The 55540-nt window shown below is 66.7% G+C and carries 59 protein-coding genes (2 of these 59 cut by a window edge); 35 read left to right on the top strand and 24 right to left on the bottom strand.

The features are described 5' to 3' along the window. Window positions 1-74, top strand: the final stretch of a protein-coding gene (locus NV382_RS12245) for a dihydrolipoamide acetyltransferase family protein (protein ID WP_260597020.1). 1300 nt of this gene lie to the left of the window's left edge; only the last 74 of its 1374 coding nucleotides appear in the window; its start codon lies beyond the left edge, outside the window; it ends in the stop codon at window positions 72-74. A 180-nt stretch (window positions 75-254) separates the two neighbouring features. Further along, complete coding sequence (locus NV382_RS12240; protein WP_260597019.1) at window positions 255-818, top strand: ArsR/SmtB family transcription factor; 564 nt, start codon at window positions 255-257, stop codon at window positions 816-818. Window positions 819-1076: 258 nt separating this feature from the next. Here the strand turns inward: NV382_RS12240 and NV382_RS12235 are convergent, their stop codons facing one another. The 13 genes from NV382_RS12235 to coxB all read right to left on the bottom strand — a co-directional run bounded on the left by NV382_RS12235 (window position 1077) and on the right by coxB (window position 14321). Then, window positions 1077-2273, bottom strand: a complete 1197-nt coding sequence (locus NV382_RS12235; RefSeq protein WP_260597018.1) for an acetyl-CoA C-acyltransferase — start codon at window positions 2271-2273, stop codon at window positions 1077-1079. A gap of 67 nt (window positions 2274-2340) precedes the next feature. Beyond that, complete coding sequence (locus NV382_RS12230) at window positions 2341-3210, bottom strand: class I SAM-dependent methyltransferase (RefSeq protein ID WP_260597017.1); 870 nt, start codon at window positions 3208-3210, stop codon at window positions 2341-2343. A 7-nt stretch (window positions 3211-3217) separates the two neighbouring features. Next, window positions 3218-4618, bottom strand: coding sequence for a threonine synthase (gene thrC, locus NV382_RS12225; protein WP_260597016.1), 1401 nt, complete (start codon window positions 4616-4618; stop codon window positions 3218-3220). A 9-nt stretch (window positions 4619-4627) separates the two neighbouring features. Beyond that, window positions 4628-5302, bottom strand: coding sequence for an SURF1 family protein (locus NV382_RS12220; protein WP_260597015.1), 675 nt, complete (start codon window positions 5300-5302; stop codon window positions 4628-4630). Then, window positions 5299-5697 (bottom strand): DUF983 domain-containing protein, encoded by a 399-nt coding sequence (locus NV382_RS12215; RefSeq protein WP_260597014.1) that lies wholly within the window; start codon window positions 5695-5697, stop codon window positions 5299-5301. The genes NV382_RS12220 and NV382_RS12215 overlap by 4 nt, the downstream gene beginning before the upstream one ends. Beyond that, entirely contained in the window at window positions 5697-6626 is a 930-nt protein-coding gene (locus NV382_RS12210; RefSeq protein WP_260597013.1) for a cytochrome c oxidase subunit 3, read from the bottom strand. Before NV382_RS12210 ends, NV382_RS12215 begins: the two co-directional genes overlap by 1 nt. 34 nt (window positions 6627-6660) lie before the next feature. After that, on the bottom strand, window positions 6661-7143 hold the full coding sequence (locus NV382_RS12205; RefSeq protein ID WP_260600401.1) for a cytochrome c oxidase assembly protein: 483 nt from the start codon (window positions 7141-7143) through the stop codon (window positions 6661-6663). A gap of 62 nt (window positions 7144-7205) precedes the next feature. After that, a complete protein-coding gene (locus NV382_RS12200; protein ID WP_260597012.1) occupies window positions 7206-7349 on the bottom strand; it encodes a hypothetical protein in 144 nt (47 codons plus the stop codon). Between the two features lie 5 nt (window positions 7350-7354). Then, window positions 7355-8248 (bottom strand): heme o synthase, encoded by an 894-nt coding sequence (locus tag NV382_RS12195; protein ID WP_260597011.1) that lies wholly within the window; start codon window positions 8246-8248, stop codon window positions 7355-7357. Window positions 8249-8435: 187 nt separating this feature from the next. After that, complete coding sequence (locus NV382_RS12190) at window positions 8436-9743, bottom strand: amidohydrolase family protein (RefSeq protein WP_260597010.1); 1308 nt, start codon at window positions 9741-9743, stop codon at window positions 8436-8438. Beyond that, window positions 9740-11182 (bottom strand): amidohydrolase, encoded by a 1443-nt coding sequence (locus NV382_RS12185; RefSeq protein ID WP_418066692.1) that lies wholly within the window; start codon window positions 11180-11182, stop codon window positions 9740-9742. Before NV382_RS12185 ends, NV382_RS12190 begins: the two co-directional genes overlap by 4 nt. Window positions 11183-11501: 319 nt before the next feature. Beyond that, window positions 11502-13181 carry a cytochrome c oxidase subunit I gene (ctaD, locus tag NV382_RS12180; protein ID WP_260597009.1) on the bottom strand — a complete coding sequence of 560 codons (1680 nt, stop codon included), beginning with the start codon at window positions 13179-13181 and terminating at the stop codon, window positions 11502-11504. A gap of 3 nt (window positions 13182-13184) precedes the next feature. Then, window positions 13185-14321, bottom strand: coding sequence for a cytochrome c oxidase subunit II (gene coxB / locus NV382_RS12175; protein ID WP_418066691.1), 1137 nt, complete (start codon window positions 14319-14321; stop codon window positions 13185-13187). A 187-nt stretch (window positions 14322-14508) separates the two neighbouring features. On the opposite strand from coxB, the gene pyrE reads away from it, so the two are divergent. The 11 genes from pyrE to NV382_RS12120 all read left to right on the top strand — a co-directional run bounded on the left by pyrE (window position 14509) and on the right by NV382_RS12120 (window position 23760). Further along, the gene (pyrE, locus tag NV382_RS12170; RefSeq protein ID WP_260597007.1) at window positions 14509-15093 is read left to right on the top strand and encodes an orotate phosphoribosyltransferase; all 585 of its coding nucleotides are present in this window, start codon (window positions 14509-14511) and stop codon (window positions 15091-15093) included. Further along, window positions 15090-15818: a pyridoxine 5'-phosphate synthase gene (locus NV382_RS12165; RefSeq protein WP_260597006.1), complete on the top strand. Its 729-nt coding sequence runs from the start codon at window positions 15090-15092 to the stop codon at window positions 15816-15818. The genes pyrE and NV382_RS12165 overlap by 4 nt, the downstream gene beginning before the upstream one ends. Then, window positions 15815-16096, top strand: coding sequence for a hypothetical protein (locus NV382_RS12160; protein WP_260597005.1), 282 nt, complete (start codon window positions 15815-15817; stop codon window positions 16094-16096). The genes NV382_RS12165 and NV382_RS12160 overlap by 4 nt, the downstream gene beginning before the upstream one ends. Continuing rightward, complete coding sequence (acpS, locus tag NV382_RS12155; protein WP_260597004.1) at window positions 16093-16506, top strand: holo-ACP synthase; 414 nt, start codon at window positions 16093-16095, stop codon at window positions 16504-16506. Before NV382_RS12160 ends, acpS begins: the two co-directional genes overlap by 4 nt. After that, on the top strand, window positions 16503-17426 hold the full coding sequence (gene lepB, locus NV382_RS12150; RefSeq protein WP_418066690.1) for a signal peptidase I: 924 nt from the start codon (window positions 16503-16505) through the stop codon (window positions 17424-17426). The genes acpS and lepB overlap by 4 nt, the downstream gene beginning before the upstream one ends. Beyond that, window positions 17423-18514: an AI-2E family transporter gene (locus tag NV382_RS12145; protein WP_260597003.1), complete on the top strand. Its 1092-nt coding sequence runs from the start codon at window positions 17423-17425 to the stop codon at window positions 18512-18514. The genes lepB and NV382_RS12145 overlap by 4 nt, the downstream gene beginning before the upstream one ends. Beyond that, complete coding sequence (gene maiA / locus NV382_RS12140) at window positions 18514-19173, top strand: maleylacetoacetate isomerase (RefSeq protein WP_260600398.1); 660 nt, start codon at window positions 18514-18516, stop codon at window positions 19171-19173. The genes NV382_RS12145 and maiA overlap by 1 nt, the downstream gene beginning before the upstream one ends. A 191-nt stretch (window positions 19174-19364) precedes the next feature. Then, window positions 19365-20294 (top strand): hypothetical protein, encoded by a 930-nt coding sequence (locus tag NV382_RS12135; RefSeq protein WP_260597002.1) that lies wholly within the window; start codon window positions 19365-19367, stop codon window positions 20292-20294. A gap of 29 nt (window positions 20295-20323) precedes the next feature. Continuing rightward, the gene (locus NV382_RS12130; RefSeq protein ID WP_260600397.1) at window positions 20324-20827 is read left to right on the top strand and encodes a DUF2141 domain-containing protein; all 504 of its coding nucleotides are present in this window, start codon (window positions 20324-20326) and stop codon (window positions 20825-20827) included. 42 nt (window positions 20828-20869) lie between these two features. Further along, window positions 20870-22069, top strand: a complete 1200-nt coding sequence (locus NV382_RS12125) for a glycosyltransferase (RefSeq protein WP_260597001.1) — start codon at window positions 20870-20872, stop codon at window positions 22067-22069. Window positions 22070-22134: 65 nt separating this feature from the next. Continuing rightward, window positions 22135-23760 (top strand): alkaline phosphatase D family protein, encoded by a 1626-nt coding sequence (locus NV382_RS12120; RefSeq protein ID WP_260597000.1) that lies wholly within the window; start codon window positions 22135-22137, stop codon window positions 23758-23760. A gap of 154 nt (window positions 23761-23914) precedes the next feature. Here the strand turns inward: NV382_RS12120 and ubiG are convergent, their stop codons facing one another. After that, on the bottom strand, window positions 23915-24586 hold the full coding sequence (gene ubiG, locus NV382_RS12115; protein WP_418066795.1) for a bifunctional 2-polyprenyl-6-hydroxyphenol methylase/3-demethylubiquinol 3-O-methyltransferase UbiG: 672 nt from the start codon (window positions 24584-24586) through the stop codon (window positions 23915-23917). Window positions 24587-24700: 114 nt separating this feature from the next. Between ubiG and NV382_RS12110 the strand changes: the two genes are divergently transcribed. Next, window positions 24701-25987, top strand: a complete 1287-nt coding sequence (locus NV382_RS12110) for an aspartate kinase (protein ID WP_260596998.1) — start codon at window positions 24701-24703, stop codon at window positions 25985-25987. An 81-nt stretch (window positions 25988-26068) separates the two neighbouring features. After that, window positions 26069-26497, top strand: coding sequence for a hypothetical protein (locus NV382_RS12105; protein WP_260596997.1), 429 nt, complete (start codon window positions 26069-26071; stop codon window positions 26495-26497). 58 nt (window positions 26498-26555) lie between these two features. Here the strand turns inward: NV382_RS12105 and NV382_RS12100 are convergent, their stop codons facing one another. After that, a complete protein-coding gene (locus NV382_RS12100) occupies window positions 26556-26972 on the bottom strand; it encodes a secondary thiamine-phosphate synthase enzyme YjbQ (protein WP_260596996.1) in 417 nt (138 codons plus the stop codon). 90 nt (window positions 26973-27062) lie between these two features. Here NV382_RS12100 and NV382_RS12095 point away from each other — a divergent pair, with 90 nt between their 5' ends. The 8 genes from NV382_RS12095 to pal all read left to right on the top strand — a co-directional run bounded on the left by NV382_RS12095 (window position 27063) and on the right by pal (window position 33732). After that, window positions 27063-28049, top strand: coding sequence for an NAD(P)H-dependent flavin oxidoreductase (locus NV382_RS12095; RefSeq protein WP_418066794.1), 987 nt, complete (start codon window positions 27063-27065; stop codon window positions 28047-28049). Window positions 28050-28143: 94 nt separating this feature from the next. Then, window positions 28144-28938, top strand: a complete 795-nt coding sequence (locus NV382_RS12090) for a hypothetical protein (RefSeq protein ID WP_260596994.1) — start codon at window positions 28144-28146, stop codon at window positions 28936-28938. 182 nt (window positions 28939-29120) lie between these two features. Next, on the top strand, window positions 29121-29588 hold the full coding sequence (gene ybgC / locus NV382_RS12085) for a tol-pal system-associated acyl-CoA thioesterase (RefSeq protein ID WP_260596993.1): 468 nt from the start codon (window positions 29121-29123) through the stop codon (window positions 29586-29588). Further along, window positions 29585-30280: a protein TolQ gene (gene tolQ / locus NV382_RS12080; RefSeq protein WP_260596992.1), complete on the top strand. Its 696-nt coding sequence runs from the start codon at window positions 29585-29587 to the stop codon at window positions 30278-30280. The genes ybgC and tolQ overlap by 4 nt, the downstream gene beginning before the upstream one ends. Next, window positions 30280-30714 carry a protein TolR gene (gene tolR, locus NV382_RS12075; protein ID WP_260596991.1) on the top strand — a complete coding sequence of 145 codons (435 nt, stop codon included), beginning with the start codon at window positions 30280-30282 and terminating at the stop codon, window positions 30712-30714. The genes tolQ and tolR overlap by 1 nt, the downstream gene beginning before the upstream one ends. Next, the gene (locus tag NV382_RS12070; protein ID WP_312026739.1) at window positions 30701-31750 is read left to right on the top strand and encodes a cell envelope biogenesis protein TolA; all 1050 of its coding nucleotides are present in this window, start codon (window positions 30701-30703) and stop codon (window positions 31748-31750) included. The genes tolR and NV382_RS12070 overlap by 14 nt, the downstream gene beginning before the upstream one ends. A gap of 10 nt (window positions 31751-31760) precedes the next feature. Continuing rightward, a complete protein-coding gene (gene tolB, locus NV382_RS12065; protein ID WP_260596990.1) occupies window positions 31761-33143 on the top strand; it encodes a Tol-Pal system beta propeller repeat protein TolB in 1383 nt (460 codons plus the stop codon). 73 nt (window positions 33144-33216) lie between these two features. After that, on the top strand, window positions 33217-33732 hold the full coding sequence (gene pal / locus NV382_RS12060) for a peptidoglycan-associated lipoprotein Pal (RefSeq protein WP_260596989.1): 516 nt from the start codon (window positions 33217-33219) through the stop codon (window positions 33730-33732). A 373-nt stretch (window positions 33733-34105) separates the two neighbouring features. Here pal and NV382_RS12055 read toward each other — a convergent pair whose 3' ends face one another. The 4 genes from NV382_RS12055 to NV382_RS12040 form a co-directional block, all read right to left on the bottom strand. Then, a complete protein-coding gene (locus tag NV382_RS12055; protein ID WP_260596988.1) occupies window positions 34106-34951 on the bottom strand; it encodes a S1/P1 nuclease in 846 nt (281 codons plus the stop codon). A gap of 27 nt (window positions 34952-34978) precedes the next feature. Further along, entirely contained in the window at window positions 34979-35854 is an 876-nt protein-coding gene (locus NV382_RS12050) for an isoaspartyl peptidase/L-asparaginase family protein (protein ID WP_260600395.1), read from the bottom strand. A gap of 41 nt (window positions 35855-35895) precedes the next feature. Beyond that, a complete protein-coding gene (locus NV382_RS12045; protein ID WP_260596987.1) occupies window positions 35896-37065 on the bottom strand; it encodes an acyltransferase family protein in 1170 nt (389 codons plus the stop codon). A gap of 245 nt (window positions 37066-37310) precedes the next feature. After that, the gene (locus tag NV382_RS12040; protein WP_260596986.1) at window positions 37311-38507 is read right to left on the bottom strand and encodes an acyltransferase family protein; all 1197 of its coding nucleotides are present in this window, start codon (window positions 38505-38507) and stop codon (window positions 37311-37313) included. A gap of 94 nt (window positions 38508-38601) precedes the next feature. Between NV382_RS12040 and ispG the strand changes: the two genes are divergently transcribed. The 5 genes from ispG to NV382_RS12015 all read left to right on the top strand — a co-directional run bounded on the left by ispG (window position 38602) and on the right by NV382_RS12015 (window position 41783). After that, window positions 38602-39726 (top strand): flavodoxin-dependent (E)-4-hydroxy-3-methylbut-2-enyl-diphosphate synthase, encoded by a 1125-nt coding sequence (gene ispG, locus NV382_RS12035; protein WP_260600394.1) that lies wholly within the window; start codon window positions 38602-38604, stop codon window positions 39724-39726. Window positions 39727-39801: 75 nt separating this feature from the next. Next, window positions 39802-40629 carry a DMT family transporter gene (locus tag NV382_RS12030; protein WP_260596985.1) on the top strand — a complete coding sequence of 276 codons (828 nt, stop codon included), beginning with the start codon at window positions 39802-39804 and terminating at the stop codon, window positions 40627-40629. Further along, a complete protein-coding gene (locus tag NV382_RS12025; RefSeq protein WP_260596984.1) occupies window positions 40626-41108 on the top strand; it encodes a GNAT family N-acetyltransferase in 483 nt (160 codons plus the stop codon). The genes NV382_RS12030 and NV382_RS12025 overlap by 4 nt, the downstream gene beginning before the upstream one ends. 11 nt (window positions 41109-41119) lie before the next feature. Next, window positions 41120-41428 carry a DMT family transporter gene (locus tag NV382_RS12020; RefSeq protein ID WP_418066689.1) on the top strand — a complete coding sequence of 103 codons (309 nt, stop codon included), beginning with the start codon at window positions 41120-41122 and terminating at the stop codon, window positions 41426-41428. A 1-nt stretch (window position 41429) separates the two neighbouring features. Beyond that, window positions 41430-41783: a TfoX/Sxy family protein gene (locus NV382_RS12015; RefSeq protein ID WP_260596982.1), complete on the top strand. Its 354-nt coding sequence runs from the start codon at window positions 41430-41432 to the stop codon at window positions 41781-41783. 44 nt (window positions 41784-41827) lie between these two features. On the opposite strand, the gene ppa is transcribed toward NV382_RS12015, so the two are convergent. The 3 genes from ppa to NV382_RS12000 form a co-directional block, all read right to left on the bottom strand. Further along, window positions 41828-42403, bottom strand: coding sequence for an inorganic diphosphatase (gene ppa / locus NV382_RS12010; RefSeq protein ID WP_260596981.1), 576 nt, complete (start codon window positions 42401-42403; stop codon window positions 41828-41830). Between the two features lie 10 nt (window positions 42404-42413). Continuing rightward, the gene (locus NV382_RS12005; RefSeq protein ID WP_260596980.1) at window positions 42414-44321 is read right to left on the bottom strand and encodes a M61 family metallopeptidase; all 1908 of its coding nucleotides are present in this window, start codon (window positions 44319-44321) and stop codon (window positions 42414-42416) included. Between the two features lie 543 nt (window positions 44322-44864). Next, window positions 44865-45497, bottom strand: a complete 633-nt coding sequence (locus NV382_RS12000) for a DUF1345 domain-containing protein (protein WP_260596979.1) — start codon at window positions 45495-45497, stop codon at window positions 44865-44867. 78 nt (window positions 45498-45575) lie between these two features. On the opposite strand from NV382_RS12000, the gene hisS reads away from it, so the two are divergent. The 6 genes from hisS (at window position 45576) to NV382_RS11970 (ending at window position 53774) form a co-directional block, all read left to right on the top strand. Continuing rightward, the gene (hisS, locus tag NV382_RS11995; RefSeq protein WP_260596978.1) at window positions 45576-46826 is read left to right on the top strand and encodes a histidine--tRNA ligase; all 1251 of its coding nucleotides are present in this window, start codon (window positions 45576-45578) and stop codon (window positions 46824-46826) included. A 145-nt stretch (window positions 46827-46971) separates the two neighbouring features. After that, entirely contained in the window at window positions 46972-48045 is a 1074-nt protein-coding gene (prfA, locus tag NV382_RS11990) for a peptide chain release factor 1 (protein WP_260596977.1), read from the top strand. Window positions 48046-48163: 118 nt separating this feature from the next. Continuing rightward, window positions 48164-48973, top strand: a complete 810-nt coding sequence (gene prmC, locus NV382_RS11985) for a peptide chain release factor N(5)-glutamine methyltransferase (RefSeq protein WP_260600393.1) — start codon at window positions 48164-48166, stop codon at window positions 48971-48973. A 259-nt stretch (window positions 48974-49232) separates the two neighbouring features. Next, window positions 49233-50354, top strand: coding sequence for a DUF4167 domain-containing protein (locus tag NV382_RS11980; RefSeq protein WP_260596976.1), 1122 nt, complete (start codon window positions 49233-49235; stop codon window positions 50352-50354). Between the two features lie 470 nt (window positions 50355-50824). Then, a complete protein-coding gene (locus NV382_RS11975; RefSeq protein WP_260596975.1) occupies window positions 50825-52228 on the top strand; it encodes a DUF4139 domain-containing protein in 1404 nt (467 codons plus the stop codon). A gap of 10 nt (window positions 52229-52238) precedes the next feature. Next, window positions 52239-53774: a DUF4139 domain-containing protein gene (locus NV382_RS11970; RefSeq protein WP_260596974.1), complete on the top strand. Its 1536-nt coding sequence runs from the start codon at window positions 52239-52241 to the stop codon at window positions 53772-53774. A 141-nt stretch (window positions 53775-53915) separates the two neighbouring features. On the opposite strand, the gene NV382_RS11965 is transcribed toward NV382_RS11970, so the two are convergent. Further along, complete coding sequence (locus NV382_RS11965) at window positions 53916-54203, bottom strand: hypothetical protein (protein WP_260596973.1); 288 nt, start codon at window positions 54201-54203, stop codon at window positions 53916-53918. An 81-nt stretch (window positions 54204-54284) separates the two neighbouring features. Here NV382_RS11965 and NV382_RS11960 point away from each other — a divergent pair, with 81 nt between their 5' ends. Continuing rightward, entirely contained in the window at window positions 54285-54713 is a 429-nt protein-coding gene (locus NV382_RS11960; RefSeq protein WP_260596972.1) for a CBS domain-containing protein, read from the top strand. 10 nt (window positions 54714-54723) lie between these two features. Here the strand turns inward: NV382_RS11960 and NV382_RS11955 are convergent, their stop codons facing one another. Then, window positions 54724-55540, bottom strand: partial view of a lipopolysaccharide biosynthesis protein gene (locus NV382_RS11955; protein ID WP_260596971.1) — the 3' portion only. The gene runs 665 nt beyond the window's last position; 817 of the gene's 1482 nt are visible here — the last part of the coding sequence; its start codon lies off the right edge, out of view; it ends in the stop codon at window positions 54724-54726.

The raw sequence follows: 55540 nt of genomic DNA, 5'->3' as shown, positions 1-55540 counted from the left end.
GCTGGGATGCGGCAAGCTTCGTGCAGGAGCTGAAGAAGTATCTCGAAACGCCAGTCCTGCTGTTCGCCAATTAGAGCGCGCTGACGGAGGATGCCTCCCTCTCCGTTCGTGTCGAGCGCAGTCGAGACACCCAGCGAAGCGCAGGTGCTCGACGGCGCGCCACACGAACGGAGTGATCAGTCCAGAATCCTTACCATTCCAGGCCCGCCAAAAAACGCTGTCCTACAAGCCGACACTCGGCATATCGTGGGCCCATGGAACGAAGCAAGAACGTATCGCCGGCGCTCGCCGCCTGGGTCGCCGCCGGCCATCGCTCGTCACTGCAGCCGGAGGAGCGCCGTCGCCCCGACCAGCTGCCGGCCGACGCTCAGGCCGCGACACGTTCAACCAGCGGGTTGAACGAGGGCGGAAAAACAGCTTCCAACCACAACAGTCTCAACATTGGCGCAGAAATCCGCGCAAATCCGCCGGAACCCTCAACCGATCGGTTGAACGCCCATGTCGCGGCGCTGACGTTCGACCAGTGGGTTGAAGGTCTGAACGCCACCTTCGCCGCGCTCGCCGATCCCTCCCGCTACGTGATGCTGATCATGCTGCGGCAGGGCGAACACAGCATCGGCGCGCTTGCCCGGCCGCACGCGATGAGCTTCGCCGCCGCCGCCAAGCACGTCAAGATGCTCGAACGCGCCGGCCTGATCGAGCGCCGCCGTGTTGGACGGCAACAGCTCTGCTCCCTCCGTCCCGCCCCGCTACGCGACGCCCACCTGGCGCTCGGCCGCTGGCAAGGCTGCTGGAGCGGGGTGCCCGATGCGCCCTGATCGATGCCAGCCCTGTCGCGCCTGTCACCGCCCCCAGCCCTGTCATCTCCACCGTCTTCGTCATCCCCACCTTCTTCGTCATCCCCGCGAAAGCGGGGATCCAGCTTCTTCTCGCCCGCCCATGGCAGGAAGCAAGAATCGCAACGAAGTACGGACAGCCAGAACACGCCGCGGCATAGCCGCGCCGTCGACCGGCGCTACGGCGCCGTCGGCCGATCGCGTAGCTTGAAGCTCGATTTAGCTACGCTAATTCTCGCGCTACGCGATCTCGAACAAGCCCGCCGCGCCCATCCCGCCTGCGGTGCACATCGACACCACGACATAGCGCACGCCGCGCTTGCGCCCCTCGATCAGCGCATGCCCCACCAGCCGCGACCCGGTCATGCCGAACGGATGGCCGACCGCGATCGCGCCTCCATTGACGTTATACTTGTCCGGATCGATGCCGAGATGATCGCGGCAATACAGGCATTGCGAGGCGAACGCTTCGTTCAACTCCCACAAGCCGATATCCGCGACCGACAGCCCGGCGCGCGCGAGCAATTTGGGGATCGCGAACACCGGCCCGATGCCCATCTCGTCCGGCGCGCAGCCCGCGGCCTGGAAACCGCGATAGATGCCAAGGATGTCCTTGCCCTCGGCTTCCGCGGTGCGGCGGTCCATTACGATCTGCGCCGATGCGCCGTCCGACAATTGGCTGGCATTGCCCGCGGTGATGCTGCTCCCCGGCCCGCTGAATTCCCCGCCCGGCCATACCGTTTTCAGGCCTGCCAGCCCCTCTGCCGTGGTGCCGTCGCGAATGCCCTCGTCCTGCGAGAGCGTCACCGTCTCGCTGCCGGTGCGGGTACTGGCCTTGTCGAACAACGCCTTTTCCACGGTGATCGGCGCGACTTCCTCGGCGAACGCCCCCGCCTTCAACCCGGCGACCGCACGTTGTTGGCTCTGCGCACCATAGGCATCCTGCGCCTCGCGGCTGATGCCGTACCGCTCGGCGACGATCTCCGCCGTCTCGATCATCGGGATGTACGCCGCCGGCTCACGCGCGGTGACGGACTGGTTGACGAAGCGCGGCGCCTCCTTGGTGACGGTCAGGCTGATCGACTCCATCCCGCCGGCCAGCGCCACGTCCATTTCGTCGCAGATGATCGAGCGGGCTGCGAGCGCGACGGCGGTCAGGCCCGAGCCGCACTTCCGGTCCAGCGTGAAGGCGGGCACGCTCTGCGGCAGCCCGGCGGCGAACACTGCCATGCGCCCGGCATTGCCGCCCTGCGTGCCATATTGCCCGCCCACGCCCCAGAAGATCTCGTCGATCCGCGCCGGATCGATCCCGGCGCGCTCGACCGCGGCGTTCATCACATGCGCCGCAAGCACCGGCGCCTCGGTGGCGTTGAACGCCCCGCGATACGCCTTGCCGATCGGCGTACGGGCGGTGGCGACGATCGCGGCTTCACGCATGCACTGGGCCTTTCGATAAACGGGTATGGCCCATGCTTATGCTCAGGCCGCCCGTTTGGAAAGACGGTTATCGGCTCCAGCGCGCCCAGATCGCGGTCGGCAGCAGCAGCCCGCGCGCTTCCTCCCGCACCGCAAGTTCCCCCGCCTCGACCGTGCCGCCCAGCCCGCTCAGTGCCTGGCGCAGCAATTCGCCGATCGCCAGTGCCGACATGCGCACCGCATAAACGGTCAGGAACAGGAAGCGCGACTCGTTATCGAGCAATTTGGCCGCGTCGGCGATCAGGCCGGGCAGCCCTTCCTCCAGCTTCCACACTTCGCCGTCCGGTCCGCGACCATATTTGGGCGGGTCCATCAAGATCCCGTCATAGCGCCGCCCGCGCCGCACTTCGCGCGCAACGAACTTGGTCGCATCGTCGGTCATCCAGCGGATCGGCCTGTCCGCCATGCCCGACAGCAACGCATTGGCGCGGGCCGCCTCGACCGACTTCTTGGAGGCATCGACATGCACCATCCGCGCACCTTGCCCGGCCATGGCCAGCGTGCCCACGCCGGTATAGCCGAACAGGTTCATGCATTCCGGCTCCGCCAGATCGGCGACCTGTTCGCGCATCCAGGACCAAACCGGTGCCATGTCGGGGAAGAAGCCGAGATGGCGGAACGGCGTGTTGTGCGCGGTGAAGGTAACGTCGTCCCATGTCAGCGGCCAGCCTTCGCGCGGCACCGGCTGTTGGAACTCCCAGCGTCCGCCGCCATCCTCGTCCGATCCGGGCAGGAACTCGCCATGCGCCTTCCACTCGGCCGAGGCCGGTGCCCACAGCGCCTGTGCCTCCGGCCGAATGAAGCGGAAGCGGCCATAGCGCTCGAGCTTGCGGCCATGGCCCGAGTCGATCAGGCCGTAATCCGCCCAGGGTTCGCCGATAAGGGTCTTCAATTCCATGACGGCCTCAGGCGGACGGAACTGCGCGCTCGGCGATATAGCCGGTCACTGCCTCGAACGTGCCGGGCAGGCTGGCATAGCGTTCCTCGCGGTCGAACAGGTCCCCGATCCGCGCCGGCAATGCCGGCCGCATGCCCGTCGCACGCTCCACCGCGTCGCCGAACTTGGCGGGATGCGCGGTCGCCAGCGTCACGATCGGCATGTCGCCCAGCTCGGCCCGCCGCGCCGCCGCCAGCGCGATCGCCGTATGCGGGTCGATCACCTGTCCCGTGCCGTCGCAGGCCCAGCGCATCGCCAGCGCCATGTCGTCCAGGTCGATCCGGTCGCTGTGCAGCAGGCTCGCCCCGCCGTCGCGCTGCGCGTTGGTTAACCGCATCGCCTTGCTCGCTTCGAAGCCGTGCATCTGCGCAGCGAGGGCATTGCCGTCCCGGCCGCCGAGATCGAACAGCAGCCGCTCGAAGTTGCTCGACACCTGGATGTCCATTGACGGCGCTGGCGTCGGGATGACGGTACCTTGCGAATAATCGCCCTGCGACAGCGCCCGGTGCAGGATGTCGTTGACGTTGGTGGCGACGATCAGCTTGGCGATCGGCAGCCCCATCTTGGCCGCGACATAGCCGGCGAACACGTCGCCGAAATTCCCCGTCGGCACGGAAAAGGCAACCGGCCGCTCCGGCGCCCCCAGGCGGACGGCGGCGTAGAAATAATATACCACCTGCGCCATCAACCGCGCCCAGTTGATCGAATTGACCGCCGACAGCGCGAAGCGGCCGGCAAAATCGCGCGAGTTGAACATCGCCTTCACCAGCGCCTGGCAATCGTCGAAGCTGGCGCCTTCCAGCGCGATGTTGTGGATGTTGGGCGCGAGCACCGTGGTCATCTGCCGCCGCTGCACGTCGGACACGCGGCCCTTGGGGTGGAGCATGAACACATCCACGCCGGCGCGGCCCGCCAGCGCATCGATCGCCGCCGAGCCGGTATCGCCGGAGGTTGCGCCGACCACGGTCAGGTGCTTGTTCGTGCCCGACAGGAAGCGCTCGAACAGCAGCCCAAGCAATTGCAGCGCCACGTCCTTAAACGCCAGTGTCGGACCGTGGAACAGCTCGAGCAACCAATGCGTGCCGTCGAGCTGCACCAGCGGCGTGACCGCGGCATGGCTGAAGCGGCCATAAGCCTCGGTGCACAGCGTGCGCAGGTCGTCGCGCGTCAGCGTGCCCTCGACGAACGGCGCCATCACCTCGACCGCGGTATCGACATAGGACATCCCCCGCATCTTCGCGATCTGCTCGGTCGACAGCGTCGGCCAGCTTTCGGGCATGTACAGCCCGCCATCGCTGGCAAGGCCGGTCAGCGTGACCGCCTGGAAGTCGAGGATCGGCGCCGTGCCGCGGGTACTGATGTAGCGCATCATCTGCGACTAGCGGCCGGGCGGCGTGTCGGCAACCTCGCGCCTGGGTACGACGGTGACGGCAGGGGTCGCTTTCAAGCGGTGGCGCACCGCTACCGTATAGAAGATCCCGGCCAGCGCGGCGAAGATGAACCATTGTACCGCATAGGCCAAGTGATTGTTGGGCACGGCCGACAGATCTGGCGCCGGGTTGGCGGACAGGCCGGGCGCGGGGGCGTCCGTCACCAGCATCAGCGTCTTGGGGTGCGCCATGCCGATCAGCGCCAGGATCAATGGCTGATCGTCCGGCGCGTGCGTGATGTAGCCGCTGACCCTGCCACCCTTCCAGTCGGGCGTACCCCGCGGCTGGGCAGAGAGGCCGACCTGCACGGTCATCGCCGATCCTGCGGCACCGGCGCGGCACTGCGCAATCTGGCGCCAGCCGGTATTCCCCTGGGCGTTGCGGCCGGATCGCTCGTGCCAGGCAGTGGGCTCGAGGCATGTCGCCACCGCCTTGCGGAACAGCAATGTGTCGCCGACGGGATTCTGGGGAAAGGCGATCGGCGGCAGGACGATGTTGGCGGCATATTGCGCCAGCAGCGCTTCCTTCTCGGATCGACGCTGCAGCTGCCAGAAACCCAAGCCGATCATGATCGCAATGGCCAGCACGACGACGATCGTCGCGACGATGGGGGCGCGCTTCACGTATCGGTGTCCTCGTCGGCGACGATGCGGCCCTGCCGCGCGGCGTTGCGGTATTCGGCGGCGATCAGCGCACCCTTGGCGGCGCGCAGCATCAGCACGACGCCGGCCGCCGTGACCGGTATCCAGATCAGCATGTGCAGCCAGAGCGGCGGATGCAGCGTCAGCTCCAGCGCGATCGCCGCCGCCGTCACGATCGTACCCAGGATCAGCGTCAGGAAGGCGGCCGGGCCATCGCCGACATTGAAGCTGCTGAAATCGAGCCCGCACTGGCTGCAACTCGGCGCGAATCGCGCCATGCCGGCGAACAGCGTCTTGGCCCCGCAGCGCGGGCATAGCCCGCCCAGTGCCACCTGCGCGGGCGTTGGCGCATCCGCCGCTGCCCGCTCAGGCTCCATCAACCGGCGTGGACGGGTGCGCCCCAGCCGCCCCAGACATAGATCGTCACGAACAGGAACAACCAGACCACGTCGACGAAGTGCCAGTACCAGGCGGCTGCCTCGAAGCCGAAATGCTGCCTCGGCGTGAAATCGCCCTTATAGGCGCGCACCAGGCAGACGGTCAGGAAGATCGTGCCGATCAGCACGTGGAAACCGTGGAAGCCGGTCGCCATGAAGAAGGAGGCACCATAGTTGATGCCCTTGAACGGGAACGGCGCGTGCGCATACTCATACGCCTGGATCGAGCTGAACAGCACACCCAGGATGATCGTCAGCCACAGGCCCTTGAGCACGCCATCGCGGTTGCCGACACCCAACAGGCCCCAGGCCCCGGTCTTCTCCCCGCCACGCTGGCCATGGATCAGCGCATGGTGCGCCCAGGTCACGGTCGTGCCCGAGGTCAGCAGGATCAGCGTGTTGAGCAGGGGGAATTCGAAGGCATTGATGACTTCGAGGCCCTTGGGCGGCCAGGTCGCGGCACCGGCCGCGGCATTGGTGATCAGCCCGGGCACGCCGTCGAGCAGTTCGACGGGGGCGGGAAACAGCGAGAAATCGAAGAACGCCCAGAACCAGCCGACGAAGAACATGACTTCCGAGGCGATGAACAGGATCATGCCGTAGCGCAGGTGCAACTGCACCACCGGCGTGTGATCGCCGTGGCGTGCCTCGCGCACGACGTCGGCCCACCACGAATACATCGTGAACAGCACGCCTGCGAGACCCGCGAAGAAGATCCAGCCGCCGCCATTGGCGTTCTGCGCCCCGGTGTGGCCGCCGTGCATCCACATGATGCCGCCGACCGCCATGACCAGCGCCGACATGGAGCCGACCAGCGGCCACACGCTGGGCGGAAGGATGTGGTAATCGTGGTTCTTGGCGCCGGCCATCGTCGGTCCCCTATTTCAGGCTGTTTGGATCGCTCTAGCTTGCCGTCTTGCCGGAATCCACCGGGTAAAACGTGTAGCTGAGCGTGATCGTCCTGATGTCCTTGGCGTCGTCGTCGGCCATGATCTTGGGATCGACGAAGAAGATCACCGGCATGCGCGCGGTCTCACCGGGCTGCAGCGTCTGCTGCGTGAAGCAGAAGCACTGGATCTTGGTGAAATACTTGCCCGCCTGGGCCGGCGTGACGTTGAACGTCGCGGTGCCGGTGACTGGCTTGGTGCTGGTGTTGGTGGCGGTAAAGAACACCATGTCGCGTGCGCCGATATCGACCGTCTCGGACGGGTTTTCGGGGGCGAACTTCCAGGGCAGCTTGGCGCTGACGTTGGTGTCAAAATCGATCCGCATCTTGCCATCGACGGCGCCTGGCGCCTCGGTCCCGCGCTGCGTCGTGCCGTTCAGGCCGGTCGCCTGGCAGAACATGCGGTATAGCGGCACGCTGGCCCAGGCGAGCCCGGTCATGAAGCAGATGCCGAGCACCAGGAAGAAGGCGGTGCGCCCCGTCCGAGGCAGAGGCGCGGTCGTCAATGCGGCATTCCCGCCCTGATCTTGCTGATCGTGATCGCGAACACCAGGATGACGAAGGCGCCGAGGATCAGCCCCATGACGAGCGCGCGCGAGCGCTGGCGGGCGCGGATCATGTCGTCGTTCGGGGTCGGGTCTTGCATGTGCGTCAGATCCAGCGGTCGGCAACGAGCGCGCCGAACAGAATGAAGAGATAGAGGATCGAATAAGCGAACAGGCGCTTTTCCGGTCGCATGGCATCGTTCGCCTGCGTCGTGCGGGTAGCGACCTGCAACGCCATGCCGGCGAACACGGCGGTGGTGATCGCCACCGTCCAGCCATAGATCGCACCGCTGAGCCCCAGCGCCCAGGGGGCAAGGGCGGCAACCGCCATCGGGATCGTGTAGAGCCCGATCTGCGTCCGCGTGGTGCGCTCGCCCGATACGACCGGCAGCATCGGCACGCCGGCGGCGGCGTAATCCGTCTTCATGAACAAGGCGAGCGCCCAGAAATGCGGCGGCGTCCACAGGAACACCAATGCAAACAGCAGGATCGGCAGCGTCGCGACATCGCCGGTCGCCGCCGCCCAGCCGATCAGCGGCGGGAATGCCCCCGCGGCACCGCCGATGACGATGTTCTGCGGCGTGCGGCGCTTCAGCCAGACGGTGTAGACCAAGACGTAGAACAGGATCGACACCGCCAGGATCGCGGCGGCGACGAGGTTGAGCGCCAGCCCCATCAGCAACACCGAGAAGACGCCCAAGCCGACCCCGAAATGCAGCGCCGAACCGCGCTCCATCCGACCGGCGGGGAGCGGGCGGCCCTGCGTGCGCTTCATCTTGGCGTCGAGATCGGCCTCATACCATTGGTTGAGTGCCCCAGCCGCACCCGCGCCCAGGGCAATGCACAGGATGGCGGTGAAGCCGAGCACGGGATCGATCAGCACCGGCGCGGCGAGCATGCCGCACAGCCCGGTGAACACCACCAGCGTCATCACGCGCGGCTTGGTCAGCGCAAGGAAATCGCGCCAGTCGGCGGGGAGGGGGAGAGTCGCAGCGGCCATGGTTGCCGCGGCTATAGGCCTATGGAAGCGTTGGGGAAAGGGCAGGCGATCCGTTCGTCACCTGCCCCCTTTTCTTCCCCGGCGAACGCCGGGGTCCAGTGGGGAAGGTTCGAGTAACGGCACGCTGCGCCCGTCACCTTCTGGTCCGCGACTGGACCCCGGCGCTCGCCGGGGAGGTATGAGGGCGCTACCGGCTATACGCCTTCGGCAACGCGCCTTCCTGCGGTACGCTATAGCGATCGCGCAGCTCGATCTGGCGCGAGCGCATCGGCTGCGCCAGGCCATCGATATAGACGGCGAGCGGCGCAGAGGAGAGTTCGAGCGGGTCGCCGTCCCAGATCACCACATCGGCACGGCGGCCGGGGCGCAGCGAGCCGATCTCCCCGTCCATGCCCAGCGCCTGTGCCGGCCTGGACGAGACGGTCGCGAAAGCCTGGCCCCAATTCAGCCCAGTGGCACCCGGCACGCGCGCGATCGCCACCAGATTCCCGGCATATTGCTTCAGCACATGCTCGCCGGGCGCCGTGTTGGCGCCGACGGTCGAAATCGCCACGGGCACGCCCGCCGCGGTCATCCGGCCGACGTTCGACTCGGTCGCGCCCAGCGCCTCGAAGCTTGCCGGCAGATCGGCCAAGGCCGCGGCGATGACGCCGACGCGGGCCGCGGCGATCTCGGGCGCCACCATCCAGCCTTCGCGGACCCCGACCAGCACCAGCTTGAGCGCCGGATATTGCTGCTTGAGCGCCAGTACCGAGCGGATGTCGCTGGCGCGCTCGACATGGACGAACAGCGGCATCGTGCCGTCGAGCACCGGCAGCAATGCCTGTGCGTCGGCGCGCTTCAACAGCGATTCTTTCTCTCGTCCGCCGAAGGCCGCCGGGTTGCGCCGATAATCCTGCGCCTGCGCCAGCGCATCGTGCAGCATGGCATAGGCCGCCGGGCGGCTGCCGCCGGCTTCCTGCGCGCCGTCCTCACCAAGCTCGACATATTGGAAAGCGCGTGCGCGGGTGATCGGATTAGCATCGGCGCCGAGATCGATCACCGCACCACGCCCGGCAAAGATCGACTGGCCGGTCGAAGGCGACACGATCGCGCGCGTGATCCCCCCGGCGCGTTCGTTGCCGATCTCCACCGCCTGCGGGTTGATCGCCGGCGCGATGTCGATCGAGGCGTTGAACGGCGAGGTGCTGGCGCTGGCATCGTTGCTCTCGCTGACGCCCTCGGCATCGACCAGCCCCAGATTGGTGAAGCCGGCGACCATGCCCGCCGCGACCCACTTGCCGGTGGCGTCGATCACCGTCGCACCCGCCGGTACGGCAATGCCGGCGCCTGCCGCGACGATGCGGCCGTCGCGCATCACCACGGTGCCGCGCTCGATCGGCTGCGAACCGTCACCGATCGCCACGGTGCCGCCGGTGATGGCAACGGTCTGTGCACTCACCGGCGCGGCAAGCGCGGCGCCGAGCGCGGTGAGCGAGAGGAACAGGGCCTTCATTTCACGTCTCCCGATCCCGGCTGGCCTAGTTCGAAGTCGGACACCGGGCGAAGCCGCGGGTTGGTCGCATCGTAGAGCAAGGCGCCATCGATCCAGACCTTTTCCGGCCGCGTGTAGACGCTCAGCGGATTGCCGTTCCACAGCACCACGTCCGCCATCTTGCCGGGCTTCAGGCTGCCCGTGCGATCGGCGATGCCGAGCGCCCGGGCCGGGTTGATGCTCAGCCATTCCCAGGCCTGCGCATCCGGAATGTCGATCCCGGCGCGCCGCCCGGAGGCCTGCGCCTTGGCCACTTCCTGGTTGAGCCGCTGGATGCCGTTCTCGTCATCCGAATGGATCATGCCGCAGGCGCCGGCCTTTTGCAGCAAGGCGAGGTTCTCGCCGATGCCGTCGAAGCTCTCCATCTTGAAGCCGTACCAATCCGCCCACACCGCGGCGCAGGTATTGTTGGCCTTCAGGATATCGGCGATCTTGTACGCCTCCACCGCGTGGTGGAACGCGGTGACGTGGTAGCCGAACTCCTTGGCCATATCCATGACGATGGCCATCTCGTCGGCGCGGTAGCAATGGTTCTGCACCAGGATCTCGCCCTCCAGCACGCCGCGCAGCGTATCCATAGCGATGTTGCGTTCGGGGGCGTCCCCGCCGTCCTTCTCGTATTTGTCCCACTTGCGCTTGTAGGCGACGGCCTGCGCCCAAGTCGCACGATCGACCGCGATATTGCCCATCCGCGTCGAAGGCTTGGTGTTGCGGCTGCCATAGACGCGCTTGGGGTTCTCGCCGCATGCCATCTTCAGGCCGTACGGGGCGCCGGGGAACTTCATCGCCTGCACGGTGCGGGCATAGACGTTCTTCAGCACGACCGATCGGCCGCCGAACAGATTGGCCGATCCCGGCAGGATCTGCAGCGTGGTGACGCCGCCATTGGCGAGCGCCCGCCCGAAACCCGGATCCTGCGGCCAGACGCTGTGTTCCGCCCAGACATCGGCGGTGACCGGGCTGGTCGCCTCGTTGCCGTCGGAATGCGCCTGCACCTGGGGGCTCGGATAATCGCCGAGATGGCTGTGGATGTCGATCACGCCGGGCGTGACCCATTTGCCGGTGCCGTCGATCACCGTAGCGCCGGCGGGCGCATCGAGTGTCTGGCCGAGCGCGAGGATCTTGCCGTCGGCGAACAGCACGCTGCCGCCGTCGATGCGGCCGCCTTCGCCGTCATAAATGGTGACGTTGCGCACCAGCGTGGGGGCGCCGGGATAGACGTGATAGGTGCTGGGATAGGGATCGTGCGCATAGCCGTGGCCGGCGCCGCTCGCCGCCTGCTTGTCGCGGGGTGCCTTAGAGGAGGCGCCCTGCGGCGGCGTAGAGTCCGTCGCGCATGCGGCCAGCGCCAGCGCGCTCGCGGCCGCCGTCAGGCCGCGGATCATGGTCTTGTGGTTCATCTTGGCAGCCCCCGTTTTGCCGCAGTCTAAGGGCTAGGTCGCTTCCGGTTCAAGCGCTTGCTGCACCGTATCACCAATTCTTATTTCCCGGCGAAGGCCGGGGCCAGTCGCGGCACAGACGCGGTGTAGCGCAGCGTCCGTTACATCCACCTTCGCGACTGGGCCCCCGCCCCCGCCGGGGACACGGCCGTCCCACAACGAAAAACGCCCCGACTTCCATCGGGGCGCTTTCGTTTCTTGGTTGGCGTGATGCGGGGGGAACCCCGCATCGTCAGTCCCGGCGATAGCGGGGCTGGCCGGCCGTTCGCCTCGCTCCGGCTCAGTCGATCCGCGGCAGGGTCTCGAACTGATGGTACGGCGGTGGCGAGGACAGGGTCCATTCCAGCGTCGTGGCGCCTTCGCCCCAAGGATTGTCGCCGACCTTCTTGCCCGCGAATAGCGACCAGAACAGGTTGACGAAGAAGATCAGCATGCCCGCCGCCATGATCATGTAGCCGACGCTGGCGACCCAGTTCCAGTGCGCCAGACCATCGGTATAGTCGGGCATGCGGCGCGGCTGGCTCTGCAGCCCCAGGAAGTGCATCGGGAAGAACATCACATTCACGCCGATGAAGAACACCCAGAAGTGCGCTTGGCCCAGGAACTCGTTGTACATCCGGCCGGACATCTTCGGGAACCAGTAATAGAAGCCAGCGAACAGCGAGAAGACGGCACCCAGCGACAGCACGTAGTGGAAGTGCGCCACCACGTAGTACGTGTCCTGCATGTAATCGTCGACGCCGCCATTGGCGAGCACGACACCGGTCACGCCGCCGACGGTGAACATGAAGATGAAGCCGATCGCCCAGACCATCGGGGTCTTGAAGCTCATCGATCCGCCCCACATCGTCGCGATCCACGAGAAGATCTTGATGCCGGTCGGCACCGCGATGACCATCGTCGCGGCGGTGAAGTACATCTTGGTGTTTACGCTGAGGCCCGTCGTGAACATGTGGTGCGCCCACACGACGAAGCCGACCACGCCGATCGCGACCATCGCGTAGGCCATGCCGAGATAGCCGAACACCGGCTTCTTGGAGAAGGTCGAGATGATCTGGCTGACGATGCCGAAGCCCGGCAGGATCATGATGTACACTTCGGGATGGCCGAAGAACCAGAACAGATGCTGGTACAGCACGGGATCGCCGCCGCCCGCCGGATCGAAGAAAGTGGTGCCGAAGTTACGATCCGTCAGCAGCATGGTGATGGCGGCCGCCAGCACCGGCAGCGCCAGCAGCAGCAGGAACGCGGTGACCAGCACCGACCACACGAACAGCGGCATCTTGTGCAGCGTCATGCCGGGGGCGCGCATGTTGAAGATCGTGGTGATGAAGTTGATCGCCCCCAGGATCGACGATGCGCCGGCCAGATGCAGCGCCAGGATCGCCATGTCGGTCGACGGCCCCGGCTCACCATAAGTCGATAGCGGCGCGTACAGCGTCCAGCCATTTCCAGCGCCGCCGAAGAAGGGCGAGGCGAGCAGCAGCGTGAAGGCCGGCACGAGCAGCCAGAACGACACGTTGTTCATGCGCGGGAACGCCATGTCCGGCGCGCCGATCATGATCGGCACGAACCAGTTGCCAAAGCCCCCGATCATCGCCGGCATGACCATGAAGAACACCATGATCAGGCCGTGCGCCGTGACCATCACGTTCCACAGGTGCAGCGACTCATCGAGGCTGACGGTGCCGCCATGCAGGAACGACGCCCAGTAACCGAGATACTGGATGTGCGGCTCGGCCAGCTCGGCACGCATCAGGCCCGATACGGCGCCACCGATAATCCCCGCGCAGATCGCGAAGATCAGGTAGAGCGTGCCGATGTCCTTGTGGTTGGTCGACATGAACCAACGCGCGAAGAAGCTCGGCTTGTGATCGGCGTCATGGGCGTGATCATGCGCGTCGGCATGCGCCTGGAACGCGGACGGTTGCGCGGTCGGGTTTAGGGCGATATCGGTCATGGCTTACTGTCCGGTGCCGGCGCCGGCGGGATTGCCCGTGGCACCTTGAGTCGTTGCAGGGGGAGTGATGACGGTCGTGTTGTCGGCCGGGCCCGTGGTGTTGCTGGCCGGCGCTGCGGCAGCACCGGCAGCGGCCGGGGCAAGCGCGGCGGGCGCGGTCGAGGGCGCTGCCCCCTTCACGCTGCCGCCCTTGGCGATCACCCAGGCGTTATACTGCGCCAGCGGCACGGCCTCGACCGCGATCGGCATGTAATTGTGCCGCGCGCCGCACAGCTCCGAACATTGGCCGAAATACACGCCAGGCCGCTCGATCGTGAAGCTCGTCTCGTTCAGGCGGCCGGGAATGGCGTCGAGCTTGATCCAGAAGGCGGGGACCGCCCAGCTGTGGATCACGTCGTTGGCGGTGGTGATCAGGCGGATCGGCACACCGACCGGCAGCACGATGCGATTGTCGGTAGCGAGCAGTCGCGGGCCGTCGGCATCGGTGCGGACGCGCTCGCCGGGGGCGGCCTGGTCCTTTTCCTTCAGCATGTTGGCGGTGACTTCGAAGCCGCCATTGTCGGGATATTGATAGGACCAATACCATTGGTTGCCGATCGCCTTCAGCGTGATCGCATTGGCGGGCGCGGGCTTGAACTGCGCCTGCAGCAGGCCGATCGACGGCACCGCGAGCAGCACCAGGATGACGACCGGCGCCAGCGTCCAGATCACCTCGATGACCGTGTTGTGGCTCGTCTTGGAGGCGACCGGGTGGGCCGCACGGCGATAGCGCAGGACTACCCAGAACAGCAACGCGAGCACCAGCAGCGACACCACGGTGATCACCGGGATCAGGATATTGTCGTGGAAGCTGTGCGCGCGCTGGCCGTTCTTGGTGACCTGCGGCTGGATGCCGATGCTGCCGTCGACCGGCATGCCGATGCCCGGCGTGGGCGCGATCTTGTAGGCGCCGTCCTGTGCCAGTGCGGGATTGTTCGAGGCCGGAGCAGCGGCTGGAGCAGCGGCAGCCGGTGCCGGCGCGACCGTGGTCAGGGCAGGCGCGGTGATCGCCGGTGCAACAGGCGGCGTGGCGGCGTAACCGGCACCGGCCATCAGCAGGCCGGCTGCGATCGCGATCGATTTGAACCCCGTCATACGCATCGTCGTCGTTACCCCTGGCGTCGCGCCGCCTTTGGGCAGCAAGTGGGCGGGAATCCGCCGTTTGACCCGGGGCTATACGCGCGACCCACCTATCCCTCAAGGCGTGCGGCGCGTTTTTTGCCCATCCCGTTGTACTTAGGTGCAAGACCGCTCTATTTGGCGGCGAACTGAAAGGACGTTTCCGCGCATGACCGAAGACGAGGTTCTGGCCGAGTTCCGCAGCGCCGATGCGCTGCTCGAGGGACATTTCATCCTGTCCTCGGGGCTGCGCTCGTCGCGCTACCTGCAGTGCGCGCGCGTGTTGATGGATCCGGCGCGCGGGAGCCGCCTGGCCGAGGCGCTGGCCGCGCGTCTGCCCGATGACGTGCGCGGCGCGATTCAGGCGGTGGTATCGCCCGCCATGGGCGGGGTGATCGCCGGGCACGAAATGGCACGCGCACTGGGCGTCGAGGCGATGTTCCTGGAGCGCCCCGAAGGCGTGTTCGAGCTCCGTCGCGGCTTCCGGCTGGAACCCGGCGCGCGCGTGTTCATGATGGAGGATGTCGTCACCACCGGCCTCAGCTCGCGCGAGGCGATCGCCGCGATCGCGCGCGCCGGCGGCGAGACCGTGGCGGCAGGCGCGTTGGTCGATCGCTCCAACGGCGTGGCCGATCTCGGCGTGCCGTTCTACCCGCTGATCCGGCTCGACGTGCCGACCTACGCCGCCGACGCCTTGCCGCCCGAATTGCAGGCCATCCCCGCGATCAAGCCGGGCAGCCGGGCGGCGGCATGAGCGATCTGCTCCGCCTGGGCGTGAACATCGATCACGTCGCCACGGTGCGCAACGCGCGCGGGGCGGGCTATCCCGATCCGGTACGCGCCGCACTGATGGCCGCCGAGGCCGGCGCGGACGGCATCACCGCGCACCTGCGCGAGGATCGCCGGCACATCACCGATGAGGACATTGCCCGGCTGTCCGACCAACTGACCATTCCGCTCAACCTGGAAATGGCCGCGACCGACGAGATGCTCGGCATCGCGCTCCGCCACCGGCCGCACGCCGCGTGCATCGTGCCGGAGAAGCGTGAGGAACTGACCACCGAGGGCGGCCTGGATGCCGCTGGCCAGCATAACCGGCTCGCGCCTTTGGTCGCGGAACTGCGCAACGCCAATATCCGCGTCTCGTTGTTCATCGAGCCGGACGCCCGGCAGATCGACGCGGCGCTCAGGCTCGGCGCCCCCGTCGTCGAACTACACACCGGGCGCTATGCCGAACTGGACGGCGAAGCGCGCACGGTCGAACTGCGGCGGTTGACCGATGCCGCGGCACTGGCCGCCAAGAACGGCATCGAAGTGCATGCCGGGCACGGCCTGACCTATGACAATGTCGCGGCGATAGCGGCGATCCCGCAGGTGCGGGAACTCAACATCGGGCATTTCCTGGTCGGCGAGGCGCTGTTCGTCGGGCTTGGCCAGGCGGTGCGGCAGATGCGCCAAGCGATGGACGTGGCGCGGTGAGCAGTGTCGCCGGTCGCGCTGTCGCGATGGGTTCGGCGGGGATGGTCCTGACATTGTCGATCATCAGCGGCATGTTGCTGATGCTAGCGTCGAGCCTGGGCAAGTCGGCGCCGTCATTCGGCGACCTCGCCCAAGAGTTCTGGCCGCTCGGTATTTCGATCGCGTTTTCGTCCGGGTCGATCTGGGCAGCAGTCCGCCGCTTAAGCGGTCTGGCGCTCTTTGCCGCCATCGTCGGCGCTGTGGCCCTGGCGGGGTTCTGGTCTTGGGTATTGCGATGATCATCGGTCTCGGCTCCGATCTCTGCAACATCGAGCGCATCCAGGCATCGCTCGACCGCTTCGGCGAGCGTTTCGAGCAACGCGTGTTCACCGACACCGAACGTGCCAAGGGCGACCGCCGCCCGTTCACCAAGGCCGGCACCCTGGCCAAGCGTTTCGCCGCCAAGGAGGCCTTTTCCAAGGCGGTCGGCACGGGTTTCAAGCGCGGCGTTTTCATGAAGGATATCAGCGTGGTCAACGCCCCTTCCGGCGCGCCGACGCTGTTGCTGACCGGCGGCGCCAAGGCGAGGCTTGACGCGCTGATCCCCGAGGGCCACGGCGCCCGCGTACATTTGACGATGACCGACGATCATCCCTGGGCGCAGGCCTTCGTGATTATCGAGGCCATTCCGGGACAGGATCCAGCATGACAGCCGACACCACGGCAATGGACACGATGCGTGCGGCCAAGGCGCCGGCACCCAAATCGGCCTGGTGGGAAGAAGTGAAGGGCATCTTCTGGCTGGTGCTGGCGGTGCTCGGCTTCCACAGCTTCATCGCCAAGCCCTTCTACATCCCGTCGGAATCGATGCTGCCCGGCCTGATGGTCGGTGATCGGCTGGTGGTGACCAAATATCCCTATGGCTGGTCGTTCATCTCGCCGACCATCCCCAATCCGGTGGCGATCTTCCGCAGCCTGGTGCTGCACCAGCCGGAGGAAAGCTGGGGCGTGCAATTGCCGTTCACCAAGGGGCGGCTGTTCGGCCACATGCCCGAACGCGGCGACGTCGTGATCGTCACGCCGCCGGGCCGCAACACCGATTACATCAAGCGGCTGATCGGCCTGCCCGGCGATCGGCTGCAGGTGCGCGGCGGCGTGCTGTATATCAACGGCAAGGCGGTGCAGCGCGGGCCGGTGCACGACAAGATCATTCCGGTCGATGCCAATGCGACCTGCGCCGATTATCCCGGCGCGCTGGAGCAGAGCGCCGATGGCGGGCAGATCTGCCGCCTGCCGCTGGTCACCGAGACGCTGCCCAACGGCCGGCGCTACGACACGGTCGAACTCGGCTGGAGCCAGGGTGACAATTACGGGCCGATCACGCTGCCGGCGGGGCATGTCTTCCTGATGGGCGACAATCGCGATCGCAGCTCCGACAGCCGCTTCCCGCTCGGTGCGCCCGAGCTTGGCCTGGGCGGCGCAGTGCCGTGGGAATATGTCGGTGGGCGCGCCGAGTTCATCACTTTCTCGCTCGATGGCGATGCGACGTGGAACCCGCTGACCTGGTGGGGGTCTTTACGGTCGGGCCGCGCGGGTACATCATTGCACCCGGAGGAAACCAAACCATGAGCGAGCACGTGGACGTCGTCCAGGGCGCCAGTCCCAACGAGGTTCGCGACCCCGTGGTGAAGCACGAAATCAAGAAGGCGACGGTCTGGCTCGGCCTTGCCTGCGCGATCGCCTTGTTCGTGCTGCTGATCCAGCCGCTGCTGATCATCTTTGCCGGGCTGGTGTTTGCCGCGATGCTCGATGGCGGCGTGCGACTGCTCGGCCGCGTGCTGAAGATCGGGCGTGGCTGGCGCTTGCTGATCGTCGTGATCAGCGTCCTCGCCTTCCTGATCGGCACCTTCTACCTTACCGGCGTACAGGTCGTGCAGCAGGTGACCGAACTGCAATCGACGCTGACGATGCAGTTCAACCGCCTGACCGGCTGGCTGTCGCAAATGGGCGTCATGCCCGGCCGGTCCGATCTCAACAGCATCCTGCAGCAGGCAATGGGCTCGGTCGGCAAGCTAACCTCCTGGGTCGGCACAGCAGCCGGCGCGCTGACCAGCCTGTTCATGATAATGGTGATCGGCCTGTTCCTGGCGATGGATCCGCGCGTCTATGAGCGCGGCGTGCAGTGGATGGTGCCGATGGACAACCGGCAGCAATTCGCCATCACGCTGCGCCGCATGGGCGAGACGATGCGCCGACTGCTTGCCGGCCGCTTGATCGGCATGGCGGCGGAAGGCGTGCTGACGTGGATCGCGCTGGCGATCGGCGGCGTGCCGATGGCGCTGCTGCTCGGCATCATCACCGGGGTGCTGGCGTTCATTCCGAATATCGGTGCCTTCGTCAGCGGCGTGCTGATGGTCGCGGTCGGCTTCTCTGCCGGCTATGAGACCGGCATCTGGGCGATCGTCACCTATTTCGTGGTGCAGACGTTCGATGGCTATGTGCTGATCCCGATGGTCGCCAAGCGTACGGTCGATCTGCCCCCGGCACTGACCCTGGGCGCGCAGATCCTGGCCAGCGCCTTGTTCGGCGTCATGGGGCTGGCCTTGGCCGATCCGATGACCGCGATGATCAAGGTCGCGCTGGAACGCAGTTCGGAACGCACCGAGGAAGACGACGAAGCGGGCGCCGAAGCCGAGGCAGCGGCGGCGGGGCTTTGATCCGGCTGTACGATTACTGGCGGTCGTCCGCCGCATACCGCGTGCGCATCGTGCTCAACCTGAAGGGCATCCCATACGAGAGCGTGCCGGTGAATTTGCTGGCGGCCGAGCAAGCGGGTGCGGAAAACCGCGCGCGCAACCCGCAAAGCCTGGTGCCGACGCTCGAGGTCGACGGCGCGATGCTGACGCAGAGCCTGGCGATCATCGACTATCTCGATGCGACCTACCCCGATCCGCCCATGCTGCCACGCGCGCCGCTGGCGCGTGCCGCGGCGCGGGCGCAGGCGCTGGTCCTCGCCGCCGATGTGCACCCGATCGGCAATCTGCGCGTGCTCAAGCGGCTGGAAAGCCAGTTCGGCGCCGATCAGCCGGCCAAGGAAGAGTGGATGCGCCACTGGGTCGGCGCCGGCCTCGATGCGCTGGAGACGATGGCGGGCAAGGCGGCAGACGGGGCAGCAGGCGGGGCAGCAGGCGAGGGGCCGTTCCTCGGCGGGGTCGCGCCGGGGCTGGCGGATGTCTGCCTGGTGCCGCAGCTCTACAATGCACGGCGCTTCGAGATGGACGTTTCCGCCTGGCCAAAACTGGCCGCGGTCGATGCGGCCTGTGCCGAAGTGGCAGCGATCGCCGCGGCGCATCCGGATCGCGTACGGCCCGCTTGATCGCGCCACAGACCGTCTTTTCGACGTAAGTCGTTGATAGTCCTAAGTCATTGAATCGTAACAACTCGCCCGGTGCACCATTGTTGCCGCCGCGCGCGAGTGCGGGTATGTGAGCGGCTCAGGACCGCGATCGCGAGCGGCAATAGCGGATGCCTTTTTTGCCAGTGGACAGGCCGAACACCGGAGCCCCGATGAGCATTGCCCCGGCCGACGCGGCACTCCCGCGCGCGCCAGACATTGCCGGCCTCGAGCCGCTCAGGACCGTCGGCAGCCGATGGCCGATGATCATCAGCGGCCTGCTGACCGCGGCCATGGTCATCGGGCTGGTGCGCGAGCTGCTGGCGTCGGGGCTGGCCGGGCTCAATCGCGCGGTGCCGCAAAGCCCGTGGTTCTACCTCGCGTTCGGCCTGCTGTATCTGTCGCCGCCGATCGGCGACTGGATCATCTTCCGGCGCTTGTGGAACATCCCCTTTGCCGGCGGCATGATCGCGCTGATCAAGAAGCGGATCGCGAACGAGGTCGTGTTCGGCTATTCGGGCGAGGCCTATTTCTACGCCTGGGCGCGCAGCAAGGCCAAGATGGTGGCGGCACCGTTCGGGGCGGTGAAGGATGTCAGCATCCTGTCCGCGATCGCCGGCAACATGATCACGCTGGCGATGATCGCGGTGGCATTGCCGCTCGGTTACGATCTGCTGCGCTCGGCGGGCTATCTGCGCGAGGTCGCCGGATCGGCGCTGATCGTCGCCGGCACGTCGCTGCCGTTCCTGATCTTTTCCCGGCGCGTCTTCTCGCTGTCCAGGCGTACCTTGTGGTGGGTGTTCATGGTCCATTGCCTGCGCCTGGTCGGCGGATCGGTGCTGATCGCGACGGCATGGCATTTCGCGCTGCCGACCGTGGCGCTCGGCATGTGGCTGTTCCTGGCGGCGGCCCGCTTGCTCGTGTCGCGCCTGCCCCTGATACCGAACAAGGATCTGCTGTTCGCCAATTTCGCGATCATCCTGGTTGGCCAGGATCGCACGCTGGCGGGATTGATCGCGTTTACGTCAGCGATCACATTGCTGGTCCATATCGTGCTGATCGCGTTGTTCGGTCTGTACGGCCTGGCAAGGAGGCGCGCGTGACGAAACTGGCGGCAATCGTTCTGGCCCTGATGGCGGCCGCAGCACCGGCGAGCGCGCAGGTGCGCGTCTTCGGCAGCGATGCGGCGGCGTGCGTGCGCGGCCTGCCCGCAATCCGCGCGGACATTACCGACCTCATGGACCGGACCGGTAGCGTCAAGCTGGAAGTCTATCCGGCGAACGACACCGACTTCCTGAAACACGGCCGCGAGCTGCGCGCGCAGGGCAAATTCTATCGCCGGATCAAGGTGCCTACGCCCGCCGCTGGCCCCGTGTCGCTGTGCATCCGCGTGCCGCGCCCGGGCCGCTACGCCCTGCTGTTCACGCACGACCGGGACGGCCGCGACAAGTTCAACTTCTGGAGCGACGGCGCGGGCTTCCCGAGCAACGTCAAGATTCGGCGCATGCGGCCGACGCTGGCGATGGCGGCGATCACCGTGCCGCAAGGTGTCGTCGTCACCCGCATCCGGGCGCAATATCTGCGCGGCATTGCCGGCTTCAAGCCGCTGCCGAAGCGCGTGTCGGGCGCGCGTTGATCGAGGCTTGAGGGCGCGAGAACGAGATCGGGGGATCGGGTAATGCGTATCGTCGACGTCAACGAATTCTACTCGCCGACCGGTGGCGGGGTGCGCACCTATATCGATCGCAAGATGGGCATCATGGCCGATCTCGGTCACGAGCTGATCGTCATCGCCGCGGGGCGGGAAGACAGCGTCGAGGAGCGGCCGGGCGGCGGCCGGATCATCTACGTCAAGACCGGGCGCCTGCCGTTCGATCATAATTACGGCCTGTTCTGGGATGCCGCACCGATCGTCGAGCTGCTCGATTCGTTGCAGCCCGATCTGGTCGAGACATCGTCGCCGTGGCGGCCGGCCTGGATCGTCGGACAGTGGCAGCCCAGGCCCGGCCACCGCCCGGCGCGCGTCTTCTTCATGCATAACGACAATGTGGCTGCTTATGCGCTGCGCTGGTTCGAAGCACTGGGCCCGCAAGCGCGGATCGAGCGCGCCTTTGCCTGGTACAGCCGCTATATGGGCCGCTTCCTCGACAGCTACGATGCGGTGGTCACCAATGGCCCTGCGCTGGAGAAGCGCTTGAGCGCCCGCGGCCTGCGCATCGACGCGGCCATGCCGCTCGGCATCGAGCGCGGGCATTTCTCGCCCGATCTGCGCGACGAGCGGCTGCGGGCGGCGCTGCTGGCGCAGCTCGATCTGCCGCCCGACGGACATCTGCTGCTGGGGCTCGGCCGGCATCACCCGGAAAAGCGCTGGCACCTCGTCGCCGATGCCGTGGTCCAGGCCGGCACCAACATTCCGGTGGGAATGATCCTGCTGGGTACCGGCGTCGCCAGCCGGCAGATCGAGAAGCATATCGCCGGATCGCCACACGTCTGCATGTTCGCGCCGGTTTATGACCGCGAGCGCCTGGCGCGGATCGTGGCGAGCTGCGATGCGCTGATCCACGGCGCGGAGGCGGAGCCGTTCGGGCTGGTCGCGGCAGAAGCGATGGCGGCGGGGCTGCCGCTGATCGTCCCCGATACCGGTGGCTGTGCCGAGATCGCCGATCCGCATAGCTCCGAACTCTTCGCCGCGCGCGATCCGCAAGCCTGTGCCGCGGCAATCGAGCGGCTGTTTGCGCGCGATCAGGTGCTGTTGCGCGGCGCCGCCCGCGCCGCCGCTGGCCGCGTGCGCAGCGACCGCGAGCATACCGAGGAGCTGATGGCCTATTATGCCGGGCTGGTCGCGGCCAAGCGGGAGCGCCGTCTCACCGCAGCGTGAGCCGCCGCTGTCACGCGCACGCCATACAAGCGGCGCAACGCGCGAGTCTTTACAGGAGACTTGCCATGGAATTCACGCTCGACCGTCGTTCCGTGCTGCTGACCGGCACGCTGGGCCTCGGCGCGCTGGCCATTCCGGGCTTCGCGCAGACCGCGACCGTCGCAAGCCGCCGCGGCTTCACCCATGCCGTGGCGAGCGGTGAGCCGGCGAGCGATTCGATGCTGCTCTGGACGCGCTACGTGCCGGCCGATGGCGGCGCAGTCGAGTTGAAGGTCGAACTGTCCGAGACGCCCGACTTCGCCCGCGTCGCTGGCGGCGGCGTGCAGATCACCGGCCCGTGGCGCGATCATACCGCCAAGATCACCGTCGCGGGCCTGCAACCCGGCACCGCCTATCATTACCGCTTCATCGCGCCCGATGGCAGCATGTCGCCGGTCGGCACCACCAAGACGCTGCCGGTCGGCAAGGTCCGCCGCTTCCGCGCCGCGATCTTCTCCTGCTCGAACATGGCGTTCGGCTATTTCAACGCCTACGCCCATGCCGTGGCGCGCGACGATCTCGATCTCGCCGTGCATCTCGGCGACTATTTCTACGAATATAAACCGGGCGGCTATCCGGCGCTCAAGGACACGATCGGCGGCCGTATCCCGCTGCCGGCCAGCGAGTTGCTGCACCTCGCCGATTACCGCCTGCGTTATGGCAGCTACCGCGCCGATCCCGATCTCCAGGCGCTGCACGCCAAGCTGCCGATGATCGTGCAATGGGACGATCACGAATCGGCCAATGACAGCTGGGAAGGGGGCGCGCAGAACCACCAGCCCGACGAAGGCGAGTGGGATCTGCGCAAGGCCGCGGCGATCCAGGCGTTCCGCGAATGGATGCCGGTCTCCGACGAACCGTGGAAAGCCTATGACATCGGTGGTCTCGCGACCCTGTTCCGCACCGAGACGCGATTGCTCGCCCGCACCGCCCAGCCCGATATCGCGCCGCTCCTGAAGGACAAGGATCCGGTCGCGGCGCTGACCGCGTTCCGTGACGGCGCGTGGATGGATCCGGGTGCGACCATGATGGGCTCGCAGCAGGAAAACTGGCTCGGCCATGCGATGCGCAGTTCGGTCAAGGCCGGGCAGACGTGGCAGGTGGTCGGCTTCGGCACGATCATGGGCCAGACCATGACTCCGGCGAATGCGCTGGACTGGATCACCAAGGACGCGCCGCAGCGGACGCGAAACTACGTCACCACCGGGCTGATGGCGTCCAAGGCCGGCCTGCCCAACAACATGGACAATTGGGGCGGCTACCCCGCGGCCCGCGCACGCTTCCTGAAGAGCGCGCAGGAGGCAGGCGCGAACCTGGTCGTCATCTCGGGCGACAGCCACAATGCCTGGGCCTATGACCTGCCGCAGGACGGGCGCGCCGCAGGTGTCGAGTTCGCCGGCCATGCGGTCACCTCGGGCGGCTACGAAAGCGCGCTGTCGGCCGACCCCAGGATCGTCGCCGCCGCCTTGGTCAAGGCCAGCCCCGAGCTGAAATGGTGCGACACGTCGCGTCGCGGCTACATGGCACTGACCATCACGCCCGATCGCGTGACCAACGACTGGCTGATGTCCGACGACGTGAAGACCAAATCCGCCGGCGCCAGCGTGGGCCACACCGCCACCGTCACACGCGGCCGCAACGTCATGGCCTGAGCTTCCTGTAGCAGAGCAGGGAGATACCCTCCCAAACAGTTCCCCGGCGAAGGCCGGGGCCCAGGCGGACAGGTGGCGGTAACGGAGCGCGGCAACCGCCACCCACGTCCTACAACTAGGCCCCGGCCTTCGCCGGGGAGCCGATCAGTACGACCTAGCGCACCGCCGTCACGAAATAATCCAGCCCCACATCCTCGCTCAGCACGAAGCCCTTCGCCACCGAGAAGCCCAGCCCCCGCGTGTCGATCACCCTCAGCCCTGCCGCCTCGATCAGCGCGGTCAGTTCGCCGGGCGTCAGGAACTTGTCCCAATCATGCGTGCCCTTGGGGATACGCCCGGTGCCCTCGGCCAGCGCAATCATCGCCAGCCGCGACAGCGCAGTGCGGTTCGGGGTGGAGAGAACCAGCAGCCCGCCCGGCGCCAGCGCCGCCGCCAGCCCGGCGACGAAACCCGCCGGATCGCTGACATGCTCGATCACTTCCAACGACGTGACGAGATCGAACCGCTCGTCGCCAACGCTGTCCACGCTGCCGGCGCGATAGTGGATCGACAGGCCGGACTGTATCGCATGCGCCTGCGCCATGGCGATATTCTCGGGCGCCGCATCCACGCCCGTCACCACCGCACCCAGCCGCGTCAGCGGCTCGCACAGCAAGCCCGCACCGCAGCCGACATCCAGCGCGGTCTTGCCGGCAAGCGGCGTGAATCCCGTATCGTCGAGCTGCCAATGCGCATCGATCCGCTCGCGCAGATAGCTCAGCCGTACCGGGTTCAGCCGGTGCAGCATCGCCGACGAACCCGTCGGGCTCCACCAGTCGGCAGCCATCTTGCCGAAATGCTCGGCTTCGCGGGGATCGATCGTCGTCTGCGGGTCGCTTGCGCTTATCATGCGGCGTTTCTATCAGCACGTGCTTCAAAGCCCAAAGGACTTCCGCACCGCATGGCCCGTATCGTGATGAAGTTCGGTGGTACGTCGATGGCCGGGATCGAGCGCATCCGTGCCGTCGCCGCGCGCGTCCGCCGCGAAGTGGATGCCGGCAACCAGGTGGCGGTGGTCGTCTCGGCAATGGCCGGCGAGACCGATCGGCTGGTCGGCTTCTGCCGCGAAGCCTCGTCGCTGTACGATCCGCGCGAATATGACGTCGTGGTCTCGGCCGGCGAGCAGATCACCAGCGGGCTGCTGGCGATCGCGCTGCAGGCAGTGGGGCTGAAGGCGCGCAGCTGGATGGGCTGGCAATTGCCGATCCGCACCTCCGATGGCCATGCCTCGGCCAGGATCGCCGATATCGACACCACCGCGCTGGAGGAAAGCCTCGCGCGCGGCGACGTGGCGGTGATCCCGGGCTTCCAGGGGCTGGCGGCCGGCGCCAATGATTTAGGGGCGCGCGTGACCACCCTGGGCCGCGGCGGCTCCGATACCTCGGCGGTGGCGATGGCGGCGGCGATGAAGGCGGATCGCTGCGACATCTATACCGATGTCGACGGCGTCTACACCACCGACCCGCGCATCGTGCCGCGCGCGCACAAGCTGAAGCGCGTGACGTATGAGGAGATGCTGGAACTGGCGAGCGTCGGCGCGAAAGTGCTGCAGACGCGCTCGGTCGGTCTTGCAATGAAGGAAAATGTGCGCGTGCAGGTGTTGTCGTCCTTCGTCGACGAGCACGCACCCTTGGGCGATGCCGAGCCCGGCACGCTGATCGTGGGCGAAGAGGAATTGGGAAGCATGGAACGGCAATTGATTACCGGTATCGCCCACGACAAGAACGAGGCGAAGATCACGCTGACCAACGTGCCGGACAAGCCGGGCGCGGTGGCGGCGATCTTCGAGCCGCTGGCCGGCGCCAACATCAACGTCGACATGATCATCCAGAACATCGCGCATTCGGGCGGCCAGGCCAGCGCCTCGACCGACGTCACCTTCACCGTCCCCGCCGCCGATCTCCCCCGCTCGCTCGACGAACTGGGCCGCGCCCAGGCCGCGATCGGCTTTGCCGAACTGGTCCACGACACGCGCGTCGCCAAGATCTCGGTCGTCGGCGTCGGCATGAAGAGCCATGCCGGCGTCGCCTCCACCATGTTCAAGACGCTGGGCGAACGCGGGATCAACATCCTCGCCATCACCACCAGCGAGATCAAGGTCAGCGTGCTGATCGAAGAGGATTACACCGAACTCGCGGTGCGCGTGCTGCACACGGCCTATGGGCTGGATGCGGAGGATGTGGGTTAAGGCCTCGCGCTACTGACGTCGTCTACCGTTCAGGATCGATAGCCTACAGGCCGGTCGAGATATGACAGCGAGGGACCCCAGATGCTTCGACGTACCGGTATTACCGCTCTTGTAACGCTCGGGGCCGCTGTTGCCGCCCCAGCCAGCGTGGACACCTCAGCACGGCCCGGCGGCGTCTACCGGCTCAAGCCCGGCATCTACGTCCAGAAGGGTGTCGCGTGCCAGACGGCGCCCAACGTTGCGATTCGCCAGTATGATGGCCGCGGCATCAGCACTGCCCACACCCGTGCGTGTCGCGCCCGCGTCCTTTCCCGGAAGGGCAACCGTTACGAGGTCAGTCAGTCCTGCATCGACGCCGGTGCGGGTCCTGCTCCCCGTTTCACCGAACGCCAGACGGTCCGCATCTCCGACGCGCTCACCTTCGCGCTGCTCGACCGGGGAACGGGCACGACCTATCGTTACTGTCCGGCCTACATGCTGCCTTCCGGTCTGCGGGCAGACAAACGCTAACGGGGCTTTCCGCTGGCCGCCGCGGAAAGAAGCGAAGGTAATCGCCCACTTCCACGCCTCACTCCCCAACCAGGTGCAATGCCACTTGCCGCCGGTGCGGCGCCCGACGGTGTTCGAACACATAGATGCCCTGCCACGTCCCCAGCACCGGGCGCGCACCCACGACAGGGATCGACAGGCTGGTCGCGGTGAGCGCGGCGCGCAGGTGGGCGGGCATGTCGTCCGGACCCTCGTCGTCATGCTCGTACGCGCGGCTTTCGGGTGCCACCGCCACAAAATAGCGCTCCAGGTCGCGCGCCGCCGCGGGGGCGGCATTTTCCTGGATCAGCAGCGAGGCGGAGGTGTGGCGGATGAACAAGGTCAGCAGCCCGGTATCGATGCCGCTGTCCGCCACCCAGCGCACCACCGCGTCGGTAATCTCGTGCAGCCCCTGGCGCGTCGTGCCGATCTGCAATGTCTCGCTTGCCTGTCGCATGGCGGTGAGACTTGCCCCAATGCCGCGCGGAAGGCTAGGCCGGCGCGCATGAGCAATACATCGATCGGCGCGCAGCGCCTGGAACGGCGCATGGCGCGCGGCGTGGACTTTCTGGGTTGCGAGGTGGCGATCCTGTGCGGCGCGATGTCGTGGGTCAGCGAGCGCAACCTGGTCTCCGCCATGTCCAATGCCGGCGGCTTCGGGCTGATCGCGTGCGGCGCGATGACGCCCCAGTTGCTCGATGCCGAAATCGCCGCGACCAAGGCGCTCACGGCCAAGCCGTTCGGCGTCAACCTGATCACCATGCACCCGGCCTTGTTCGATCTGATCGCGGTGTGCGGCAAGCACCAGGTGACGCATGTCGTGCTGGCCGGCGGCCTGCCGCCCAAGGGCGCGCTCGAGGCGATCAAGGCGACCGGCGCCAAGGTGATCTGCTTCGCGCCCGCGCTCAGCCTCGCCAAGAAGCTGATCCGCTCGGGCGTCGATGCGCTGGTCGTCGAGGGCATGGAGGCGGGCGGCCATATCGGCCCGGTCTCGACCAGCGTGCTGGCGCAGGAGATATTGCCCGAGGTGGCCGAGCAGGTCCCCGTGTTCGTCGCCGGCGGCATCGGCCGCGGCGAGGCGATCGCCGGCTATCTCGACATGGGCGCGGCCGGCGTGCAGCTCGGCACGCGCTTCGTCTGTGCGCATGAGAGCGTGGCGCACGCCAATTTCAAGAAGGCCTTCATCCGCGCCTCGGCGCGCGATGCCACGTCCAGCGTGCAGATCGACCCGCGCCTGCCCGTCATCCCGGTGCGCGCGCTGAAGAATGCCGGCGGCGACCTGTTCACCGCCAAGCAGCGCGAGGTCGCGCAATTGCTCGACGAGGGCAAATTGGCGATGGCCGAGGCGCAGTTGCAGATCGAGCATTATTGGGCCGGCGCACTGCGCCGCGCGGTGGTCGAGGGCGATGTCGAGCATGGCTCGCTGATGGCCGGCCAGTCGGTCGGCATGGTGACCAAGGAAGAACCGATCGCCGAGATCATCGCCACCCTGATGACCGAAGCGGCGCACGCGCTGGAGAAGCGCGCGGCCTAAGGCCGGGTGCTGCCCGCGCCAGCGTGGGTTACCCGATCTTAACCTTGTTCGCTGACAAGCGATCTTCGTAGCCGGGGGGCGACGGAGAGCAAGAATGACGCGCCTGTTGACCGCCCTGATCCTGACCACCGGCGTCTTGCTGTCGGGCTGCGCGACGAAGCCCGCGCCGGTCGTGGCGGCAGCACCCGTGCCCGTTCCCGTGCCGCAAGCCGTGCCGATGCCCAGCGGCGCCTATGTCGGCATGCCCGTGCCGGCCACGCTGCCTGGTGGCGGCTATGCGACTCCCAACGTCAATCTCACCAGTGCCGGCGCCGTGTGGCACCTGCGCGCCGGGCTGAACTTCGCCGCGCTCGGCTGTCGCGGGCCGGAGGAGGCGGGGATCATCGCGCGCTACAATGCCTTGCTTGCAGCGCAGAAGCCGGTGCTTGCCAATGCCGAGCGGACGTTGATCGCGGAATATCGCGCCACCGCGCCCACCCAGTGGCGCGACGCCTATGACGATGCGATGACCCGGCTGTACAATTATTATGCGCTGGCGCCGGCACGCGCTGCGCTCTGCGTCACTGCCGATCGGCTGCTGAGCGAGGCGCTGACCGTCACGCCCGACGCCTTCCCCGCCTTTGCCGCGCAGCGCCTGCCCGAACTCGACCGCGCCTATACCGATTTCTACCGCGCTTATGATGCATGGCGTGCCCAAGGGCTGCAGCCGCTCCGGCCGGCCATGCCGCAGGCGACCTTTGCCATCGCCGCCAATGCGCCGGTGGCGCCGGTGGTGCAGGCGCCGCAGGCGCCACGCCCGATCCAGGTGGCACAGGTCGAACCACGGTCGGCCCCTGCCACGCGCGGCCCGTGGATCGAGGTCGACCCCGCGGTGCTCCGGCTACCCTGATACACTGCCGTCATCCCCGCGGAGGCGGGGATCCATAATCTCCGACACCGATGTAACAACGGGGCGTCACCACTATGGATTCCCGCCTGCGCGGGAATGACGGCCTTATGGGGAAGGCCCAGCTTCAGGCCAAAGCACCAACGGGGTTCCTTCTGGCCGCGGCCTTCGCTAGGACCTCCGGCATGACGCCACCATTGCAGGATCTGCCCGCCGAGGGCCGCTTCGACGGGGCGACACATCGGTTCGCGGTGCGGGTATATTTCGAAGACACCGATCTTTCGGGTGTGGTCTATCACGCCAATTACCTGCGCTACATGGAGCGCGCACGGTCGGATATGCTGCGGCTCGCCGGGATCGATCAGCGCGGCTTCCACGATGCGGGCGAGGGCGCCTATGCCGTCAGCGCGCTCGCAATCCGCTACCGCCGCCCGGCGAAGCTCGACGATGCGCTGGTCGTCGTCTCGCGATTGACCGCCGTGCGCTCGGCATCGGTGGACATTCAGCAGCAGGTCATGCGTGGTGACGAGATACTCACCCAGGCCGACATCACCGTCGCCTTGGTCGCGCCGTCGGGCCGGCCCCGGCGCCAGCCGGCGGCGTGGATCGAAACGTTCGAGCGCCTGAGCGCCTCAGGGGAAACCGATACATGAACGCTATTTTGAATACCGACGCCGTCACGCTGTCGCCGATCGCCTTGTTCCTGCAGGCCGATCTGGTGGTGAAGTTCGTCATGCTGGGGCTGTTGTTCGCCAGCATCTGGACCTGGGCGATCATCATCGGCTTCGCGACCAAGCTCGGCGCCACGCGCAAGAAGGTCGAGACGTTCGAGCACGATTTCTGGAAGGCGGAGGATATCGACGCCTTCTACCGCAAGGAAAGCGCCAGCGAGTTGCCGATCGCCAAGGTGCTGGCCGCCGGCGTCTCCGAATGGCGCCGCTCGACCGCCAACGGCCAGGTCGATCGCGACGGCACGCGCGAGCGGCTGGCCACGGCGATGGGCGCGGCGGTGGCGAGCGAGATCGACCGACTGTCCGATCGGCTCAACATCCTGGCGACGGTTGGTTCGGTGGCGCCGTTCGTCGGGCTGTTCGGCACCGTGTGGGGCATCATGCGCAGCTTCACCAGCATCGCGACCGCCCAGAACACCTCGCTCGCGGTGGTCGCGCCAGGCATTGCCGAGGCGCTGTTCGCCACCGCCATCGGCCTGTTCGCGGCGATCCCGGCGGTCATCGCCTACAATCGCTTCAGCCACGGCATCAACCGCATCGAGGCGCGGCTCAACCGCTTCGCCGACGGCTTCCACGCCACGCTCAGCCGGCAGCTCGAGACCGAGCGGCGCTGATGTCCATGAACCTTCCCTCGCAGCGTGGCCGCGGCCGGCGCGCGCCGATGGCGGATATCAATGTCACGCCCTTGGTCGACGTCATGCTGGTGCTGCTGATCATCTTCATGGTCACCGCGCCGTTGATGACCGCCGGCGTGCCGGTGAACCTGCCCGACAGCCGCGCCAAGGCGCTCGACCAGGATCAGGCGCCGGTCGAGATCTCGCTCGACGCGACGGGCAAGCTGTTCGTCGACAAGGACGAAGTGACCGATGCGATCCTGCCCGACGTGCTGGCGCAGATCGCCAAGCGCGGCCAGGCCGACAAGCCGCCGCAGGTCTTCCTGCGCGCGGACAAGGCGCTGGATTACGGGCGCGTGATGCGCGTGATGGGCGAACTCAACCATGCCGGGCTGAACCGCGTCGCGCTGCTCACGGTCGGTGACGATACGTGATGTCGGGCTGATGGATCGCGCCGAAAAGATCGGGCTTGGCGTCGCCATCGCCGGCCATGTGCTGTTGTTCGGGCTGTTGTCTGCGGGCTTCCTCTCCGCGCCCAAGCCCGAGCTGCCCAAATCGACGCCGGTCGATATCTCGCTGATCGATACCGTCGCGCTCGACGCCACCGCGCCGCCCGCGGCCGAGCAGCCGGCCCAGTCGCAGGCGCCCGAGATCGCCCCGCCGGAAGACGCCGCCCCGCCCGAGCCATCGGACGCGCCGGCGCCCGAGGCGGAACCCGATCCCGCGCCACCGGTGAAGCAGCCGGACCCCGCGCCCGCCCCGAAGCCGGCGCCCAAGCCTGTGCCCGCGCCGAAGCCAGTGCCAGCGCCAAAGCCGGTACCGAAGGCGCCGCCCAAGCCGCCGGTCAAGCCGGCCGCCGCACCGGCCAGGACACCTGACAAGGCCAAGCCCGCACCCGCGAGGCCAGCGGCAAAACCTGCGCCTGCAAAATCGGCGCCGGCCAAGGCGGCGGCCAAGCCTGCCGCCAAGCCGGGGACAGCACCGTCCAAGACGGCGTCCACCGCCAAGAGCAGCGGAACCAAGCCCAACGCCCCGGCGCGCAAGCCCGGCGGCTTCACCTTGTCCGAATCCACGCTCAAGGGCTTTGCCGCCGCACCATCGCCGTCCAAGGCGCCGACCCCGCCGGGCGCGACGATGAACGCCGCCGCCGCCGCCGATATCGGCTCCGCGATCAAGCGCCAGGTGCAGCCCTGTGCCGACCGGCAGAACAATCCTGGACCCGGCGCGTCGCGTATCGTCGTCACCATCCGGCTGCAGCTCAACCGCGACGGCACGCTCAACGGCCGCCCGGTAATTGCCGAGGCGCATGGCGGCGTGGATGACGAGAATCGCCGCTATGTCGATGCGATCGACCGCAACGCGATCGCGACCTTCATGGGTTGCGCCCCGTTACGCGGTCTGCCGCCCGAATTGTACGACGTACCGCGGGGCTGGAAGACGTTCAGCCTGCGTTACAAGTTACCCGGCTGAGGATGAACCCATGAAGCTGCACCACCATCTCTTCGCGCTCGCGCTGCTCGGCAGTGCCGGCGCGGTCCAGGCACAGGATGCGCCCGCCGCGCCCGCCCCACAGGCAGCAGCAGCCGGCACCCAGGAATCGGACGAACTGGTGGTCGACGTGGTCGGCGGCATCTCCGCCCCGCTCGGCATCGCCATTCCCGTCATGCCGACCGCAGCGCCGGTCGATACCGCGGCCGGCCGCACCGACGAGCTCGGCCGCCAGCTGGCGCAGATCGTCACCACCGATCTCAAGAATTCCGGCCTGTTCAACCCCGTCGCCCCGGGCCAGCTGAAGGCAGTGGCGTTCGGCGAAGTCACAGCACCGGCGTTCGATTATTGGGGCGGCGCACAGACCTCGGCACTGGTGCAGGGCTTCGTGCGCGGCAATGGCGACGGCACGCTGACCGTCGGCTGCTATCTGTACGATGTGTCGTCGCGCGCCGAACTGGCGCGGCAGGGCTTCGTCGTGCCGCCGTCCGACTGGCGCCGCGCCGGGCATAAATGCGCCGACATGGTCTATGCCAAGCTGACCGGCGAAGGCCCCTATTTCGACAGCCGCATGATCTACGTCTCGGAGACGGGGCCCAAGGGCAAGCGCATCAAGCGCCTGGCGATCATGGACCAGGACGGCGCCAACCACCGCTTCCTGACCAACGGCCAGTCGATCGTGCTGACGCCGCGCTTCGCGCCCAACCAGCAGTCGATCGTGTACATGAGCTACCTCAACGACCGGCCGGCAATCTATGTCTACGATATCGGCTCGGGCAAGCAGCGCCTGCTGGTCAACAACCCGAACCTCACCTTCGCGCCGCGCGTTTCGCCGGACGGCAAATGGGTGCTGTTCTCGATGGCGGTCGCCGGCAACACCGATGTCTACCGCGTCTCGACTGGTGGCGGATCGCCCCGGCGCCTTACCGACAGCCCCGGCATCGATACCGGCGGCAGCTATTCGCCCGATGGCAGCCGCATCGTGTTCGAAAGCGATCGCTCGGGCGGGCAGCAGCTCTATGTGATGAACGCCGATGGCACGAACCAGCAGCGCATCTCGTTCGGCGGCGGGCGCTATGCGACGCCCGTGTGGAGCCCGCGCGGCGATCTGATCGCCTTCACGCGCATCTCGGGCAATTTCCGCATCGGCATCATGAGCCCCAGCGGCGGCAACGAGAAACTGCTCACCGACGATTGGCAGGATGAGGGCCCCAGCTGGTCGCCCAACGGCCGCGTGCTGACTTTCTATCGCCAGGGGCAGGGCGGCGCCGGCAAGGCCGATCTGTGGTCGGTCGATCTGACCGGCGTCAACGAGCGCCGCGTGCCCACGCCGCTGGATGGATCCGATCCCGGCTGGGGGCCGTTACGCCCCTGAAGCCGCTTCGACGTTCAACAAAGGGTGCAGGGCTACGCGTCCTGCACGCAACACGACCCGAAGGAGACGCCACATGGCACGACTGATGACCACGATCCTGCTCGGCACCGCCCTGCTCGCGACCGCCGCCTGCAGCAAGAAGCGGCCCGAAGTGCTGCCACCGGCACCTGGCGATGCGGTCGGCGGCACCGGCTCCGGCGCTGACGGCCAGGGCGGCAATTTCGCCCCCGGTTCGCGCGGCGATTTCGAACGCTCGGTGACCAGCAACACGGTCAATTTCGCGCTCGACCGCTACGATATCGATGCGCGCGCACGCACCATTCTCGACAGCCAGGCCGAATGGCTGGCGCGCTACCCCAACGTGCCGGTCAGCCTGGAGGGCCATGCCGACGAACGCGGCACGCGCGAATACAATCTGGCGCTAGGCGATCGCCGGGCCAATGCGGCCAAGAACTATCTCGCCGGCCGCGGCATCAACCCCGCGCGCATCTCGACGATCAGCTACGGCAAGGAACGCCCGATCGCGCTCGGCTCCGACGAATCGAGCTGGGCCCAGAACCGCCGCGCGGTGACGATCGTCCTCAACTGATCCGACGCTGATGGGCGGGCGGCGCACACGAAGCTGTGCGCCGCCCTTTTGTCTAACAGCCAACATCAACCCCGTTCGTGCTGAGCCTGTCGAAGCACGTGCGCCGCGCGCGCCTTGCCCGCGACGGCGCCCGAGTGAGCGTGGCCCTCACCAGATGGCCTGCCCCAAAGTCGCTGTCCTACAAAGCGGGGTGGCGCTAACCGGCACCCATGGTCTCGATATGTTACGAATCAGCTGTGGTCGTGTCGGGCGTTGATCGACATTCGCGCCCTGCCCAGCGATTCCGACGAACATTCAACCACCTGGTTGAACGACCATCCGGAAACGCGTTCCACTATCAACAGTCTCAACATTCGGGTTGGAACGACAGCGATCAGCCCAGCGCCTCATCCAACAATCGCGCCAGCCGGAGTCCGCCGCGCTCGACCTCCAGCTTGGCCACCGGCACCAGTTTCTCGATCGTCGCCTGGTCGAGCACCGCACGGCCACCTGTCGGCGCGCACGCATCGCCGCCCATCGCGGTCGCATAGGTGAAGTCATGTGCCACCTGCCAACTCTCGCGGCTCCAATCCTCGACGCTGCCGGCCTGCACCGCCGCCTTCTCTGCCGCCGTGTAGACCCGCACCGGGGAAAGCGGGGTGGAGATCGCCCGCTCGGCGAGATAGCCGTCCCAGATCGAATGCAGGTTGAGCTTCTCGGGCGCGTAGCTGCCATAGGTCGCGCTCACCTGGTTGCCGCCCAGATCGCCGCGGTCGCCGGCATGCAGCGGCTGGTGCAGGTCGCCGACGAAATGGATCAGGAAGGCCAAGGCCTGCACCCGCTCGCGCACCGGCACCGTGCGGTCCTTCAGCAGCTTCACGTCGCGTTCGATCTGCGCCGACACGCAATTGCCATCCTTGCAGGCGGGCTTCAGGTCGAACGGGCGGCACACGTCGACATTCTGGTAATGCCAGGAATAGGCATAGCTGAAGCGTGGCCCCAGCTTCTTGACGCAATCCGCCCACACCGCCGCTTGCTCGACCGTGCCCGCCGGGCAGCCCGGCGTCTCGAGCAGCGCCGATTGCCGCAGCAGCGCGTCCATTGCGGCGCGCGTGTGCGGCGTCACGTTGCGATAGGCGATCTGCCCGATCGTCTCGTGGCCATATTCCCAATAGGCGGAGACAGGAGCGGCGAGGGTCGTCGCCAGCAGGGCGAGCAGGACGATAATTTTGCGGATCATGGACGGCGCCTATATCGACGCCGCCCCTCATTCGTCCCGATAAATCGCCACCATGCGCGTGCCATCCGACGTCGCCTGCCCGCGGTTCATGCCCGGTGTCGCAAAGCTGCAGGCAAGCTCGCCGCTGGGCCCGGCAACGATCACCCCGCCGGTCCCGCCCAGCGCCGCAACCTCGGCGATCACGCCCTCGGCCGCCGCCTGCAATCCCTCGCCCGCCAGCCGCACCCGCGCGCAGATCTCATGCGCGACGCTGGCGCGGATGAAGAATTCGCCCGCGCCCGTCGCCGAAACCGCCGCGGCACGGTCGTCTGCATAGGTGCCGGCGCCAATCAGCGGCGAATCGCCGATCCGGCCCCAACGCTTGCCCGTTACGCCGCCGGTGGAGGTCGCCGCCGCGACATGGCCGTGCGCGTCGCACGCGACTGCTCCCACCGTGCCATATTTCATGTCGACATCGAACGTGCCGCCGCCGGCCTTCATCTCGGCCAGTTGCGCCTCCCGTTCGGGCAGCGCGAACCAGCCCGGCGCTGCCTGTTCGAGCCCATGATCGCGCGAAAAGGCGTCGGCGCCCGGACCCGACAGCAGCACATGCGCGCGCTGTTCCATCACCGCGCGGGCAAGGTCGACCGGATGGCGCGTCGCGGTGACGCCGGCAACCGCACCGGCACGACGGTCGCGCCCGTCCATGATCGCCGCATCCAGTTCGGCCCTACCGTCCCAGGTCAGCGCCGCCCCGCGCCCGGCATTGAAGTGCGGATCGTCCTCCAGCACGCGCAGCGCTGCCGCCACCGCATCCAGTGCCGCGCCGCCCGCTTCCAGCAAAGCGGCGCCCGCATCGAGCGCTGCGGCGAGGCCCGCCCGCGTGCCCGCATCCTGCGCAGGCGTCAGCGTGTCGCGCGTCATCTGCCCGGCACCACCATGCACCATCAGGCTCCAGCGCGCGCTCACGCTTCGGCTGCCGCGAGCGTGGCAATGGCGGGCGGATGAACGGGCCCACGCCGCCGCAGGCCGATCAACGGTCGCAACCAGCCGATCTCGCGCCCGATCAGGTAGAAGGCCCAGCAACCGGCGATGGTCGTCGCGACCAGGATGACGAACTCCGCAAATGGGGAGAGGCCATAGGGCCGCAACAGCCATTCGACTCCGACGATCACGGTCTGGTGGATGATATAGAAGGGAAAGACCGCCTCGGTCAGCGTGGCGCGCCATGGGGCATCACGGTTCCAATAGCGGTCGGCGATGCCGATCAGCGCGATGATCGTCGCCCAACCCTGCACCGCACGCGCTACCGAGAAGATCAATCCGTAAGGGTAGGGCGTCGGGACATCGACCGGCCACGCCCATTCGATCGCCACGGCAATTGCATAGGCGATGACCGCCGATGCCGCCGCCCAGCGCCACCACCGCGCCACGGCCACGAAGCCGCCGCGCGATCCGGCAAAGGCGAAGCCGAACAGGAAGGCGGGGAAATAGCTCGCATGCGCCACCCAATCGCCGAACAAAGCGTGCGTCTCGCGTCCGCCCGGGAACAGCCAGGCGGAGACGATGATCAACCAGATGGTCGGCAGGATCCACAGCCAGGCGCCGCCGAACAGCCGGTCGAACGCCGCCTGCAGGCTATTACGGCCAAGCAGCATGCCGCCCAGCGCCAGGATCATCGTATAGAGCCACAGATAGGCCACGAACCACAGATGCTGCCACGTCGGCAGTGCGATCCCGTCGATCGCGCGGAAGCCGAAATAATCGTGCGTGAAGAAGGTCCAGAAGCCGGCGCCATAGCCGTGTTGGGTGCTGAGATCGATCCACGGCTGGGTCGGCACGATGACGATCATCCCGAAGGCCAGCGGGATCAGCAGCCGCGCGCTGCGCGACCGCATGAACGCGCCGAAGCCCGATCCCTTGGCGAGCAGCGCCCGGCTGGCGTAACCCGACACGACGAACAGCAGCAGCAGGCGCCAGGTGTTCGCCGCCATCATCGGGATCGCCACCCAATCCATCGGCTGCGCAGTCTTCACGTGAAAGCCCCACGGCACGAAGACCATGCCGATATGATAGAAGATCAGCAGCGCGAACGCACCGATCCGCAGCCAGTCGAGTCCGTAATGTCGTTCCATCGCTTTCGCCTTTACCCGATGCACTCGGCGTGGCTAGAGTGTGATGACTTGGGACAAACGCACCCCCCGTTCGTCCTGAGTAGCCATCGAGTAGCCCGAAGGGCGTATCGAGAGGGCGTATCGAAGGACAGACGCCCGCGCTCCAAGGTGCTTCGATACGAGCCCTCGATACGGCCTGCGGCCTACTCGGTCTCTACCCAGCACGAACGGGTAGAAGTGAAGTCATCATGCCTAGTACGGGAACGTCATGCGGCGCCATTTACGGCGTGCGCCTGCACCGCCCGGGGCCGTGGGCGCAGCCCGATCATCGGACGCAGCCAGTTCAGCCGGCGGCCGACCCCGTACACCACCACGCACGCGGCGATCGTGCCGACCAGCAGCAGCGCGAACTCGGCGACCGGCTTCAGTGCGAGCGGCAGCGTGAACCAGGCAAGCAGCACGATCGCCGGGTGATGGATCAGGTAGAAAGGGAACACCGCCTCGGACAGCGTCGCCCGCACCGGGTGCTCGCGGTTCCAATATCGCTCTGCGACATGCAGCAGCAGGACGATCATGCCCCACGCCATGACCAGCCGTGCCGCGCGATCCATCGCCATCACCAAATGCGGGGGCACTTCATGCGCCGGATACAGCAACTCGACCGCAACGACGATCGCGCCACTCGCCAGGCTGAGCAAAGCCGCCGATCGCCATGCGCGGTGGATGGCCGGCCACAGCAATGTCGATCCGCCGAGCGCAAAGCCGAACAGGAAGATCGGCAGATACGCCGCATGGCCAGACCAGTCGCTGAACAGCCCCGCGCCCTCCGGCACGACGAACAGCAATGCCAGCTTGGCCGCGACCAGCAGAAGGATCGGGACCAACAGCAGGCGCGACCCGTCCGCCAACCGATCGACCGTACGTTGGATAATGGCAGTCCCGGTCGCCCCGACAAGGCCGACAAGCAGGATCGTGTAGGCCCAGAGATAGACGACGAACCACAGATGTTCCCAACTGGGAAAGGCGATGCCGTAAAGACTGCCCACATGCCAGCTGTCGGCCAGCCAGAAATGACCGAGCCCGAACGGATAGCCATGTTCGCGCACCCGGACCCACATTTCCGGCGGGATCAGCACGATCATGGCGAAGGCCAGCGGGATCCCCAGCCGCAGGCTACGCACTCTCAGGAAGCCGCGGCGATCGCCGGACCGGTCGAACAATCTGCGGCTGGCATAGCCGGAGACCGCAAAGAGCAATGGCAGCCGCCACGGTGTCAGCGCGGCCATTGGTGCGATCAGCGCAGGGTAGGTCTGCGGCGATTTGATCACCCAGTCCCACGGCGCGAAGACCATGCCGATATGATAGAGGATCAGCAGGGCGAAGGCGGCGATGCGCAGCCAGTCCAGCCCGTAGTGACGCTCGCCTGCCCCATCGGCGACTCTCATGGGGGACGGATCGACCATCGTCTGCCCTTAGGCCTGCCGGGTGAGCGCCACGTGAACGTTCGCGATCAAGCGCCGCTTGGCGCTGCTGGCGCAGGCGCGTATAAGCATGCCCATGTCCCTACGCCCGTGGCGCGATATCGCGCGTCGTCACAGCCGCCAGATCATGGTCGGCAATGTCCCCGTCGGCGGCGATGCGCCGGTCACCGTGCAGACGATGACCAACACGCCGACCAACGACGTGCGGGCGACGATCGACCAGATTCGTCGTTGCGAGGAGGCCGGCGTCGACATCATCCGCGTCTCGTGCCCAGATGTGGAAAGCACCGCCGCGCTCAAGCAGATCGTCCGTGCTTCCCGCGTGCCGATCGTCGCCGACATCCATTTCCACTACAAGCGCGCGCTGGAGGCGGCGGACGCGGGGGCGGCGTGCCTGCGCATCAATCCGGGCAATATCGGTTCGTCCGAACGCGTCCGCGAGGTCGTCAACGCCGCCAAGGCCAATGGCTGCGCGATCCGCATCGGCGTGAATGGCGGCAGCCTCGAAAAGCATCTGCTCGAGAAATATGGCGAGCCATGCCCCGACGCCCTGGTCGAGTCGGCGCTCGACCATATCAAGCTGCTGCAGGACCATGATTTCCACGAATTCAAGGTCGCGGTGAAGGCCAGCGACCTGTTCCTGGCGGTGGCGGCGTACCAGCAGCTCGCTGAGGTCGTCGATTGTCCGCTGCATCTCGGCATCACCGAAGCGGGCGGGTTCGTCGGCGGCACGGTGAAGAGCGCGATCGGCATGGGCAGCCTGCTTTGGTACGGCATCGGCGATACGATCCGCGTCTCGCTCTCGGCCGAGCCGGAGGAGGAAGTCCGCGTCGGCTTCGAGATCCTGAAGGCGCTCGGCATCCGCAACCGCGGCGTCCGCGTCGTTTCCTGCCCTTCCTGCGCGCGCCAGGGCTTCGACGTGATCCGCACCGTCCAGGCACTTGAGGAACGTCTGCAGCACATCCGCACCCCGCTATCGCTCAGCGTCCTCGGCTGCGTCGTCAACGGCCCGGGCGAAGCACGCGAGACCGATGTCGGTCTCACCGGCGGCGGCAATGGCAAGCACATGGTGTACCTGTCCGGCGTCACCGATCACACGGTTAACAGCGAGGACATGCTGGAGCACATCGTCAAGCTGGTCGAAGCCAAGGCAGCGGAGATCGAGGCGCATGAGGAGTTGCAGGCGGTCGCGGCGGAATAGGCCCTGACCCGCCATAAGATAACTCCCGCAACGGCCTTTGCCGTCGCCGCGATCGGCATCGCCAGCTATTCGGTCATGGATGCGGTGATGAAAGGCATGTCGATCGCCCATGGCGCCTACAGCGCAGTGCTGTGGCGCTCGGTCGCGGCAGTCGTGTTGCTCGGGCCGTTGTTCCTGATCACAAGGCGGCCTTGGCCGGGCAGAGCGGCGCTCATCCTGCACGTCTCGCGCGGCGCGGTTGCCGGGGCATCGGTCATCCTGTTCTTCTGGGGGCTGGTGCGCGTGCCGATGGCACAGGGCGTGGCGCTTACCTTCCTGGCGCCCCTGATCGCCTTGTTCCTGGCGGCACTTACGCTTGGCGAGACGATCCGGCACACCGCGATTGGCGGCTCCGCTGTAGCCAGCCTCGGGGTGCTGACGATCGCTGCGGGACAATGGCAGGCGCATGCCTCCAGCGCGGTGGTGTTGGGGTCGCTGGCGATCGTCTTGGCCTCGATCCTCTATGCGGGCAGCCTGATCCTGCTGCGCCGCCAGGCGCAGATTGCCGATCCGCTGGAGGTCGCGCTGTTCACCAGCATCGTGCTCGCCGCCCTGCTGCTGCCCGGCGCGCCGTGGTTTTCGGCCATGCCGGCGGTGGCATTGGTGCCGGGCATCCTCGGCGCTGCCGCCTTGGGCTCGGTGTCTGCCGTGCTGCTGGCCTGGGCGTACCGTCATGCAGAGGCGCAGATACTGGCGCCGGTCGAATATACCGCATTCGTCTGGTCGGCCATTCTCGGCTATGCGGTGTTCGGCGAGCATGTCACCGGGTGGACGGTGGCGGGCGCGCTGCTGATCATCGCCGGATGCCTGGTCGCCGTGCGCGGCAGGGCGGGACCCATACCACAGACCGAGGCTGCCGCATGACGATCACGATCCGCCCGGCTGCCCCCGACGATACGGCCACGATCATGCGGTTCGTGCGTGAACTCGCCGAGTTCGAGCGTGAGCCGGATGCGGTCACGTCGACCGAGGCGATCATGCACGAGGCGCTGTTCGGTGCGCAGCCGGCCGCCGAGGCCGTAATTGCCGAAGACGATGGTGCCAGCGTCGGCATGGCGGTGTTCTTCCACAATTATTCGACCTGGACCGGCAGGCGCGGGCTGTGGCTGGAGGATCTGTACGTCACGCCTGCCGCACGTGGCTCGGGCGCCGGTCGCGCCTTGCTCGGCCATCTGGCGGGGCTGGCGATCGACCGCGGCTGTGCCCGGTTCGAATGGTGGGTGCTCGACTGGAACGCGCGGGCGATCGAATTTTACCGCAAGGTGGGGGCCGAGGCGATGGACGAATGGACCACGCAGCGTGTGTCGGGCGATGCGCTGCTCAAGCTGGCGGGGCGGCTCTGATGGCCTGGGTGGTGCTTATCATAGGTGGGTTGTTCGAGATCGGTTTCACGACCTGCCTGCGTTATGTCGACGGTTTCCGCCATCTGGGGTGGACCTTGGGCTTCCTTGGCTCGGTGGGCTGCTCGATGACATTGCTGGAGATCGCCTCGCGGACGATCCCGATGGGGACGGCCTATGCGGTGTGGGGCGGGATCGGCGCGCTGGGGACGGTGATCGTCGGTATCGCCTGGTTCGGTGAGCCGGCCAGCCTGCCGCGGCTGCTGCTGATCCTGGGCGTGGTGCTGTGCATTGCCGGGCTCAAATTGACGTCGGGGCACTGAGATGGCGGTCGACCAGGGGCTGATCGACTGGGTTGTCGAGGCGATGGCGCCGCTCGGCACGGTGACCCAGCGGGCGATGATGGGCGGGGCGACGCTGTATCTCGACGGCACGATCTTCGCCATCGTCGGTCTGGACGCCTTGTGGTTCAAGGCCGATGCGGTGAGCGATGCCGCCTGGGATGCGGTTGCCGCCCCGCGTTTCACCTACGAGATGGGTGAGGGGCGTACCGGGCAGATGAATTATCGTCGCGCGCCGGACGACGTCTATGACGATGCCGAGGCGATGCAGAAGTGGGCGGCGCTGGGTGTTGAGGCCGGGATGCGGGCGCCGGTCAAGAAGAAGCGAGCTAAGTGACGTCTCGTCACTCCGGCGTGAGGCCGGAGTGACGATGGGAATCCTCAATCCTGCTGCGCGACTTCGCCCGGTGCGTTGTTGCCCGCAGCCTTGGCCTCCTCGTAGCGCTCGATCGCCTCGTGGACGATCTTGCGTGCCTCGTCGCGGTCGCCCCAGGTGCCGACGCGGACCCACTTCTTCTTTTCCAGATCCTTGTAGTGCGTAAAGAAGTGCTCGATCTGCTCGAACACGATCTCCGGCATGTCGCCACGCTCGTTGACGTTCGAGTAATAAGGGAAGGTCGAATCGACCGGCACGCAGACGAGCTTTTCATCGCCGCCGGCTTCGTCTTCCAGGTTCAGCACGGCTATCGGTCGCGCCCGCACCACGCAGCCGGGAATGAACGGCGAGCGCGCGATGACCAGCGCGTCGAGCGGATCGCCATCGGGCGACAAGGTGTGCGGCACGAAGCCGTAATTGGCCGGATAGCGCATCGGCGTATGCAGGATACGATCGACGAACAAGGCGCCGCTCGCCTTGTCGAATTCGTACTTCACAGGCTCGCCACCGGTCGGGACTTCGATGATCACGTTGAGGTCGTCCGGCGGGTTCTTGCCGACGGGAATCATGTCGATACGCATTCAGACTTTCCTATTTGGCTGCAAGAAGGCGGTCGAGGCCGGCTTCTCCAGGGGCGATCTTTTCGAGGCGCGGATAGCGTGCGCCACCGTGATAGTCGATGGCCACCGCGCTGATCTTCTCGCCATTCTTGACCAGCAACTGGATCGGATCCTTCGACGTCTTGGCCGCGACCACCGCCGCCCGGATCGCGGTGTCGCTATAAGCGGTGCCGTTCACGCCGACGATCTTGGTGCCGATATCGATCGACGAGGTGTAAGCCGGGCTGTTCCAGCCGACACCGGTGACTTCGCCATCCTTGTCGATCGTGATGCCCAGCGAATAGGTCAGGTCGACGCGCTTGGCATTGCTCTCGGCATTCTTGAACGCGGCGGTCGGCGTGTCGGTATAGACCAGCCGGTACCCGTTGGCGACGAAGCCGGCGAGTGGCGCGGGCGCCCCGGTCTCGGTCAGCCGCTTGGTCAGCAAGCCTGCCCAGTCATAGGGCTGCACCTTGTTAAGCGTCGCGACGACATCGTCGAAGGTGTAGGTCACCTGGCCCCAGTCGCCATCGTTGATGCCGAAGAAGGCGCGAGCGAAATCGTCGATCGACTTTGTGCCGCCCGATTGCTGGCGCAGGATGGAATCGACTTCCATCCACACCAACAGGCCCTCGTTGTAATAATCCTCGCTGCGCTGGTAGCTGGTCCAACCCTTGGGCTTGCGCGCCGAGATCACCGGATCGTTGGTCGTGTCGACCAGATTGCGCCAGTCGCGCGCCGGGCGGTTGTCCAGGCTGGCCAGGATGCTGGCATACATGTCCAACGTATCCTGCTTGGAGACGATGCCGGAGCGCGCCTGCAGCACATAGCCCCAGAATTGCGTCTGCCCTTCATACACCCACAGCAACGAGCCGCGCATCGGCGTGCGATAATCGGGCGTCCACAGATCCGCGCCACGGCGGAACTTGCCATCCCAGCTATGCGTGTATTCGTGCGGCAGCAGGTTGCGCCCACCCGGGCCGTCCGACCATTTGGTGAAATAGCCGGGCTTCACGCCATTTTCGGACGACCGGTGATGTTCGAGGCCGATGCCGCCGAGCTGATCGGTAATTGACAGCAGGAATTCGTAATTGTCGTAATGCTGCGCGCCGAAATTCTTCACTGCCTGATCGACCAGGCGGCGGTGCGCCTCGATCTGCTCGGGCGTGGCGACCAGTTCCTCCGGGCTATCGGCGAAGACGTTCAGGTTCACCCGCGGCGAGAGCGCCCATTTCTTGTAATAGCGCCCGGCCAGCACAGGCGAATCGACCAGCACTTCGTAATTGGTCGTCTCGTACGTGTAGCTCGATCCGGCCGCGCGCGACGGCAGGCCCGATGCGGCGGTCCAGCCATCGGGATATCGGACGGTCGCTTTCACCGGGATCTGACGCGTGAAATAGCCCGCCGGGTACAGGCTCATCGAATTGAACTGCAGGCTCAGCATGTCCGGTGTCATGACGATGCGGCCCTGATCGGCCTTGGTGGCCGAGAGGAACTTGAGATCGACGGTCAGCGTCCTGGCGCCGCGCGGCACATCGACATGGAAGGCGAAGACATCGACCGGATCGCGCGTCCACGGCACGGGGCGGCCGTTGGCGGTGATGACCAACGCCGCGAGCTTTTCGATCTCACCACGCGGGGAATGCGCGCCGGGCAGCCATTTGGGGTAGAGCAGCACCATCGGCCCGGCCGCGGCGACGGGAATCGTCTGCTTCACGGTAAAGATTCCGCGCTTCGTGTCCGTCGCATCCACCGCGATCGTCATCGTGCCCGGATAGGGCAGGTCGCGCGCGGCGGGGACGGTATCGACGAACGGCACCGGCTGCGGCTTGGAATTTTCGGCAAAAGCGGGGGTGGAGATGGCGGCAAGCAGACTTGCGGTAAGGGCAAAACGGAACATCGGGGCCTTTCGGCTGGAGGGATTGGGGACTTAACGGATGGCGGCGGCAAAGGTCCATGACGGGCGCGGCCGGTCACGATCGCTCAACCCCGCGGTTGAAGGAAGCTTTGCGATAAAATGGCGGGATTCTGCGGAAAACGCCGAGTGCGTATGTGGCGAATGTTGAGAGTTTTGACCCGCGGACGGGGTTTTTCCCGCTATCTCAACGTTGGCGTGGGCGCAATCTGGCATGGTTCGTGGAGCAGGACAGCGGATCATGCCGCCACGCTGGCACAGGCGCGCGCTGTAGGACAGGGCGCGCGGCACGTTTTTTGGAACGGGATGACCTCACTTCTACCGTTCGTGTCGAGTATAGACTGAGTAGGCCGCAGGTGTCGGGGGATCGTATCGAAGCACGTTGGGCGCGGTATCGCGTGTCCTTCGATACGCCCTCTCGATACGCCCTGCGGGCTACTCGATGGCTACTCAGGACGAACGGGGGGTGGGCTACTCAGGACGAGCGGGGTGGTGAGTTGCCGTGGTTCATCAAGCTCTGGAGAACGACTATCCCCCCAGCACGTTGATCGTGAAGGCCAGCACGCCGATGTTGAACACGAACGCCGCCAGCGTGTGGCCGATCGTCGTGCGCCGGACCCGGGCCGAGGTGATGTCCACGTCGGCGGTCTGGAACGTCATGCCGAGCGTGAAGCTGAAATAGAGGAAGTCCCAATAATCGGGCTCGTCGCATTTCGGCACGTCGATCCCGCCGCTATCATTGCCGCTCGCATCGTCGGTGTAGAACAGATGCGCATAATGCAGCGCGTACACCGTGTTCGAGAACAGCCAGGACAGCGCCAGCGTGGCGACGATCAGCGCGGTCCATAACGGCGCGTTCGTGTCGCTGATCGTCTCGCTCGCCACCGAGATCAGGATCACCACCATGACGATGCTGGTGATCCCCAGCAGTAGCACGCGATTGGCGTCGTTATCCTTGGCGCGCTGGCGCATGTCGTCGGCGCGGCTGCGGAGCAAGGGGGTGACGATCACCAGGAACAGCAAGGCGGCGATATCGAACGCCGCCATCGTGCCGCGGCCCTTGCCGAGCATGGGGACGAGCAAGGCGAGAGCGGCAACGAAGACGATGGCGAAAGAAACAAAGGGAGCCGGAGCGATCTTCTTGCCGAGCTGCATAGCCATTCCCCGCCTGTCGCGCTGGGATCGCGCGTAGACGGCCCCTAGCGCTTGCGTGCCCCCTCGCATAGATACGCGCGCATCATGGCCCGTATCGAAACCCCCAAACGCATCCGCGGCACGCAGGATATCTTCGGCGACGAACAACGGCGCTTCGCCCGTGTGATCGACGCGTTCGAGAAGGTGCGGCGGCTCTACTGCTTTCAGCGCGTCGAGGTGCCGGTGTTCGAAAGCACCGCGGTGTTCGCGCGCTCGCTCGGCGAGACGACCGACGTCGTCTCCAAGGAAATGTACACGTTCGAGGATCGCGGCGGCGATTCGATTACGCTCCGCCCCGAATTCACCGCCGGCATCGCGCGCGCCTATCTGACCGAAGGCTGGCAGCAATATGCGCCGCTGAAGCTGGCCACACATGGCCCGGTGTTCCGCTACGAACGCCCGCAAAAGGGGCGCTTCCGCCAGTTCCACCAGATCGACGCCGAAGTGATCGGCGCGGCGGAGCCGGCGGCGGATGTCGAACTGCTCGTGCTGGCGGATCAATTGCTGCACGAGCTGGGCATTGCCGATGGCGTGACGCTGCAATTGAATACGCTGGGCGATGCCGAGACGCGCGATGCGTGGCGTGCGGCGTTGGTGGCGCATTTCGAGGCGCATCGCGGCGATCTGTCGGAGGACAGCGTGGCACGGCTGGAGAAGAATCCGCTGCGTATCCTGGATTCGAAGGACCCGCGCGATCGGCCGATCGCCGATAGCGCGCCGGATATCGACGCGTATTTGACGCCCGAGGCGCGTGCGTTCTTCGATGCGGTGACGGCGGGGCTGGATGCGGCGGGCGTGGCGTGGACGCGTAATGCGCGGCTGGTGCGCGGGCTGGATTATTACCGGCACACCGCGTTCGAGTTCGTCACCGACCGGCTGGGTGCGCAGGGCACGGTGCTGGCAGGTGGCCGTTACGACGGGTTGATCGAGAGCCTTGGCGGGCCGGCGACGGCGGGCGTGGGCTGGGCGGCGGGGATCGAGCGGCTGGCGATGTTGATTGCTGAGCCGGCGGTGGAGCAACTCGATGTCGCGATCGTTGCCGAAAACGATCTGGCCGAGCCGCATGTCATTGCCGCACTCCACGCGCTGCGCAAGGCGGGATTCAGCTGCCAAAGCGTCACCACCGGATCGCCGCGGAAACGCTATGACAAAGCGCTGAAGATGGGCTGCCGCGAGCTCGTTCAGCTTACCGGTGAGCCTGGCGGCGGCTGCGACATCCACTTGCGGGTGATTGACGGCAGCCCGAGCCGGATCGAGAGTATTCTGTTGGCGGGCAGCTGGGCGCCACGATCATGATCGCTTCAATCCCCAGCACTTCCCCGGCGAAGGCCGGGGCCCAGTTGCCGAACGGCAATTGGCTCAGGGCTGCGCGTCGTTACCTCGACCTTCGCGACTGGGCCCCGGCCTTCGCCGGGGAAGTGCGTATGGGTGACGTTAGCGCATGACGACCATATCCCCCGAGCGGATCGCGCAGATCGAGGCGCGGCGTGACGAGTTGCAGGCGCTGATGGCGACCGGCGAGCTGCCGTCCGACCGCTTCGTCGCCGTGTCCAAGGAATATGCCGAGCTGGAGCCCGTCGCGCGTGCTGCGGGCGAAGTGCGGCGGTTGCGCGCCGAGGGCGTCTCCTTGCAGCATATGACGCACGACGCCGATGACGAACTGCGCCAGATGGCGAGCGAAGAGTTGTTCGACAACCAGGCCGCGCTCTCGGCCGCCGATCGTGCGCTGGCGCTGTCGCTGCTGCCGCGCGATGCCGCCGACGAGCGTGCGGCGATGCTCGAGATCCGCCCCGGCACGGGCGGCGACGAGGCGGCACTCTTCGCCGGTGACCTGTTCCGCATGTACCAGCGTTATGCCGAGCGCCGCGGCTGGCGGGTCGAGCTGATCTCGGCCAGCGCATCGGAAGCGGGCGGCTACAAGGACATCGTCGCCAGCGTCACCGGGCAGGGCGTGTTCGCGCGGCTGAAGTTCGAGGCCGGCGTGCACCGCGTGCAGCGCGTGCCCGCGACCGAGGCGCAGGGCCGCATCCACACGTCCGCCGCGACGGTGGCGGTGCTGCCCGAGGCGGAGGAAGTCGACGTCAAGATCGACGACAAGGATCTGCGCATCGACGTGTATCGCTCGTCCGGGCCGGGCGGGCAGTCGGTCAACACCACCGACAGCGCGGTGCGCATCACGCATATTCCCTCCGGGCTGGTGGTGATCCAGCAGGACGAAAAGTCGCAGCACAAGAACAAGGCCAAAGCGCTGAAGGTGCTACGCACGCGGCTCTATGAAGCGGAGCGCGAGCGGCTGCATAACGAGCGGGCGGGGGCGCGGAAATCGATGGTCGGCTCGGGCGATCGTTCGGAGCGGATCCGGACGTATAATTTCCCGCAGGGGCGGGTGACGGATCACCGCATCAACCTGACGCTGCATCGCCTGCCCGAGATCATGGAAGGCGACATGGACGAGCTGATCGGCGCACTGATTGCCGAGGATGAAGCGGAGCGGCTGGCGACGCTGAGTGAGTGAGGCCGGCGACAAGCCCCTTCCCTTCAGGGGAGGGGGTGGGGTGGGGCAGTCCGGCAAGGACGCTCTCGGTGAGACTTCCCCCACCCCCAACCCCTCCCCTGAAGGGAAGGGGCTCAAGATAAGACCGGCCCTCAACCAGGCCGCGGCCAGCCTCGCCGCCGTCAGCGACACGCCGCGGCTCGACGCCGAATTGCTGATGGCACACGCGCTCGGCGTCTCGCGCGAGCAACTCCTTCTCAACCAGCTCGACGCCCCGACCCCGCCCGCATTCGCGGCGCTTCTTGCCCGCCGCCTGCGCCATGAGCCGATCGCCTATATCACCGGGAGCCGCGCCTTCTGGACGATCGAGCTGCAGGTCGGCCCCGGCGTGCTGATCCCGCGGCCCGATAGCGAGACGCTGATCGAGACCGCAATCGCGCATTTCGCATCGCGCGCGCCCGGCGCGATCCTTGACCTCGGCACCGGGCCGGGCACGCTGCTGCTCGCCGCGCTGGCCGAATGGCCGGCGGCACGAGGGCTGGGCATCGACGCCTCGCCACCAGCGCTGGGTTATGCGCGTCGCAACGCCGCCGCATTGGGCATGGCCGATCGCGCGCATTTCCAGGGCGGGGACTGGGCCGCGGGCGTGGACGGACGCTTCGACCTGATCCTTGCCAACCCGCCGTATATCGGCACCAGCGAGCCGCTCCCCCGCGACGTCGCCGAGCATGAACCATCGGCTGCGCTGTATGCCGGGGCGGACGGGCTCGACGATTATCGCACGCTCATCCCGCAACTCCGCCCGCTGCTCGCTCCCGGCGGCGCGGCGATCCTCGAGATCGGATCGACCCAGGCCGACGCCGTCACCGCGCTGCTCGAGGCGCAGGGCTTCGCCGTGGCGCTGGCCCGCGATCTCGCCGGGCACCCCCGCGCGCTGATCGGCACTTGATGCGCCACGTAATCCGCACAATATTCCGCTTGGCGATTGCCGCATCCGTCGCTAGGAAGCGTACAGGGGCACCACGTTTTCTTCTTAACGCGCTGAAAACGGGTAGTTGCCCAATCCTTTAGTCATGCCGTCGCTGTCGTCCGGTGACCGTGGCAGGCCCGTCTCACCGCTCGTTCGAGTGGTGTGCATGGGCCGGGGAACATTGCACCATATCGCTTGCGGAGCACGGTTGGTTACCACGGACTAGGGATAACGACACTTGATCAACAATCGTCAGGCCGGCCGCCGTCGCGGCCGTGGCGGGCAGCAACAGCGCCCGCAGGGTAATTCGGGCCGCCAGGATACCGGCAACCGCATCGACAATCGCTCGCGCGGCAATGCCGCCCAGTTGCTCGAGAAATACAAGGCGCTCGCGCGCGATTCGCAGATGTCCGGCGACCGCGTGAACACCGAATATTACCTGCAATTCGCCGATCACTATTTCCGCGTGCTGGCCGAGACGCGCTCGCGCTTCGAGGAAAACCGCACCCCGGCCCCCGGCGGCGCGAACACCTTCCAGGACGACGAGCAGGATTATGACGACGAGGGCGAACCCGTCGCCCGCGCCGAACAGCCGCGCCAGAATGAAGGCACCCGGCAGGACAACCGCCAAGACGGCAACCGGCAAGATGGTGGTCGCCAGGAGGGTGGACGTCAGGAGGGTAACCGCCAGGACGGTAACCGTTCCGATGGTCCGCGCCAGGATAGCAATCGCCGCGACGGCAACCGTCAGGACGGGCGCCAGAACGGGCAGAATGCCGGCCAGGAATATCAGGGCGAGCGCCAGAGCGAAGGCAATCGCGGCAACCAGAACGATCGCCAGGATCGTCAGGACCGGCCCTCGAACGAGCGCGCCGAGCGTCCGCAATATGACGAGGATCGCCCGCGCCGTCAGAACAATGCGCCGCAGAATGCGGCAAACGGTACGAGCAATGCGGGCGACCAGGCACCCGATCGCTACGTTCGGGAAGATCGCGGCAGCCGCGGCAACCGCGCGCCGGAGCGCGCGGTCGACGATGACAGCCAGGATGCGGCACCGAGCGCCGCTGTCGAGCCGGTCGCCGAGCTGCCGCTGGTGGTGGACACACCGCTGCCGCAGGAAGCGCCGCGCCGGCGCGGCCGCCCACGCCGCGAGCCGGTCGCCGACACGCAGCCGGACGATGCGCCCGCTCCGATCGAGGCCGACCGCCTGCCGCCCTCGCTCAACATCTCGGCAGTGACGCCGGTCAAGGATGTCGCGCCCGCCAACGACGTGGCCGGCGACGTACCGCCTGACGGCGCGGAGGAAAAACCCCGCCGCCGCCGCGGTCGCCCGCCAGCGAGCGAAGTCACTCCTGCCTGATGGCATGCATACGGCCCCGGACCTTGGTTCGGGGCCGTTTTTGCGGGGAGTGAAAACATGGCCTCGGCGATGCAACGTTACGCCGGCTATTCTACTCTGACCGTTCTTTCCGAGTAGAGACCGAGTAGGCTGCAGGCCGTATCGAGGGCTCGTATCGAAGCACTTTGGAGCGCGATATCGCATGTCCTTCGATACGCCCTCTCGATACGCGCTTTGCGCTACTCGATGCCTGTCCTGAGCGCCTGCCCTTGCAGGCAGTCGAAGGGGCTACTCAGGACGAACGGTGGGTGACGCGACACGCAGCACCAACCCTATCCGTTCGTGTCGAGACAAACCTAAGCGATCGTTCTCTACTCTCCTAGCCGGCTTCGCGGGGAAGGATCGGCGACCGCTCCACTCAACTAAAGCCCGGGGATTGCAGCTCCCACAAGGCAGCCCTAGCATGGCGCCAGAACAGGGGGAGCGGCGTGATGAGGATCTGGCTGGCATTGATCGCGCTCGCGCCGGGCATGGCGGTGGCGCAAACGACGGCTCAGGCGCCCGAGGCGGCCGCGCCGGGCCGTAGTGCGCAGGGTGACGTTGCGCTGACGATCTATTCCAACAACATCGCGCTGATACAGGATACGCGGCAGCTGAACCTGCCCGCCGGCCGCTCGCGGCAGGACTTCCCCGATGTGTCGAGCAGCATTCGCCCCGCTACCGTGCGGCTGAGCGCGGCCGGCACCGAGATCGTCGAGCAAAATTACGATTACGACCTGCTCAGCCCGGAATCGCTGATCGAGAAAGCGGTCGGCCGCACGATCACCATCGTGCGCACCAATCCGGCGACGGGGGCGGAGACGCGGCAGCAGGCCAAGGTGCTCGCCTCCAACGGTGGCGTCGTGCTGCAGATCGGCAATACGATCGAGGTTCTGCGCGACGATGGCCTGCCGGTCCGCGTGGTGTATGATTCGCTGCCGCCTAATCTGCGCGCGCGGCCGACGCTGTCGGTGACGCTCGATAGCCAGGCCGCGGGCACCCGGCCGGTAACGCTCAGCTATCTGTCGGGCGGGCTCGGCTGGAATGCCGACTACGTCGCGCTGTTCGACGAGGCGAAGGGCGTGATCGATGTGCAGGGCTGGATCACGCTGCGCAACGATGACAGCGTCAGCTTCGTCAACGCCGATACAATGCTCGTCGCCGGCAACCCTGGGCAGACGCGCGGCTACAGCCCTGGCCTCGCCCCCGGTAGCAATCCGGGGACCGAGACGGCCGAGCGCGCGCGGCTCGGCGACTATTATCTCTATCCGCTCAAGAACCGCACCACCGTCGCCGCCAACCAGCAGAAGCAAGTCAGCTTCCTGAACGTCGCCGGCGTGCCCGCGCGCAAGGGATACGAATATCGCAACAACTGGCTGGGCACGGTGAACGATCCGGCGAGCGCCGCCACGGTGCTGAGCTTCTCGTCGTCCAGGAGCGGCGGCCTCGCCGATGCGTTGCCCGCCGGCACGGTGCGCATCTATGTGCGCGACGCCGCGGGGCAGCCGCAATTCATCGGCGAGAACCAGATCGGCCATACGCCGATGGGATCGATGCTGGCGATCAAGAGCGGCGAGGCGTTCGACGTCAAGGTCAAGCCGGTGGTCACCTTGCGCGAGCGTGCCGGCCGGGACCGTTGGCGCACCAGCATGAGCTACACGCTGACCAACGCCCGGCCCGCGCCGGTGACGGTCGATCTGCTGCAGGCCGGGCTCGATTTCGCCAATGAGGATACGCGCATCGTCGCCGAGAGCCTGGCGAGCACGCGGCGTTCGTCGAGCGAGGTCGCCTGGCAGGTGAGCGTTCCCGCCAATGGTGAGACGGTGGTCACCGCCACGTTCGAAACGCGCTACTGAGCGGCGCCCGGTGCGTCGGCTGCTTCTCTGTCTGATCGCCACGCTGGCGCTCGCCTCGCCGGCCGCCGCGCAGCCGGTCGTCACTTCGTCGGCACCCGACACGGTGTCCGTCACCGTCTATCGCGCGCCGAACCGGCCGGCCGAGGCCGCGATCGACCGTGCCGACCCCGAAGGGTTCGCGCTGATCACCGAGACGCGGACGGTGCGGCTGCCGGCGGGCCGCGCGACGATCCGCTTCGAGGGCGTGGCGGGCAACATCTTTGCCGAGACCGCGATCGTCGCCGGCCTGCCGCAAGACGTGCGCGAGAAGAATCTCGATGCCGATCTGCTATCCCCGCGCAGCCTGTACGATCGCGCGCTCGGCCGCCGGGTGATGATCCGGCGCACCAATCCCGCGACCGGGCGGGTGACCGAGGAGCAGGCGATCATCCGCTCCGGCGCCGACGGCGCGGCGGTGCTGCAGACCGGCGGCGGTTATGAGGATCTGCGCTGCAGCGGCCTGCCGCAGACGTTGGTCTATGATGGCGTCCCGAGCGGGCTGTCGCCCAAGCCGACCTTGTTGATCGAAACCGACTCGGCAACGGCCAAGAGCCTGACGCTGACGCTGTCCTATCTGGCGGGTGGGTTCGACTGGCAGGCCGATTATGTGGTGCAGATGCGCCCCGACGGCCGTGGGGCGGACCTGTTCGGTTGGATCACGCTCGCCTCCAGCGACGTGACCAGCTTCGCCGCGGCGGGCACGCAGGTCGTCGCCGGCAAGCCCAATCGCACCGCCGACTGGAGCAATTTCGGCAAGTATGGCGCCGCGCGGCTGACGCTGAAATGCTGGCCGATGCCCGATTATGGCGGCCTTGATCCGCCGTCGGCTCCGCCACCCCCGCCGCCGCCGCCCCCGCCTGTGATGATGGCACCCGCGCCGATGGAGCGCGACATGGATATCGTCGTCACCGGATCGCACATCGCCCGGCAGGAGGAATTGGGCGACTTCAAGCTCTATCGCATCCCGGACGTGGTCACGGTTGCTTCCAAGGCGCAGAAGCAGGTCGCCTTGTTGTCGAAACAGGCCGTGCCGCTCGGCATGGTCTATGTCAGCGATATCTTCGAGGACGGCAACGAAGCGACGGTCCCGACGCTGCGCGCGAAAAACCGCGTTGCCGACGGGCTTGGGCTGCCGCTGCCGGCGGGGCGCGCGGCGGTGTTCGAGCAGGCCAGCGGGCGCCCGATCCTGGTCGGCGACAGCACGACCGACGACAAGGCGATCGGCGAGGATATCGAGTTCAAGCTCGCCGCCACGCCGCAAGTGTCGGCTGAGATTGATGAAGTGGAGAGCAAAGGGCGCACCAGCCTGTACGAACTGGTAGTGACCAACGCCAATCGCTGGCCGATCGCCTATGAAGCGAAGATCGCCGCCCGCCGCGGGGCTGCGATCAAGGGCGCCGGTACGACGCTGGGCAAGCGCGATGGCAAGATGCTTTGGACGACGATCATTCCTGCCAATGGCGAGGCGAGGCTACGCTACCGCATCAAGGAACCGCGCGAGGATTAGGAGGCGGCTTCGTCATTCCCGCGTAGGCGGGAATCCATACCGGCTGACGCTTGTCCTCACACAGCAGCGGCAGAGATGATGGATCCCCGCCTGCGCGGGGAAGACGGAAGAACATGGCTAGCGCCATCTTCCCCAACCGCATCACCCACGCAGATCCCGATCGTCGACCGCTTCGTCATGCCCAGTGCCCGAGCTCAGGAACACCAGCCCCATGAGTGCGGCGGCCATCATGATCGATCCGACCACGCCGCCGATTGCCGCCAGCGTGGCGATCCACCCCATCGGGCCGTAGAAATGCGTCAGCCCCACCACGCACAGGCCGGCGACGATCACGCTGCTCAGCAGCATCCACCACAGCAAGCGCCGGAACCGCCGCCAGGCGAACGCGGCATAATCGGGATCGTCCAGTCCAGGCGGGCGTTCGGTCATGCCTTGCGCTTTGCCTCCATAAGGTGGATTTCTCAATCCGCAGACTCGGGGAACGACGGGCGGCGGGCAAGGGAGAGTATCATGACCATCGCGACGATCCTCGGCGGCAAGGGCCGCGACATCATCTCTGTCACCGCGGCGCTTACCGTGCGCGATGCGGTGGCGTTGCTCGCGCAGAAGCGCATCGGCGCGGTGCCGGTGATGGAGGGTGAGACCGTGATCGGCGTCTTTTCCGAACGCGATGTGATCCATGCCCTCGATACGCATGGCCCCGATGCCTTGGACCGCAGCGTCGGCGACGTGATGACCGCGCCGGCGATCACCGTAACCCCGCGCGAGGCGGCGATCGGCGCGTTATCGCTGATGACCCGGCGGCGCATTCGGCATTTGCCGGTGGTCGAGGACGGCCGCGTGGTCGGCATCGTCTCGATCGGCGACCTGGTCAAATACCGTATCGACCGGATCGAGGCCGATGCCGAGGCGATGCGGAGCTATATCCAGTCCGCCTGACGCTTCACGCTCAGGCCGGCAGCGGGCGCTTGCGCACGATCGCCAGCAGGTCGCGCACCAGTCCGCGCGCGAAAAGCAGCAGCCAGCCGAGATAGACCAATGCGCCGACCAGCACGAGGATCGCCAGCCGCGGCGGGGCGGCCATGATCGGTAGCGCATGATCGACCAGCACGACGCTGCCGCCCATGACGCTGGCCGCCAGCAGGGGCGCCGCGATCACGCCGGCCAGCGCCTGCACGTTGGTGCCGATCACGTCGAGCGACCGCCACAGGCTGATCGCGAGATACATCGGATAGGCAGCGATCCAGGCGAGCGCGAGGCCGTCCAGCCCGTAGCGCACGCCAGTGAGGAACGCCGCGCCCAGGATGACGGCACCGACCGCGCCGTTGCGCACCCCGATCCCCGGCCGCCCGCGCGCGTCGCAGGCTGGCGAGATCAGCACCTGCAGCGTCATGAACGGCATGGCGAGCGCCAGCAGGCGGACGATCGGCACTGCCGCGATCCATTTGTCACCCAGCATCGTGCGCACCAGCGGCTCGGCGGTGGCGGCGAGTCCGGCATAGAAGGGGAGAGAGGCGACCATGATGATGCCGACGCTCTTCACGAACGCCCGGCCCATTGCCGACACGTCGTCCTGCATCCGCGCATAGGCCGAGAACGCGACTTCGTTCAGCGGCGGCACGAACTTCGCGACGAAGATCTGCGTCAGGAACAGGCTGGTCGTATAGATGCCCAGATCGTGCGCGGAAAAGTATCGGCCGGCAATGAACACGTCGGCCTGGCTTTGCACGAACCAGAACAATTGCCCGGCCGCCATCACGCCGCCG

The sequence above is a fragment of the Sphingomonas endolithica genome (assembly GCF_025231525.1).
Classification (GTDB): Bacteria; Pseudomonadota; Alphaproteobacteria; order Sphingomonadales; family Sphingomonadaceae; genus Sphingomonas; species Sphingomonas endolithica.
This window is presented reverse-complemented; position numbering and strand designations above follow the sequence as displayed.

Excerpts from the sequence above, each read along its gene's own strand:
- NV382_RS11965 (WP_260596973.1), bottom strand. The coding sequence starts at position 54,203 with ATGACCGAACGCCCGCCTGGACTGGACGATCCCGATTATGCCGCGTTC.
- NV382_RS12015 (WP_260596982.1), top strand. The coding sequence starts at position 41,430 with ATGGCGGTCGACCAGGGGCTGATCGACTGGGTTGTCGAGGCGATGGCG.
- NV382_RS12145 (WP_260597003.1), top strand. The coding sequence starts at position 17,423 with ATGAGCGAGCACGTGGACGTCGTCCAGGGCGCCAGTCCCAACGAGGTT.
- prfA (WP_260596977.1), top strand. The coding sequence starts at position 46,972 with ATGACGACCATATCCCCCGAGCGGATCGCGCAGATCGAGGCGCGGCGT.
- NV382_RS11960 (WP_260596972.1), top strand. The coding sequence starts at position 54,285 with ATGACCATCGCGACGATCCTCGGCGGCAAGGGCCGCGACATCATCTCT.
- NV382_RS12025 (WP_260596984.1), top strand. The coding sequence starts at position 40,626 with ATGACGATCACGATCCGCCCGGCTGCCCCCGACGATACGGCCACGATC.
- thrC (WP_260597016.1), bottom strand. The coding sequence starts at position 4,618 with ATGCGCTACATCAGTACCCGCGGCACGGCGCCGATCCTCGACTTCCAG.
- NV382_RS12100 (WP_260596996.1), bottom strand. The coding sequence starts at position 26,972 with ATGCGACAGGCAAGCGAGACATTGCAGATCGGCACGACGCGCCAGGGG.
- tolQ (WP_260596992.1), top strand. The coding sequence starts at position 29,585 with ATGAACGCTATTTTGAATACCGACGCCGTCACGCTGTCGCCGATCGCC.
- lepB (WP_418066690.1), top strand. The coding sequence starts at position 16,503 with ATGACAGCCGACACCACGGCAATGGACACGATGCGTGCGGCCAAGGCG.
- NV382_RS12205 (WP_260600401.1), bottom strand. The coding sequence starts at position 7,143 with ATGACCGGGCTCGCCTGGGCCAGCGTGCCGCTATACCGCATGTTCTGC.
- ppa (WP_260596981.1), bottom strand. The coding sequence starts at position 42,403 with ATGCGTATCGACATGATTCCCGTCGGCAAGAACCCGCCGGACGACCTC.
- pal (WP_260596989.1), top strand. The coding sequence starts at position 33,217 with ATGGCACGACTGATGACCACGATCCTGCTCGGCACCGCCCTGCTCGCG.
- NV382_RS12200 (WP_260597012.1), bottom strand. The coding sequence starts at position 7,349 with ATGCAAGACCCGACCCCGAACGACGACATGATCCGCGCCCGCCAGCGC.
- tolR (WP_260596991.1), top strand. The coding sequence starts at position 30,280 with ATGTCCATGAACCTTCCCTCGCAGCGTGGCCGCGGCCGGCGCGCGCCG.
- acpS (WP_260597004.1), top strand. The coding sequence starts at position 16,093 with ATGATCATCGGTCTCGGCTCCGATCTCTGCAACATCGAGCGCATCCAG.
- NV382_RS12120 (WP_260597000.1), top strand. The coding sequence starts at position 22,135 with ATGGAATTCACGCTCGACCGTCGTTCCGTGCTGCTGACCGGCACGCTG.
- NV382_RS12105 (WP_260596997.1), top strand. The coding sequence starts at position 26,069 with ATGCTTCGACGTACCGGTATTACCGCTCTTGTAACGCTCGGGGCCGCT.
- ybgC (WP_260596993.1), top strand. The coding sequence starts at position 29,121 with ATGACGCCACCATTGCAGGATCTGCCCGCCGAGGGCCGCTTCGACGGG.
- NV382_RS12215 (WP_260597014.1), bottom strand. The coding sequence starts at position 5,697 with ATGGAGCCTGAGCGGGCAGCGGCGGATGCGCCAACGCCCGCGCAGGTG.
- pyrE (WP_260597007.1), top strand. The coding sequence starts at position 14,509 with ATGACCGAAGACGAGGTTCTGGCCGAGTTCCGCAGCGCCGATGCGCTG.
- NV382_RS12230 (WP_260597017.1), bottom strand. The coding sequence starts at position 3,210 with ATGGAATTGAAGACCCTTATCGGCGAACCCTGGGCGGATTACGGCCTG.
- NV382_RS12110 (WP_260596998.1), top strand. The coding sequence starts at position 24,701 with ATGGCCCGTATCGTGATGAAGTTCGGTGGTACGTCGATGGCCGGGATC.
- hisS (WP_260596978.1), top strand. The coding sequence starts at position 45,576 with ATGGCCCGTATCGAAACCCCCAAACGCATCCGCGGCACGCAGGATATC.
- NV382_RS12135 (WP_260597002.1), top strand. The coding sequence starts at position 19,365 with ATGAGCATTGCCCCGGCCGACGCGGCACTCCCGCGCGCGCCAGACATT.
- NV382_RS11975 (WP_260596975.1), top strand. The coding sequence starts at position 50,825 with ATGAGGATCTGGCTGGCATTGATCGCGCTCGCGCCGGGCATGGCGGTG.
- NV382_RS12040 (WP_260596986.1), bottom strand. The coding sequence starts at position 38,507 with ATGGTCGATCCGTCCCCCATGAGAGTCGCCGATGGGGCAGGCGAGCGT.
- ispG (WP_260600394.1), top strand. The coding sequence starts at position 38,602 with ATGTCCCTACGCCCGTGGCGCGATATCGCGCGTCGTCACAGCCGCCAG.
- coxB (WP_418066691.1), bottom strand. The coding sequence starts at position 14,321 with ATGCGTATGACGGGGTTCAAATCGATCGCGATCGCAGCCGGCCTGCTG.
- NV382_RS12090 (WP_260596994.1), top strand. The coding sequence starts at position 28,144 with ATGACGCGCCTGTTGACCGCCCTGATCCTGACCACCGGCGTCTTGCTG.
- NV382_RS12000 (WP_260596979.1), bottom strand. The coding sequence starts at position 45,497 with ATGGCTATGCAGCTCGGCAAGAAGATCGCTCCGGCTCCCTTTGTTTCT.
- ctaD (WP_260597009.1), bottom strand. The coding sequence starts at position 13,181 with ATGACCGATATCGCCCTAAACCCGACCGCGCAACCGTCCGCGTTCCAG.
- NV382_RS12125 (WP_260597001.1), top strand. The coding sequence starts at position 20,870 with ATGCGTATCGTCGACGTCAACGAATTCTACTCGCCGACCGGTGGCGGG.
- NV382_RS12050 (WP_260600395.1), bottom strand. The coding sequence starts at position 35,854 with ATGACGCGCGACACGCTGACGCCTGCGCAGGATGCGGGCACGCGGGCG.
- ubiG (WP_418066795.1), bottom strand. The coding sequence starts at position 24,586 with ATGGCTGCCGACTGGTGGAGCCCGACGGGTTCGTCGGCGATGCTGCAC.
- NV382_RS12045 (WP_260596987.1), bottom strand. The coding sequence starts at position 37,065 with ATGGAACGACATTACGGACTCGACTGGCTGCGGATCGGTGCGTTCGCG.
- NV382_RS12210 (WP_260597013.1), bottom strand. The coding sequence starts at position 6,626 with ATGGCCGGCGCCAAGAACCACGATTACCACATCCTTCCGCCCAGCGTG.
- NV382_RS12030 (WP_260596985.1), top strand. The coding sequence starts at position 39,802 with ATGGATGCGGTGATGAAAGGCATGTCGATCGCCCATGGCGCCTACAGC.
- NV382_RS12130 (WP_260600397.1), top strand. The coding sequence starts at position 20,324 with ATGGCGGCCGCAGCACCGGCGAGCGCGCAGGTGCGCGTCTTCGGCAGC.
- NV382_RS12235 (WP_260597018.1), bottom strand. The coding sequence starts at position 2,273 with ATGCGTGAAGCCGCGATCGTCGCCACCGCCCGTACGCCGATCGGCAAG.
- NV382_RS12185 (WP_418066692.1), bottom strand. The coding sequence starts at position 11,182 with ATGAACCACAAGACCATGATCCGCGGCCTGACGGCGGCCGCGAGCGCG.
- NV382_RS12190 (WP_260597010.1), bottom strand. The coding sequence starts at position 9,743 with ATGAAGGCCCTGTTCCTCTCGCTCACCGCGCTCGGCGCCGCGCTTGCC.
- NV382_RS12055 (WP_260596988.1), bottom strand. The coding sequence starts at position 34,951 with ATGATCCGCAAAATTATCGTCCTGCTCGCCCTGCTGGCGACGACCCTC.
- NV382_RS12095 (WP_418066794.1), top strand. The coding sequence starts at position 27,063 with ATGGCGCGCGGCGTGGACTTTCTGGGTTGCGAGGTGGCGATCCTGTGC.
- NV382_RS12240 (WP_260597019.1), top strand. The coding sequence starts at position 255 with ATGGAACGAAGCAAGAACGTATCGCCGGCGCTCGCCGCCTGGGTCGCC.
- NV382_RS12195 (WP_260597011.1), bottom strand. The coding sequence starts at position 8,248 with ATGGCCGCTGCGACTCTCCCCCTCCCCGCCGACTGGCGCGATTTCCTT.
- tolB (WP_260596990.1), top strand. The coding sequence starts at position 31,761 with ATGAAGCTGCACCACCATCTCTTCGCGCTCGCGCTGCTCGGCAGTGCC.
- NV382_RS12005 (WP_260596980.1), bottom strand. The coding sequence starts at position 44,321 with ATGTTCCGTTTTGCCCTTACCGCAAGTCTGCTTGCCGCCATCTCCACC.
- NV382_RS12165 (WP_260597006.1), top strand. The coding sequence starts at position 15,090 with ATGAGCGATCTGCTCCGCCTGGGCGTGAACATCGATCACGTCGCCACG.